The sequence below is a fragment of the Dysgonomonas sp. PH5-45 genome (assembly GCF_029893235.1).
Taxonomy (GTDB): domain Bacteria; phylum Bacteroidota; class Bacteroidia; order Bacteroidales; family Dysgonomonadaceae; genus UBA1309.
Window position 1 is genome coordinate 1 of the sequence record NZ_JARXWE010000016.1, and the last position, 57,671, is coordinate 57,671.

The 57,671-nt window shown below is 42.5% G+C and carries 40 protein-coding genes and 1 other RNA gene (1 of these 41 running past the window's edge); 25 read left to right on the forward strand and 16 right to left on the reverse strand.

The annotated features are described in order from the left end of the window. The first annotated feature begins 295 nt into the window (after window positions 1–295). Entirely contained in the window at window positions 296–739 is a 444-nt protein-coding gene (locus M2132_RS07240) for a sigma-70 family RNA polymerase sigma factor (protein ID WP_280672734.1), read from the forward strand. A 17-nt stretch (window positions 740–756) separates the two neighbouring features. Beyond that, window positions 757–1,362: a hypothetical protein gene (locus M2132_RS07245; RefSeq protein ID WP_280672732.1), complete on the forward strand. Its 606-nt coding sequence runs from the start codon at window positions 757–759 to the stop codon at window positions 1,360–1,362. Window positions 1,363–1,469: 107 nt separating this feature from the next. On the opposite strand, the gene M2132_RS07250 is transcribed toward M2132_RS07245, so the two are convergent. Beyond that, window positions 1,470–1,688: a hypothetical protein gene (locus tag M2132_RS07250; RefSeq protein ID WP_280672731.1), complete on the reverse strand. Its 219-nt coding sequence runs from the start codon at window positions 1,686–1,688 to the stop codon at window positions 1,470–1,472. A gap of 212 nt (window positions 1,689–1,900) precedes the next feature. Here M2132_RS07250 and M2132_RS07255 point away from each other — a divergent pair, with 212 nt between their 5' ends. The 13 genes from M2132_RS07255 to M2132_RS07315 all read left to right on the forward strand — a co-directional run bounded on the left by M2132_RS07255 (window position 1,901) and on the right by M2132_RS07315 (window position 21,460). After that, window positions 1,901–3,442, forward strand: a complete 1,542-nt coding sequence (locus M2132_RS07255; RefSeq protein WP_280672730.1) for a glycine--tRNA ligase — start codon at window positions 1,901–1,903, stop codon at window positions 3,440–3,442. 119 nt (window positions 3,443–3,561) lie between these two features. Next, window positions 3,562–4,146, forward strand: a complete 585-nt coding sequence (locus tag M2132_RS07260) for an FKBP-type peptidyl-prolyl cis-trans isomerase (RefSeq protein WP_280672729.1) — start codon at window positions 3,562–3,564, stop codon at window positions 4,144–4,146. Between the two features lie 576 nt (window positions 4,147–4,722). After that, a complete protein-coding gene (locus M2132_RS07265; RefSeq protein ID WP_280672728.1) occupies window positions 4,723–7,713 on the forward strand; it encodes a SusC/RagA family TonB-linked outer membrane protein in 2,991 nt (996 codons plus the stop codon). An 18-nt stretch (window positions 7,714–7,731) separates the two neighbouring features. Continuing rightward, window positions 7,732–9,351, forward strand: a complete 1,620-nt coding sequence (locus tag M2132_RS07270; RefSeq protein ID WP_280672727.1) for a RagB/SusD family nutrient uptake outer membrane protein — start codon at window positions 7,732–7,734, stop codon at window positions 9,349–9,351. Window positions 9,352–9,606: 255 nt separating this feature from the next. Further along, entirely contained in the window at window positions 9,607–11,082 is a 1,476-nt protein-coding gene (gene cysS / locus M2132_RS07275; RefSeq protein WP_280672726.1) for a cysteine--tRNA ligase, read from the forward strand. Window positions 11,083–11,094: 12 nt separating this feature from the next. Further along, complete coding sequence (locus M2132_RS07280; RefSeq protein ID WP_280672725.1) at window positions 11,095–12,591, forward strand: glycosyltransferase family 39 protein; 1,497 nt, start codon at window positions 11,095–11,097, stop codon at window positions 12,589–12,591. Window positions 12,592–12,602: 11 nt separating this feature from the next. Beyond that, entirely contained in the window at window positions 12,603–13,919 is a 1,317-nt protein-coding gene (locus M2132_RS07285; protein WP_280672724.1) for a solute carrier family 23 protein, read from the forward strand. A gap of 14 nt (window positions 13,920–13,933) precedes the next feature. Continuing rightward, the gene (locus tag M2132_RS07290) at window positions 13,934–14,830 is read left to right on the forward strand and encodes a class I SAM-dependent methyltransferase (RefSeq protein ID WP_280672723.1); all 897 of its coding nucleotides are present in this window, start codon (window positions 13,934–13,936) and stop codon (window positions 14,828–14,830) included. A 17-nt stretch (window positions 14,831–14,847) separates the two neighbouring features. Further along, the gene (locus M2132_RS07295; protein ID WP_280672722.1) at window positions 14,848–15,918 is read left to right on the forward strand and encodes a bifunctional 3-deoxy-7-phosphoheptulonate synthase/chorismate mutase type II; all 1,071 of its coding nucleotides are present in this window, start codon (window positions 14,848–14,850) and stop codon (window positions 15,916–15,918) included. 155 nt (window positions 15,919–16,073) lie between these two features. Continuing rightward, a complete protein-coding gene (rpsO, locus tag M2132_RS07300) occupies window positions 16,074–16,343 on the forward strand; it encodes a 30S ribosomal protein S15 (RefSeq protein ID WP_280672721.1) in 270 nt (89 codons plus the stop codon). 229 nt (window positions 16,344–16,572) lie between these two features. After that, window positions 16,573–17,793 (forward strand): hypothetical protein, encoded by a 1,221-nt coding sequence (locus M2132_RS07305; protein ID WP_280672720.1) that lies wholly within the window; start codon window positions 16,573–16,575, stop codon window positions 17,791–17,793. 81 nt (window positions 17,794–17,874) lie between these two features. Further along, complete coding sequence (locus M2132_RS07310) at window positions 17,875–18,231, forward strand: translation initiation factor (protein ID WP_280672719.1); 357 nt, start codon at window positions 17,875–17,877, stop codon at window positions 18,229–18,231. Beyond that, entirely contained in the window at window positions 18,209–21,460 is a 3,252-nt protein-coding gene (locus M2132_RS07315) for an exodeoxyribonuclease V subunit beta (protein ID WP_280672718.1), read from the forward strand. The genes M2132_RS07310 and M2132_RS07315 overlap by 23 nt, the downstream gene beginning before the upstream one ends. A gap of 4 nt (window positions 21,461–21,464) precedes the next feature. On the opposite strand, the gene pdxB is transcribed toward M2132_RS07315, so the two are convergent. From pdxB to M2132_RS07330, 3 genes are read right to left on the reverse strand one after another with little or no spacing between them, the layout of a single operon-like run. Continuing rightward, window positions 21,465–22,574 carry a 4-phosphoerythronate dehydrogenase PdxB gene (gene pdxB, locus M2132_RS07320; RefSeq protein ID WP_280672717.1) on the reverse strand — a complete coding sequence of 370 codons (1,110 nt, stop codon included), beginning with the start codon at window positions 22,572–22,574 and terminating at the stop codon, window positions 21,465–21,467. Beyond that, on the reverse strand, window positions 22,571–23,272 hold the full coding sequence (locus tag M2132_RS07325) for an ABC transporter ATP-binding protein (protein WP_280672716.1): 702 nt from the start codon (window positions 23,270–23,272) through the stop codon (window positions 22,571–22,573). The genes pdxB and M2132_RS07325 overlap by 4 nt, the downstream gene beginning before the upstream one ends. Window positions 23,273–23,289: 17 nt before the next feature. Next, window positions 23,290–25,149 (reverse strand): ABC transporter ATP-binding protein, encoded by a 1,860-nt coding sequence (locus tag M2132_RS07330; RefSeq protein WP_280672715.1) that lies wholly within the window; start codon window positions 25,147–25,149, stop codon window positions 23,290–23,292. 204 nt (window positions 25,150–25,353) lie between these two features. Here M2132_RS07330 and M2132_RS07335 point away from each other — a divergent pair, with 204 nt between their 5' ends. The 3 genes from M2132_RS07335 (at window position 25,354) to M2132_RS07345 (ending at window position 32,085) form a co-directional block, all read left to right on the forward strand. After that, a complete protein-coding gene (locus tag M2132_RS07335; protein ID WP_280672714.1) occupies window positions 25,354–28,113 on the forward strand; it encodes an outer membrane beta-barrel protein in 2,760 nt (919 codons plus the stop codon). 168 nt (window positions 28,114–28,281) lie between these two features. Further along, entirely contained in the window at window positions 28,282–30,087 is a 1,806-nt protein-coding gene (typA, locus tag M2132_RS07340; RefSeq protein WP_280672713.1) for a translational GTPase TypA, read from the forward strand. A gap of 150 nt (window positions 30,088–30,237) precedes the next feature. Continuing rightward, window positions 30,238–32,085 carry a 4-hydroxy-3-methylbut-2-en-1-yl diphosphate synthase gene (locus tag M2132_RS07345; protein ID WP_280672712.1) on the forward strand — a complete coding sequence of 616 codons (1,848 nt, stop codon included), beginning with the start codon at window positions 30,238–30,240 and terminating at the stop codon, window positions 32,083–32,085. 73 nt (window positions 32,086–32,158) lie between these two features. On the opposite strand, the gene M2132_RS07350 is transcribed toward M2132_RS07345, so the two are convergent. The 6 genes from M2132_RS07350 to M2132_RS07375 form a co-directional block, all read right to left on the reverse strand. Next, window positions 32,159–32,455: an RNA-binding protein gene (locus M2132_RS07350; protein WP_280672711.1), complete on the reverse strand. Its 297-nt coding sequence runs from the start codon at window positions 32,453–32,455 to the stop codon at window positions 32,159–32,161. Between the two features lie 26 nt (window positions 32,456–32,481). Beyond that, window positions 32,482–32,928, reverse strand: a complete 447-nt coding sequence (locus M2132_RS07355) for a cold-shock protein (protein ID WP_280672710.1) — start codon at window positions 32,926–32,928, stop codon at window positions 32,482–32,484. A 25-nt stretch (window positions 32,929–32,953) separates the two neighbouring features. Beyond that, window positions 32,954–34,078: a DEAD/DEAH box helicase gene (locus M2132_RS07360; protein WP_280672709.1), complete on the reverse strand. Its 1,125-nt coding sequence runs from the start codon at window positions 34,076–34,078 to the stop codon at window positions 32,954–32,956. A gap of 83 nt (window positions 34,079–34,161) precedes the next feature. Then, entirely contained in the window at window positions 34,162–35,238 is a 1,077-nt protein-coding gene (locus M2132_RS07365) for a nitronate monooxygenase family protein (protein WP_280672708.1), read from the reverse strand. Window positions 35,239–35,499: 261 nt separating this feature from the next. Then, window positions 35,500–35,643 carry a hypothetical protein gene (locus tag M2132_RS07370; RefSeq protein ID WP_280672707.1) on the reverse strand — a complete coding sequence of 48 codons (144 nt, stop codon included), beginning with the start codon at window positions 35,641–35,643 and terminating at the stop codon, window positions 35,500–35,502. 626 nt (window positions 35,644–36,269) lie between these two features. Next, window positions 36,270–38,033 carry a tetratricopeptide repeat protein gene (locus M2132_RS07375; RefSeq protein ID WP_280672706.1) on the reverse strand — a complete coding sequence of 588 codons (1,764 nt, stop codon included), beginning with the start codon at window positions 38,031–38,033 and terminating at the stop codon, window positions 36,270–36,272. A gap of 605 nt (window positions 38,034–38,638) precedes the next feature. Between M2132_RS07375 and M2132_RS07380 the strand changes: the two genes are divergently transcribed. The 4 genes from M2132_RS07380 (at window position 38,639) to M2132_RS07395 (ending at window position 51,309) form a co-directional block, all read left to right on the forward strand. Continuing rightward, window positions 38,639–43,078 carry a DUF6383 domain-containing protein gene (locus M2132_RS07380; protein ID WP_280672705.1) on the forward strand — a complete coding sequence of 1,480 codons (4,440 nt, stop codon included), beginning with the start codon at window positions 38,639–38,641 and terminating at the stop codon, window positions 43,076–43,078. A gap of 97 nt (window positions 43,079–43,175) precedes the next feature. After that, the gene (locus tag M2132_RS07385; RefSeq protein ID WP_280672704.1) at window positions 43,176–44,951 is read left to right on the forward strand and encodes a T9SS-dependent choice-of-anchor J family protein; all 1,776 of its coding nucleotides are present in this window, start codon (window positions 43,176–43,178) and stop codon (window positions 44,949–44,951) included. Between the two features lie 27 nt (window positions 44,952–44,978). Beyond that, window positions 44,979–47,780, forward strand: coding sequence for a YCF48-related protein (locus M2132_RS07390; RefSeq protein WP_280672703.1), 2,802 nt, complete (start codon window positions 44,979–44,981; stop codon window positions 47,778–47,780). Window positions 47,781–47,796: 16 nt separating this feature from the next. Beyond that, on the forward strand, window positions 47,797–51,309 hold the full coding sequence (locus M2132_RS07395; protein ID WP_280672702.1) for a S8 family serine peptidase: 3,513 nt from the start codon (window positions 47,797–47,799) through the stop codon (window positions 51,307–51,309). A gap of 16 nt (window positions 51,310–51,325) precedes the next feature. Here M2132_RS07395 and M2132_RS12110 read toward each other — a convergent pair whose 3' ends face one another. From M2132_RS12110 to M2132_RS07410, 3 genes are all read right to left on the reverse strand, one after another. Next, window positions 51,326–51,496, reverse strand: a complete 171-nt coding sequence (locus M2132_RS12110; protein ID WP_407932415.1) for a hypothetical protein — start codon at window positions 51,494–51,496, stop codon at window positions 51,326–51,328. 365 nt (window positions 51,497–51,861) lie between these two features. After that, a complete protein-coding gene (locus M2132_RS07405; protein WP_280672701.1) occupies window positions 51,862–52,056 on the reverse strand; it encodes a transposase family protein in 195 nt (64 codons plus the stop codon). A gap of 1,041 nt (window positions 52,057–53,097) precedes the next feature. Beyond that, window positions 53,098–53,589, reverse strand: a complete 492-nt coding sequence (locus M2132_RS07410) for a hypothetical protein (RefSeq protein ID WP_280672700.1) — start codon at window positions 53,587–53,589, stop codon at window positions 53,098–53,100. 11 nt (window positions 53,590–53,600) lie between these two features. On the opposite strand from M2132_RS07410, the gene M2132_RS07415 reads away from it, so the two are divergent. Together M2132_RS07415 and M2132_RS07420 are read left to right on the forward strand one after the other, a co-directional pair. Then, a complete protein-coding gene (locus M2132_RS07415; protein WP_280672699.1) occupies window positions 53,601–53,864 on the forward strand; it encodes an HAD-IB family phosphatase in 264 nt (87 codons plus the stop codon). A 58-nt stretch (window positions 53,865–53,922) separates the two neighbouring features. Then, the gene (locus M2132_RS07420; RefSeq protein WP_280672698.1) at window positions 53,923–54,354 is read left to right on the forward strand and encodes a GNAT family N-acetyltransferase; all 432 of its coding nucleotides are present in this window, start codon (window positions 53,923–53,925) and stop codon (window positions 54,352–54,354) included. Between the two features lies 1 nt (window position 54,355). Here M2132_RS07420 and rnpB read toward each other — a convergent pair. From rnpB to crcB, 3 genes are all read right to left on the reverse strand, one after another. Then, window positions 54,356–54,742, reverse strand: an RNA gene (rnpB, locus tag M2132_RS07425) — RNase P RNA component class A. A gap of 41 nt (window positions 54,743–54,783) precedes the next feature. Further along, a complete protein-coding gene (locus tag M2132_RS07430) occupies window positions 54,784–56,184 on the reverse strand; it encodes a transglycosylase SLT domain-containing protein (protein ID WP_280672697.1) in 1,401 nt (466 codons plus the stop codon). A gap of 36 nt (window positions 56,185–56,220) precedes the next feature. Further along, a complete protein-coding gene (crcB, locus tag M2132_RS07435) occupies window positions 56,221–56,589 on the reverse strand; it encodes a fluoride efflux transporter CrcB (protein ID WP_280672696.1) in 369 nt (122 codons plus the stop codon). A 428-nt stretch (window positions 56,590–57,017) separates the two neighbouring features. Between crcB and M2132_RS07440 the strand changes: the two genes are divergently transcribed. Continuing rightward, window positions 57,018–57,671, forward strand: partial view of an L-lactate permease gene (locus M2132_RS07440; protein ID WP_280672733.1) — the 5' end (the start) only. The gene runs 897 nt beyond the window's last position; only the first 654 of its 1,551 coding nucleotides appear in the window; its start codon is at window positions 57,018–57,020; its stop codon lies beyond the right edge, outside the window.

A 57,671-nucleotide genomic window follows, 5' to 3' on the forward strand; every position in this document is an offset into this window, starting at 1 on the left:
ATAATTAAAAAAATAATGGGAATTATTCTTTTAAGTTAATGATTTTCAAGAGATTGAGCAAATATTCAACGCGCTTATTTCATTGATAATAAATATTTTAACTAAACAAATCAGCGAATTGTTTCAACTACTGATTCGCATTAATAACCAATTCCTTACCTATACACAACAAACTTTTAACTATATTTTCACCCTCGAGATGTGACTTTTGCGGGCACTTGCCGACTTATAGAATAAAAACAAATATCAGAGATATCCCGTGAGCGAAAAGATACAAGAGAAAGAGTTCTTGAATATGGTGCGGCAAAACGAGCGCATCATCTATAAAGTTACCTCTTTCTATGCTAATGACGACGAGCCTATCAGCGACCTGTATCAGGAGGTTGTCATCAATCTTTGGAAGGCTTACCCTAATTTCAGGGGCGAGAGCAAGCAGTCTACATGGATATATCGTATAGCACTGAACACCTGCGTCACGTTTTTTCGCCGCAGCAAAAACAAACCCTCGTATGTCGATATTACAATGGACGTACCGGACGTAAGCGACAACAATGACGAGATAAAAGAGCTATACAGGTTGATAAATAAGCTCGGTAAAATTGAAAGGGCGCTTGTGCTGCTTTACCTTGACGAAAAGTCGTATAAGGAGATTGCCGAAATCACAGGCCTATCGACCACCAATGTTGCCACCAAGCTGAGCCGCATTAAGGATAAACTGAAAAAAATGTCGAACGAGTAAAAAAACTTTATTATAATATGGATTTGGATAATTTAAAAGCCAAATGGAACGAAATTGATGTTACACCCACCATCAGCGAAGATAAAATCCAGCAAATGGTAAACAACAAAGGCAAGAGTGCCCTTGGCAAACTGTTGAGGCTGGAAAAAATAGGACTGGTTGTGCTGTTTCTCTGTATCGGGATACCTTTTTTGCACAATCACCTATCGCACGAAAGATTGGGTTACACTCCTTTTCTGTTGTACGGATACATACTCCTGTGTGTGGGTGGTATCTTTTGGCAATATTATAAAATAAAATTATTGAGAGGAATCAACCTCGACAAACTTGATATCGTGACTTGCTTAAAGTCGATACTGCGGTATAAGAAATACATAAACAACGAATTGTTTGTTGGTATCATTATCCTCATTCTGTTTCTGGGTTGCTATACATGGTCTGTCATTGACCTGATACCCGATGCGCAAAAAGTGGTCTTTGCTGTTTATGTAGCCGTTATCACACTGATTTTTATCGGTATCATTTTTATATTTTACCGAAAAATGTATAAGAAACGAATAGTACAAATAGAAGACTCTTTGCAGGAAGTTAAAGACTTTGAAGAGAAAACCGGGCAGGAATAAGCAAAGAGATACCCGTACCAATAAAAAACACTTTGCCTCTTAGCAAAGAGAATACTAAATATTATAAATGAATGCACAAAAGGTTAATGCCCTGTATATTTAGGGTGTTAATCTTTTTTGTTTCGCCCTGCCGAATAGTTTTTAAAGAACAGGAAATAAAACAGATAAACAAGAAGCGCAACTGCTCCCACAATCATAATTGTCACCCCCGATTTCCATATTATGGTCCACGATATGGGCTTTATGCCCCAAAGGGCTAAAACGGTAAGCGTTGCCCCTGTCAAGACAACCACCGTTGAGACGATACCTACTACTGCTCTCATCATTATAACATTACTTTTTGTTTGGAAAGAAAGATTTAACCTCGCATAAAAGTAAGAATATTTTCCCAGAACAAACCGTATATTAGAATCTTTTAAAGCTTGTCTGTCATAACAATTACTCTAAAATGAGGCTGATGGGCAGGCGTAAAACAAAAAAATGTGTTTACTTTGTAATCGCTTTTTTTGAGATTTTTAAAAGAAACACTAAAAAATATATGGCACAAGAAGATGTTTTCAAGAAAATAGTTTCGCACTGTAAAGAATACGGATTTGTTTTCCCTTCGAGCGAAATATACGATGGTTTGAGCGCTGTTTACGACTACGGGCAGATGGGGGTTGAACTGAAAAACAACATAAAAAAATATTGGTGGGACAGCATGGTGCTTCTCAACGACAATGTTGTGGGTATCGACTCCGCAATCTTTATGCACCCCACCATCTGGAAGGCTTCGGGACATGTCGATGCTTTTAACGACCCTCTGATAGACAATAAAGACAGCAAGAAACGCTATCGTGCCGATGTATTAATTGAAGACCATCTGGCCAAAATAGACGAAAAAATAAATAAGGAGGTCGAAAAGGCTGCCAAAAGGTTTGGCGACAGTTTCGACGCGGCAATGTTTCGCGAAACAAACCCACGGGTAAAGGAATATCAGGCAAAACGGGACGAGATTCACACTCGTTTTGCAGACGCGTTGAACGACAATAATCTTGAAGAACTACGAAACATTATCGTGGACTGCGAGATTGTTTGCCCTATAAGCGGAACCCGCAACTGGACGGAAGTCCGCCAGTTTAATCTTATGTTTGCAACCGAGATGGGCTCTACGGCCGACGGTGCAATGAAGGTATATCTCCGCCCCGAAACGGCACAAGGCATATTTGTTAACTTCCTGAATGTTCAAAAAACCGGACGGATGAAGATACCCTTCGGTATAGCCCAGATAGGAAAAGCGTTTCGTAACGAGATTGTAGCCCGTCAGTTCATATTCCGCATGCGTGAGTTCGAACAGATGGAAATGCAGTTTTTTGTTCGCCCCGGCGAGGAACTCGAATGGTTCAAGCACTGGAAAGAAACCCGTATAAAATGGCATAAGTCGCTTGGGTTTGGCGAAGGGAAGTATCGTTTTCACGACCATGAAAAACTGGCTCACTATGCTAACGCGGCCACCGATATAGAGTTTGAAATGCCCTTCGGATTTAAAGAAGTGGAGGGAATACACTCACGTACGGATTTCGATTTGAAGAGCCACGAAGAGTTTTCGGGCAAAAAATTACAGTATTTCGATCCCGAACTGAATCAGTCGTACACTCCTTATGTTGTAGAAACATCAATAGGGGTAGACCGCATGTTCCTATCCATACTATCGGCGGCATACAACGAAGAAACTCTCGAAAATGGCGAAAGCCGTGTGGTTTTGAGGCTGCCTGCTCCGCTTGCTCCAATAAAACTCGGAGTATTCCCGTTAGTAAAGAAAGACGGATTGCCCGAAAAAGCCCGCGAGATTATCAATACTCTCAAATTTGAATTTAAATGCCAGTATGACGAAAAAGACAGTATCGGCAAGCGTTATCGCCGCAGTGATGCCTTGGGCACACCGTTCTGCGTCACAGTAGACCACCAAACACTGGAAGACAACACCGTGACCATCCGCTACCGCGACACAATGGAGCAAGAACGTGTTGCCATAGGCCAACTTGCCGGTATCATTGGCGACAAAGTAAGCATGAAGGAATTACTGAAAGGTTTGTTATAGAGTTTATGATATTTAGTATCACTTTTTTGATTATTCGTAGCGTATTCACATTTTTTATATAGCCTGTTCGGCTTAAATATCCTATTTTTGCCACAATAAATTAAGTAACATATAATTAAATGAAAAAACAGATATATTTTCTCCTGCTGTTGATTCCAATTCTTTCTTTCGGTTTTTCATCGTGCGAAGATGATGATGACAATTACGATAAAGAATGGCATAAAGAGAATAAAGACGCTTTTGACAAATTTGACGGCATACGCATATATTCTGGTATGGATGTCGGTTATGGTGAGAGCAGTTTGCATGTCAAATACAAAACGGCAAGTTCCATTCGGGACAATACTGTGCCGGAAATCCCTGTAACAAACGTCAGTCCATTATTTACCGACACAGTGGTTGTTCGCTTTACGGGATGGTTTATCGACAAAAAAGGAGAAAAAATAATATTCGACTCAACAGAAGAACCTAAACACGGAAGTTCTGTGAATCCGAATAAGGTGGCTCAAAAATTTGCGGTCAACGCGGTTATAAATGGTTGGACAACGGCTCTCCAAAATATGCATGAAGGTGAAGAACGTGAAATTTGGGTTCCTTACGAGCTTGGTTATGGAGGCGTTGCCTATGGAGACATCCCGGCTTATACCACGCTCCGTTTCGACTTGGTTTTGGTAAAGGTAATCCCAATGTCCGGAAGAAGTTGACAAGATGCTCATTTAAACCTATTTATGATGTAAAATAAGTTGAAAAGGGATTTTTATAGTATTAAAAAAATCCCTTTTTCCCGTTTTAAGAATATGCTAAAAGACATATTGCCTATGATTGCTTCGAGCGACTGGCAAATATCAGAATAGCGATTGAGGGAAAATCTTTTGAGATACACATATTTACGTATTATATCAGCATTGCCAAAAGTGTGAAAATATGCTATGAAACAGGAAAAACACATATCATTTGGTTTCAAAATGACTGAAAACAGCCTGAAATAATACCATCGGAACGAACATTTAACATTTTTAGTTTTTTTTGTTTATTTTTTTTGAACTAAATTTGTGTTTAGAATTCACTAAGTGTGTACGGTGTGAATTCTGTGATTTAAAGATGCATAAACAAAATGAGCATGTCGTTGATAGAATAAGTCAAGTTTTTTAGTAAATTTGGCCGATTTTATCACCTCTTTTTCCTTTACTGAAGAATCGCATTTTTAGTCCTAATTTATTGGTGAGAGTTTTATTTAATTGAATATTCATTTATAATTAGTAATTAATCATATCATTTTTATGAAGAAAATTACCTTTTTATTCTTAGCGTTATGCTTTTTGGCGGGCATCATAAATGCTCAAGCCCAAACAAGCATAAGTGGTAAGGTTACCGACTCCAAAGACGGGTCGGCCCTGATAGGTGTTACAATCTTGGTAGAAGGAACTCAAGTCGGAACATCAACCGATTTGGATGGTAACTTTAACCTTACGGTTCCGGCAGGCGGAAAAGAGCTTGTGGTTTCGTATGTTGGTTACAAACAAAAGAAAGTGGCTGTTAAGCCGGGAGTTATGAACATTACAATGGAGCCGGATGAGCTTGTTATCGGAGGTGACGAGGGTATTGTTGTCATGGGATATGGTTCTGGCCGTAAGGTTGGAACGGTTATCGGTTCTGTTAAGAAAGTCGATTCGAAAGACATTCAGGAAAAACCGGTAGCCAATATGATGGACGCCCTTCAAGGTAAAGTTGCAGGTTTGCAGGTTTATACTTCCAGTGGAGAACCAACCGAGGCATCTTCTTTGCGTCTGCATGGTGTTGGATCTCTTGTTGCAAGTAATACTCCACTCTATATTATAGATGGTGCGCCTTTTGCGGGTAATATTACAGCTATTAACCAAAATGATATTGAAAGTATTACAGTATTGAAGGATGCTTCGGCAACTTCTATCTACGGTTCGCGTGCGGCTAACGGTGTAATCGTTATCACAACAAGACAAGGAAAAAGAGGCGAAGGTAAAGCTACAATAACCTTTAGAGGCCAATACGCAATCAATAATATGATTGATACAGACTTCTTTGGAAATTTGATGAATAGTAATCAATTGGCAGAAATGCACTCCAGCATGGGGCTTCCTAATGCATCAACTGCCAAATCGCTTGCTGCCAGAGGAATAAACACTGACTGGGAGAAAATTTACTTCAAACAAGATGTTGCTTCATATACTGCCGACCTTTCTATTTCGGGTGGTAGCGACAGAAGTTCTTACTATGTATCTGGGTCGTATCTTGATCAACCGGGGTTAGCTTATCGTTCTAATTATGAAAGATATACTGTGCGCACAAACTTGCAATTAACAGCCAACGATTGGTTGAGGTTTGGAGCTACAATTTCCGGTTCTTACGACAAACGTAACTCTAACCCATACAATTCGTCGAACAACACGAATGGTACAATGTCTTATATGTTTGCTCCTTGGTATAGTCCATATGATGCAAATGGAAAATTAGTAGATAAGCAAAGAGACTTAAATGCAACCTTACCTCATTATCAAGAGAAAAAATTTCAAGCTGATAATAATGTAACTCAAGTTATTGGTAATGTTTATGCTGAAATAAGACCTATGGCGGGTTTGACTTTCAAGACTCAATTGGCTTTGAATGCTTTTGATCAACGTATTACTTCAAAACAATTGCCTTCTTTCATGGATTCGTATGAAAACGGATATGTGTCAGAATCTTTTTATCGTTCTGTAAACCAAAGTATTACCAATACATTGGAGTATAAGTTTAATTTAGACAATGCTAAACATGCTTTTACTGTTTTGGTTGGGCAAGAAGGTATAAAGAATGAGTATTCAGGATTTAGAGGGACAGGAGAAAAAACTCAAGATGACAGATTCTCAGATCTACAACATGCCATAGGTACAAGAAATGCTACAAATACATCTCTTGATGAATATAACTATTTATCGTTCTTTGGTCGTGCAGATTATAGTTACCTTGGAAAATATTTTGTTGACTTTTCACTTCGTAATGATGCTTCTTCTCGTTTCGGTTCTGGCAAGCGTAATGGTACGTTCGTATCAGGAGGTCTTATGTGGAAAGCAAAAGCTGAGAAATTCTTAGAAAACAATAAGATAATCAATGACTTGGATGTTAAATTCAGTATTGGTACGATTGGTAACTCTTCTTTACCTTCAAATTACGGGCACTTAGACCTAATGGCTCAAACTCAATACCAGCATCGTTTTGCTTACTATTTTGCACAATACGGCAATCCTAATTTAAGTTGGGAAGCTCAAACTAAAACTACTTTAGGTTTCACTGCAGGATTATTTAACAAAGTACGTCTAAACTTAGACTTTTACGATCGTTATACTCGCGATATGTTGATTCCGGTAGCTTATGCACCTTCTTCGGGTATCACTACACGCTACGAAAATGTAGGTGAAATGGACAACAAGGGTATTGATATCCAGCTTGACTTTGATATTGTTCGTGGAGACAATTACTATGTAACTCCCTATATCAATTATAACTACAACCATAATGAGATAAAAAAACTATTTGATAATAGAGATCGTTGGGTGTTGGCAGGAACAGGTATTTGCTGGATTGTAGACAAACCGATAAGTTTCTACTATCCGCTATATGCAGGTCTTAACGATAAAGGTTATCCAACATGGTATTTGCCAGGGGAGGATAGAACAAAAACAAGAAAAGATCCTAATCATACAACTACTAATTTTGACACAGCTAACCTTGAGCAAAATACAGGTAAATCGCAATATGCAAAACAATCGGGAGGATTTGGTTTTAGTGCCGGATACAAGAATTTTGCAATGCAGGCCGATTTCTCTTTTGTGTTGAATAAGTCACTTATCAATAATGACCGTTTTTTCACAGAAAACCCATCTGTTTTTGGCAATATTTATTATAACCAAAGCAAAAATGTGATGAACTATTGGACTGAAGAGAATAAAAACGCGCGTTTCCCTCGTTTAAAAGATGAATCGGGAAGCCGTATCCAATTTACTCAGTTTGATGACCGTTTAATAGAAAACGCTTCATTCTTGAGATTGAAAAACCTTTCGTTTAGCTACAATATTCCTGCAAAGATTTTAGCAAAAACGAACTTCTTCTCTGCTGCTAAAGTATATGTTACAGGACGTAATTTATTTACTGTGACTGATTATACTGGTATCGATCCGGAGGTTGACAGCAACATTTCTATTGGATCCAACCCAAATACTAAGCAGTATATGATAGGTGTTGAATTAACATTTTAATAAATAGAAAAAAACGATATGAAAAATATATTTAAAATTGGCTCTATTTTGCTTTTGTCCGCTTTTATCTGGACATCTTGTAGTCAAGACTTAGACCCTCATGGTACAGCTAAATTTGAAGTCAAAACAGTAAAAGATGCTGAAGGTTTTAAGAATGGGTTGTATGCTCAATTAAGAAGTGTAGCTTATGGTGGTGCTGCTCTCATGTCAGATATACAAGCTGATGAGTTTAATGCAACGGCAAGGTTTGGTAACAGTTTAGGCAGTTTCCATACTTGGAATGGACTTCAGTCTAACGATAGTGATTTGACCAGCGTTTGGACAAGCTATTATAACGTAATAAAAAATGCCAACCTTTTGCTTAGCGAAAGTGCGAAATTAAACTTGAACGAGTTAACAACCACTGAGAAGGAATTAAAAGATCAAAGTAAACTTCTTACACAATACAGAGGCGCGGCATTTGCAACAAGGGCTTATTGCTATTTTAATTTGGCTTTGAGATTTTGCGAATTTTATGATGTTAACGATGCGGCAAGTGGAGAAAAATATGGACTACCTATTCATAAAGTATTCAATCCTAAGGCTCACCCCAGCAGATCAACATTAAAAGAAACTTACGATTTTATAAAACAAGATTTGGATTCTGCAGCACTTTACTTGGACGGAATTAGCGGGCAAGCAGGCTCTCCAGAATTCACAATTGACGCGATAAAAGCTATTCAGGCACAGGTAGCATTCTATACTTCAGATTATACTAAGGCAATTGAGAAAGCTGAAGCATTAGTAAATGCAGGGACTTATAAATTATATGATTCTACAGTCGATCAAAATGCTCTCTCTTATTATTGGAGATATGATGAGATACAAGAAGATATAGTTCAGTTGTTTGTATCTAATCCTAACGAACTTTCTTCAACTTTTGGATTTTACAACGGTTCGGCAGCCACAGCTTTAGGTAAAGTATATTTTACTCCTAATTATTTACCAACAAAAGCTACAAAAGACTTATTTAATTGTAAACTAAGCGAATCTGCAATTAACGATTCTCTTGATTGTAGATATAGAATTTATTTTCAAAAACAATATGTGCTTACCGCAGATGGAGCAGGTATAGAGGATGATGAAGTAAGTATATTTACTAAATTTTTAGGAAATCCACTATTATCTGATGGGTTGACAAACTACCAACAAGCTCCTAAACTATTACGTATTGCCGAAATGTATTTGATTTTAGCAGAATCAGCTTTCCATATAGGAGAGGAAGGTACAGCTCTTAAATATTTTAACGCTTTACGTTATAGTCGTGGATATATAAGATCTACATCACTTGCTGGAACGGCTTTATTGGAAGCGATAAAGTTGGAAAGACAACGGGAGTTAATGGGCGAAGGTAAGCGTTTGTTAGACCTACGCCGTTGGAAACAAGATGTAGTGAGAGGTGAAACTCAAAATACAAAATATCTAAGCGGAGTAGGAGAAAATGATTTTACAAATTTGAAAGTAATATATGGTTCTATAGAACCAGGAGGTAAGGACTATCGCCAAATGGTTTGGGGGATTCCTTACAATGAAATGCTTCTTAACAAAGGTGTTGCTGGTCAACAAAACCCAGGTTGGGGGGATGCTTCTTCTAAATAAAAAAGCGAAATTGTAAATTTTTATTTAATAAAAATAACTTATCAGATAGTAGCAAGGTTTTTCTTGCTACTATCTGTTTTTTTAGCGATATCCTCGAAAAACTAAAACACTGCATATTTATTGCACTATTGTAGTTTATGGGCATAAGGTTAAAATATCTGCCATTTATATGAAAAAGAATGATTGATATGCCTCATCCTATTTGCATTTCTTTTATTTTTGTAAATCCGAAACAGATATTTTTGCATTACGATTATGGAACAAACATTAACTATATACAATACGCTGAGTCGTCAAAAAGAAGTATTCGAACCCCTGCACGCTCCACATGTGGGCATGTATGTTTGTGGGCCAACAGTGTATGGAGATGCTCATTTAGGGCATGCACGCCCGGCCATAACCTTCGATTTGCTGTTCCGTTATCTGACTCATATCGGTTACAAGGTGCGTTATGTACGTAATATTACCGATGTAGGGCATCTCGAAAATGATTCGGACGCAGGCGAAGATAAGATAGCGAAAAAAGCCCGCTTGGAACAATTAGAGCCAATGGAGGTGGTTCAGTATTTTCTGAACCGTTATCACAAGGAAATGGATGCGCTGAATGTTCTATCGCCCTCTATCGAGCCCCATGCTTCGGGGCACATCATAGAACAAATCGAAACCATAAAGGAAATACTGAAAAACGGCTATGCTTACGAAAGTAACGGGTCGGTCTATTTCGATGTAGTGAAGTATAATAAGGACTATGACTATGGCATACTCTCGCGCCGTAACATAGAAGATATGCTGAACACAACGCGCGAACTTGACGGACAGGAAGAAAAGCACAACAGTGTGGATTTCGCCCTGTGGAAAAAAGCTTCGCCCGAACATATCATGCGATGGCCTTCGCCTTGGAGCGATGGTTTTCCCGGATGGCATATCGAATGCTCGTCTATGGGAATGAAATATCTGGGAACGGAAATTGATATTCACGGGGGTGGAATGGATTTAATTTTTCCCCACCATGAGGCCGAGATAGCCCAAAACACAGCAGCCGAAAAACACAAAGTTGTGAAATATTGGATGCACAACAACATGATAACCATAGGCGGACAGAAAATGGGAAAATCGCTGGGTAATTTTATCACTCTCGGTGAGTTTTTTACGGGCAATCATAAGCTTCTGGAAAGAGCTTATTCGCCTATGACTATCCGCTTCTTTATCCTTCAGGCTCACTATCGCAGTACGGTCGATTTTGGCAACGAAGCCCTTCAGGCAGCCGAAAAAGGGCTTAACCGCCTGTTGGAAGCATATGCAAGGATAGAAAAAATTATTCCTGCCGCGTCATCTTCGGCCGATGTAAAAACAATTCGCCAGAAATGTTATGAAGCCTTGAATGACGATTTAAACTCGGCAATGGTTATATCTCAATTGTCGCAAGCGGCAACTACTATTAATTCGGCCGTTGACGGGAAAACCAACCTGACAAAAGAAGATATTGGCGAGCTGAAATCTGTATTCGATACTTTCTTATTCCAGATATTGGGTATAAAGAACGAACTGGCAAGCGGAGGAGATTCCAGCCAAGAGGCTTTCTCTAAAGCAATAGATTTGTTGCTCGAAATCCGCAACGAAGCCAAAGCTAACAAAGACTGGGCTACCTCCGACAAAATACGCAATGAACTGAACAGCATAGGCTTTGAGATAAAAGACGGTAAAGACGGTTCGCAGTGGAAGCTTAAATAACAGTTCATCACGGTGACCGGCACAATAACAAAACAGCGCAATAAATACACATACATCTGTGTGTCTGTTGTGCTGTTTGCTTTGGTGATGTTCATTTACAGGCTTGCTATTAAGGGTTGGTTCTGGTATGACGAAGCGTATTCTATGGCAATGATACAGCATTCGTATTGCGAAATACTGCAAATAACTTCTACCGACGTTCATCCTCCTTTATATTACTTCATGCTGAAAGGCTTTGCCGCATTGTTCGGTCATTCGCTTCTCTCTTTATCTGTATTCTCTTTTCTTGGTGTTGTAGCCAGTTATTTGTTAGCTTTATTCCCTATCCGAAAGCTTTTTGGGATTAAAGTAGCAACGCTGTTTATTATATTACTCACCGTTTTGCCTATAACACAATTTCTGGCGCTTGAAGTGCGGATGTACTCGTGGGTTATGTTTTTTGTGCTGACTTGTTCTGTATATGCGTATAAAAGTTATTTGAGAGGAGGAGTGGCAGCATACACCATAATGACGATTTGCGCTATTTGTGCCGCATATACACACAACTATGGGTTAGTTGCGGCGGGAAGCATTTATCTCGTATTTCTTTTTACTGGTCTGCGTAACAAAAGGCCGATAGGTAAGTTTATTGTATCTTTGTTGATATTCTTATTCGTTTACTCATTTTGGATACCTCATTTGTGGACGCAGTTCAGCAATGTGCAAGAGTCGTATTGGATAGGGACACCTACACCCAAGGAGTTGCTACTATATTGTTATTATTTCTTTTCGCCCAAGAATCCGGAATACCCTTACATTTTTTTCTCGAAAACAACAATGTCTGTTCTGCTGATGCTGATGCTTATTTTGTTGACATTGATTATTGTAGCCGGAGTAAAATTACATGGAAAAGAGAAGACAATTAAGCTCAAAACCGCAAATGGATTTATTGCAGTATTCCTGTTAACTATGATTATACCGATAACCGTCTCTTTTTTGTTAACACCAATATTTGTTCCCCGGTACGAATGTAGTGTATTGGGGCCGCTGTTATTGAGCGCATCTATATATGTGGTAGAATTGAGTACAAAACCCAAAAATCGGAATCTTTTAATAGCAGCAATCACCATTCTGTTAATTTTGTTTGTCCTGCGTTTTTTTCACGAAAGAGCATATAGTATAAAAAACAGTGCGATCGATTTGGACATCAAGGAGTTTGTGGAATCGGAGAAGAAAACAGACAATGTTATTATATCCTCATGGAAATGTCCGTCAACAATGGCGAGATTGTCCGCTTACATTACCGACAATCGCTATTATATAATAGGGTCGGACAGTGATAAGCCTTACCCTCCGTTCAACATGAAAGGAATTATGGCATTGCCCGACACAGGCATGTTTTATATTGTAACTTCGGCTAAAGAACCGGATTTAAGATTACGGGAAGAATATAAGATTAAAAATGTTTTTTCGACACATCGCAGAGGTCCTAAAATATATCGGGTTGAATGTACAAAGGATAAAAGATAAAAAAAACATATATGAAAAAACAAGACGAAAAAAAGATAGTGTTGGCTATCAACGAAAAACCTAAACTATCGCAATGGCTGTTGCTCAGCATACAGCATCTTTTTGCTATGTTCGGCGCAACGGTGCTTGTGCCTGCCCTTACGGGTATGAGTCCGGCTGTGGCATTGGTATCGAGTGGTATCGGTACACTTTCTTTTATACTGATAACCCGTGGCAAAGTACCTTCCTATCTGGGTTCGTCGTTCGCTTTTATAAACCCGATTATTGCCGTTAAGGCTCTGGAACTCGATCCGGCTTCGGGTGTGTCGCATGGCAGCTTCTTGGTGGGTAGTTTTCTTGTGGGGGTAACATATGCCCTCATTGCCCTTATCATAGCCAAAGCAGGCACAAAGTGGCTGATGAAGCTACTGCCACCCATAGTTGTGGGGCCTGTTATAATGGTTATCGGTCTGGGATTGTCGGTAACGGCCGTCAATATGGCAACCAACAATCCGGCGGGCGAATACGACCTCAACTACGTGTTGGTAGGCTTGGTTACACTCACTATTACGATACTGACAGCTATCTTCACCAGAGGTTTCTTGAGTGTGATTCCTGTACTTATAGGCATAGTTGGCGGATATATTTTTTCGATCTGTTTGGGTATTGTTAATTTACAGGCAGTTGCCGAAGCTCCTTGGTTTCAGATACCTCCGTTTCAGATTCCGTTTGTTGACTATTCCCCTTCGTTTACGTGGCGGGTGTTTTTGATGATGGTTCCTGTGGCTATTGTGCCTATTGCCGAGCACATAGGGCATCAGTTGGTGCTGAGCAAGGTTGTGGGTAAAGATCTGATTGAAGACCCCGGATTGGATAAGTCGATGCTGGGCGATGGGGTTGCCACCATGTTTGCTTCGCTGATTGGCGGACCTCCCAACACAACGTATGGCGAAAACATCGGGGTGTTGGCCATAACCCGTGCATTCAGCATTTATTTGTTTGTAGGAGCAGCCATTTTTGCTATCCTTTTCGGTTTCTGCGGAAAAATAGCAGTATTGCTATCAACTATACCTACCCCTGTTATGGGTGGCGTATCAATTCTTCTGTTCGGCATTATAGCTTCGAGCGGTTTGCGTATGTTGGTCGAAAACAAAGTCGATTTCAGCCGTAAGCGTAACCTCATTGTTGCATCGGTTATACTTGTTATAGGAATCGGCGGAGCGGCACTTCATATAGGTCAGGTTTTTTCGCTCGAAGGCATGGCTTTGGCTTCTATCATAGGAGTGGTGCTGAATCAGGTATTACCCGGGAAACAGGTTGTAGACTTCAAAGAAATGTTTAAAGAATAACCGGTACAATTGTTATGCTATTACTCGAACCAACATCTTGGAAAGATTACGAACTGATCGACTCCGGCGGATACGAAAAACTGGAACGTTTCGGCAAATACATCGTAGCTCGCCCCGAGCCACAAGCCGTTTGGCGTAAGTCGTTGCCTGACAAAGAGTGGGAGCGATTGGCCGACGCCACATTCAGACGGGAGAAAGGAAAATCTTTGGCCGACGGAAACGAACGTGGCCAGTGGTTGCAAAAACCATCCATGCCCGACCAGTGGTTCATCGGGTACGATTATAAAGGAATGCACTTACAATTCCGCTTGGGGCTGACTTCCTTCAAGCATGTAGGTATATTTCCGGAGCAAGCCGAAAATTGGAACTTCATCTACAACACCATAAAAGCGATGAAAACCGCCGAACCAAAAGTATTGAACCTGTTTGCCTATACCGGTGGCGCATCCATTGCTGCCAAAAGCGCAGGTGCGGACGTAACGCATGTCGATTCTGTGAAGCAGGTGATATCGTGGTCGCGGCAGAATATGGAAGCATCGGGGTTGGACGGTATCCGTTGGATAGTGGAAGATGCCTTGAAATTTTGCCGTCGTGAGGTGAAGCGGGGCAAAAAGTATAACGGAATCATTCTCGATCCTCCGGCTTATGGCAGAGGCCCCGATGGAGAAAAGTGGATTCTGGAAGAACATATTGCCGAAATAATGTCCCTGTGCAACGAATTGTTGGAAGGCGCAGACTCATTCCTTATACTGAACCTTTACTCTATGGGATTTTCGGCAGTCATAGCAGAAAACCTGCTGAAAGACTATTTCCCTGACGTAGAGTGTTGTGAGTATGGCGAACTGGTTATCCCCGAAAAATCGGGTAAACGCTTGCCTTTAAGTATCTTTGTGCGATTTGTCCGAAAATAATATATATATAATATCATATGGAACTGGAATCTATTTTATTGCCCGGAATACCCGTACAGCGTCCTTTGGTTATAGCAGGCCCTTGCAGTGCCGAAACCGAAGAACAGGTGTTATTGACAGCTAAAGCATTGGCTGCCGGGGGAATAAAAATGTTCCGCGCAGGGGTATGGAAACCCCGTACAAAACCCGGAGGTTTTGAAGGGGTGGGTAGTCAAGGGTTGAAGTGGCTAAAAAGAGTGAAGCAAGAAACCGGAATGTACACCCTGACCGAAGTTGCCACCGCAAAGCATGCCGACGAAGCTCTGAAACAAGGCATCGATACCCTTTGGATAGGTGCGCGCACTACTACAAACCCATTTGCCGTACAGGAGATAGCCGAGGCTCTGCGAGGAGTGGATATTCCGGTTTTGGTGAAAAACCCCGTGAATCCCGACTTGGAACTTTGGGTAGGCGCTTTGGAGCGATTGAACAACGTGGGACTGAAAAGAATAGGAGCTATCCACCGTGGATTTAGCTCATACAACAAAAAGGTGGTATATCGCAATTCTCCCCACTGGAATATCCCTATCGAGCTCAAACGCCGCTATCCCCAATTGCCTGTTATTTCAGACCCCAGTCATATAGGCGGGCGGCGAGACTTAATCTATCTGCTTGCACAGCAGGCAATGGACATGAATTTTGACGGACTTATGATAGAAGCTCATCCCGACCCTGAAAACGCATGGAGCGATGCCGCGCAGCAGCTTACACCCGACGGGCTAAGAGAAGTGCTGTTGGCACTGGTGATTCGCAACGGAGCGGTTTCGGACGAGAAACTCTCGGAACTACGTCAACAGATAGATGATTTGGATAGCCAAATGCTGGAACTGTTGGCAAGGCGCATGCAGGTTTCGCAAGAGATAGGCATCTTCAAAAAAGAACATGGCCTCACTGTGGTACAAAACAGCCGCTATAACGAGATTCTGATGAAGCGTATGGCTCAAGCCCGTGAGATGGGTATCCGCCCCGAATTTGTACGTATGCTCTTGGAAGCTATTCACGATGAATCGGTGAGGCAACAGGTGGAAATGATGAACAGAAAAGAATGAAGATAAAGAGAAGTGAGACAGCCTCATCGCCGCTTTTGAGAGCGTACTCAAAAAATTACAGGACAAAGAGAAATGATTGCTCTTAAATATTTGTTTGTCAAAAAATAACTTCTATCTTTGCACCCACATTTTAATATTATATATAAATAAACGCTATGTATTTAGATTCAGCTAAAAAGCAAGAAATCTTTGCAAAGTACGGAAAGTCTAACACTGATACTGGCTCGGCCGAGGCTCAGATTGCATTGTTTTCATACCGTATTTCGCATTTGACTGAACACTTGAAGTCAAATCATAAAGATTATAACACAGAAAGATCTTTGAAAATGTTGGTAGGTAAACGCCGTCGTCTTTTAGATTATCTTATCGAAAAAGACATTAACCGTTACCGTACAATCATCAAAGAACTTGGTATCAGAAAGTAATTTCTGTCTTGTAACGAAACAAAAACGAAGAGCTTGTCCATTGCGGGCAGGCTCTTTTTGTTTTTACCTACAAGCAATGAATAACGTATTATAGATTATAAACCAATATTTTTCTTGATTTTTTCATTGTGTTTTTCTTGATTTTTTTTACCTTGCTCTGTAGTTATAGAAACAATTAACCGACTCGTTTTAACCTTACTGAGGTGTATGGCGGGTAAAACTTATCGCTATGAAAAAATTTCTTCTTAAAACTTCCGTTTTACTTTTTATGTTCTGTACCTTGCTCTCTTGCGATAATGACGAAGAAGGCGGCACAAAAGGTACAACTTCAATTATTAAAGAGAACATCAACGGCATTATCCAGAAAGGACCTTATATTGTAGGCTCTTCGGTTTCTTTTATAGAACTCGATTACGACTTAAACCTGACAGGACGGGCGTATGAGACTTTGGTTGTAGATAACGCCGGGAACTTTGAACAAAAAAACATTGAGTTGAAGTCAAATTATATCTTGCTGAAAGCCGATGGATACTATTTCAATGAAATATCAGGAGCCGTTTCGGATGGAACACTCTCTTTATACGCCTTGGTTGATGTAAACGATATAAGTACGGTTAATGTTAATGTTCTAACCCACTTGGAGAGACCTCGCATTGAATACCTTATTAAAGAACAAGGCTTAAGCTATGCCCTTGCAAAAAAACAAGCGGCTACCGATGTATTAAAAGTATTTGGATTTGAAGGAGACGGTCTTTCTTCCGAAGATATGGATATCAGCCAGAATGAAATGCTACTAGTAATATCAGCTATTTGTCAAGGAAATTTATCGACCGGAGAATTATCAGAACTTATTGCTAAAATCAGTAATGATATAAAAACAGACGGGAAGCTTAACGATGCAACTTTAGGTTCAGTACTTATCAATAATATAGCGTATGTTGACTTGGATAAGGTATGCGAAAATGTAATAAAAAAATATGGCGAGTTAGGGCAAAATGCCAACCTATCCCTTTCGAAGATGGAAGAGTATGTACACCAATTCGTAACCAACAGCGGTTTTGAACAAACTTCTTTTATTTCGTATCCTGAATTCGGAATGTATGGTCCGAATATTTTGAATACAGATTTAATAGAGGTACGTTCATCGGATTATATTAGCTATTCGCTTAAAGCGGTACTACCTAAGGGAAATTCAAGCCTGAAAATTGTAATAAGGTCAAAAAGCCTAAAGGATAGTTTCTGGGGAAAATACCGGAATGGTACGGAACAGAACTGGTTATGCAGTTCTTACGAATTTGAAACAAGAAGCAATATGTTTACCATAAAAAACAATCAAGAAGAGAGTGATTTAGAAGTATATTTTTCGGGCCCCGATTGCATTGTCGAGTATTATGAAAACGGATCGATTTTTCCTTCCCGAACAAAAGAAATTAAAGTTATAGTAAACTAACAAAGATTAGTCTCGTCTTTTTTTGTCTTTACTTGTTGGCTAAAATAGTATCTTTGTTTGGCAGACAAATATCAAAATCAGATGGCTAAGAACAATAATAACGACTGGAAAGACCGCCTGAACGTGGTATATTCCACGAATCCCGATTTCCGCTTTCAAACCGAAGACGAAAGCGAAGAGGTTGAAACCGCCCCCAAAGAAAAACAACCATTGCGGATACAACTCGATAAACGGAATCGCAAGGGCAAAGCCGTAACGCTTGTCACGGGTTTTGTGGGTAGTGAGGAGGACTTAGAAAGCCTTGGCAAGTTTCTGAAAGTGAAGTGCGGAGTAGGAGGCAGCGCCAAAGATGGCGAAATAATAGTGCAGGGCGACCTCCGAAACAAGGTGTTAGAGTTGTTGCAGAAGGAAGGTTATGCCAAATCGAGAATCATCTGAGAACACCAACCTGATTGTTTACAGGGCATCGGCTGGGTCGGGCAAGACGCACCGCCTGACGGGTGAATACCTGCGTCTGCTTTTTTCCTCGCCCTACGCTTACAGGCATATCCTTGCCGTTACGTTTACCAACAAGGCTACCGACGAAATGAAAAGCCGTATAGTGGACGAATTGGCAAATTTGGCATCGGGCAAGCCTTCGGACTATATACCCAAGCTGATAAGCTCCCGCTTTGACAGTGAAGAAAAGATACGGGAGGAAGCCCGCATTATTCTACAACGGATTCTGCACGATTATTCGGCTTTCTCGGTCAGTACCATCGACCGTTTTTTTCAGCAAACCATGCGTGCCTTTACCCGCGAGTTGGGCTTGGGAGGTGGCTATAATGTAGAGCTCGACACCGAAAAGGTATTGAACGAAGCTATCGACTCTATGCTCTACGATTTGGAAAAAACGGGCAATAAACAGCTACTGGAATGGTTGATACGATTTTCGGAAGAAAAAATAGAGAGCGGCGAAACGTGGAACATCCGCAATGATATCCGTACCCTCTCGAACGAGATATTCAAGGAGAGTTACAAGGCTTTTAGCGATAAAGTTCAGCAAGACATAGCCAACAAACAGCTCTTGGACGATTACAAACAAATGCTCCGTGCATATATCCGTCAGTTTGAAGCGACTTCGCAGCAGATAGGCGAAAAAGCCCTAAACGTGATGGAACGGTACGGACTCCTTCCCGACGATTTTAAGGGCGGCACACGCTCCCCGTTTTTCTCTTTTTTGCGATGGGCCAAAGGCGAAGTGAAAGAGCCTACGGCTACCTTCTGCAAATTGGCAGGTGATGTGTCGGTATGGTATCTGGCAAAAGATACAGACGAAAAAAAGCAGAAGATAGAAAGTGCTTTTTCGGGCGGGCTTAACGAGTGCGTTTGCGATATCATAGAACATTACCAGAATTCACGAAACTACCAAACTGCCGTTGAGATTAACCGCTATTATTTCACGCTGGGTATTCTGGGCGATGTAGACAAGAAGATACGCGAATATGCTGCCGAAAATAATATTATGCTGATTTCGGACACCACCGAACTACTCAACAAAATAATAAGCGGAACAGATACCCCTTTTATTTATGAAAAAGTGGGAACCCACATCGACAACTATATGATAGACGAATTTCAAGACACGTCTAACATGCAGTGGATAAATTTTTCGCCTCTCCTGAAAGACAGTTTGGCGGCGGGGCGCACCAATCTGATAGTGGGCGATGTTAAACAGAGCATATATCGTTGGCGTAATTCCGACTGGAAACTGTTGGACGAGCAGCTCGATATCGACTTCCGCACGGAGGGTATAACCCATCGGTCGCTCAACACTAATTGGCGAAGCCTGCCCAATGTGGTGAACTTCAACAATGCCGTTTTTACCCGTGGCGCTAAGCTTGTGCAAGAAGAATACAATAACGCTTTGCCTGAAGGAGTGGCAGACGAACGGCTTCTGCCCTTTCGCACTAAAATAGAAAAAGCTTATAAGGATTCGTTTCAGGAAATACCCGCCAAAGGGAAGCAGACGGATGGGCATGTGTCTATCAGATTCCTTGACAAGGAAGATGCTACCGACTGGCAAGCCGAATCGCTGAACGCGCTGCCTGGTGTTATTGAAAGCTTGCAGGATAAAGGCTACCGCCTGCGCGACATAGCCATCCTTGTGCGTACTAAGAAAGAAGGAACCGAGGTTGCGAATGTTTTGCTGGAACATAAAGAAAAATCGGCAAACACTAAGTATCGGTACGATATAATATCGGACGAGGCTCTGTTGCTGAACGCCTCGAAAAGCGTAAAGCTGATAGTTTCCCTGTTTCGGTATCTCCAAAATCCAACCGATGAGTCGCTACATGCGCTTGCTGTTTACGAATATTACAAACTCGAAAAACGGCTTTCGCCCGAAAGTGCGCTGAATTTCTATTTTTCGGCATCGCAAGATTTTCCGGACGAGGTGAAGGTTAAGCTGGAAAGGATACAAGAATTGTCTTTGTACGAGATGGCAGAAGAGATATTCGACCTTTTTGGCGAAGCAATGGAACAGAACGAAAGTGTTTATATACAGTCCTTTTTGGATACGGTCCTTGATTTCACGGTCAGGAACACCCCCGATTTGGAATCATTCCTGAAGTGGTGGGACGAGGCTGGTGTCAGGAAAACCGTTTTCACCCCCGATGGACAAGATGCCATAAGGATCATGACCATCCATAAGTCTAAAGGGCTTGGCTTCGATGTAGTACTCTTGCCGTTTTGCAACTGGGAGCTGGATCATAAAATGCCCAACATCCTGTGGTGCAGGCCTCACCAAGAGCCTTTCAACCGCTTGCACCTTGTGCCTGTAAAATATTCTAAAAACTTGCGCAACACTATCTTCGAATACGAATACTATGATGAGCGTTTGCATGCCTTTGTCGATAATCTGAACATTCTGTACGTGGCCTTCACCCGTGCAAAAAAAGAACTGATAGCCTTTTCGCCCCGCCCTAAGGACGATGGGCGTATCACCGATATTTCGTCCCTGCTGTGGCAGTGCGTCAATAATCCTACGGTTACGGAAAATAATGGCAAGCCGGTTATCAGGCTGGAAGAAAATATTGACGGTGAGTCGGGCGTTTTTGAAATTGGGGGCGATCACAATCCTGCCGTAACCGCGGAAGAAGATACTGCGGGGCACGAAATTCCGATGGGAGCCCTGAAAAGCACATCTTTCGACAACAGACTAAAACTCAAGCTGAAAAACAAATATTTCTTTTCCGATTTCGGTCAGCGCGATTATGGTAATATGATGCACGACATTCTGAGCCGTATAAAAACCATCCACGATTTGGAGAACGTTATCGACTCATATTGCGCCGAAGGATTGATAACCACCGACGAAAAACGGAAGGTGTATGCTCAATTAACGGATTACTTATCCGCCCCTATGGTTGCAGACTGGTATTCGGGGCAGTATAAGGTATTGAACGAAGTGCAGATACTCCAAACCGAAGGCCCCTTTGTACGCCCCGACCGTGTTATGCTCAAAGACGGCGAAGTAGTGGTGGTCGATTATAAATTCGGGCAACACGAATCGCCCCGGTACGTTAAACAGGTGGAATATTACAAAGATCGTATTCAGCAAATGGGATATACCCGCCTACGGGGATATATTTGGTACGTACACTTGCAGAAGGTGGTTGAAGTGTAAATCTCTAAATCACGTTAAAGCCCAATTCTTTCAGCACAGCGGCTTCGCCCGCGTTGGCGTTCATTACGCTGTATGCGCAATATTCCCTACGCAGAGGATAGTAACTCCGTAGGTAATTAAACTTCTGGGGTTCGGTTCTTAGCTTATCGTTGTCTGTAAGCAGATGGTAAGGGTAGAGTATGGCTTCGTACAGGCGGTTACCCGTAAAAAGGGTCATATCTATAACCGGATTGGGGGCTTCGGGAGCTTTTATGGCTTCGATAGGCTGTTTGCTCAGTCCATAAAAGTCGGCAACGGCTTGCAAGGCCATACGTGTGGCATTGGCTTTCCCATCGGCCGAATAACCTGCGATGTGCGATGTAGCCACATCCGCAAGTTGCATATACTCTATATCTATATCGGGTTCGTTTTCCCAACAATCTATAACCGTACCCGACACCTTGCCCATCCGGATAACTTCCTTTATGGCATCCGTTTTCACTACTCCCCCTCTTGCCGCGTTTATTATTATGGGGTTACGGCGAAGGTTGGCAAAGAAACTTTCGTTAGCCAAGTGCAGGGTCTTATATTCACCCTCTTTGGTGAGTGGTGTATGGAAGGTGATGATGTCGGCTTCGCCCACAATGGTATCCATGTCCACAAACTGGGCAGAACCTTCGGCTTTTTGTCTGGGTGGGTCGTTCAGCAGCACTCGCATACCCAATATCCGGCATGCTTGGGCAACTTTTTTCCCTACATTACCCACGCCTACAATACCTATGGTTTTATCTTTCAAGTCAAAACCTTTTGTTTGTGCCATGTGTATAAGTGCCGAAACAATATACTGCTGCACCGAGCCCGAATTGCATCCCGGAGCATTTGTCCAGCGGATACCGTTTTGCTCGCAATAGCGGGTGTCTATATGGTCAAAACCTATGCTTGTGGTACAAATCAGCTTTACGGCCGAGTCTTTCAGGTTCTCTTCGCCAAAGCGGGTAAGTGTGCGTACAATCAACGTGTCGGCATCTTTTATTATTTGGGGTGTAAACTCGTTTCCTGCCAGATAGGTTACATCGCCGTAGTGTTCGGCAGCACCTTTCAGAAAAGGGATATTGGCGTCGGCAAGTATTTTCATACGTTCTTTTTGGTCAGTTTATAGAAAGTATCTTCGATGGATGATGCGGTGCCACCCAATGCGGTGTCGTCAAAAACGATGCGTCCGCCATCTATAATAATGTAACGGGAGCAGATGCTTGTAACCTCTTGCAGTATGTGCGACGAAAACAGAACGACTTTCGACTGTGCAAAGCCTGCCAGTATCTCTCTGATTTCCATTCGCTGATTGGGGTCTAAGCCGCTTGTGGGTTCGTCCAGAATCAAGAAACGGGGATTATGGATAAGCGCCTGAGCCAGCCCCACACGTTGGCGATTGCCTTTCGAGAGGCTTACTATCTTTTTGTGATATTCTCCCTGCAAACCCATTTGTTCAACTATCTGTTCTACGGCTTCTTTCGTCCCTTTGAGCGAGTACATTTGGGCTACATAGAGCAGGTATTCTTTTACATACATGCTGCCGTAAAGCGGGTTGTCTTCGGGCAGATAGCCGATTGTTTGCTTTGCCTGAAGGGCATCGTTAACGATGCTGTTGCCAAAAACACTAACCGTGCCTTTGTCGGCATTGAGGGCTCCGGCCAGTATCTTGAGGGTGGTCGATTTGCCTGCCCCGTTCACTCCGAGGAAGCCTGCTATTTCACCCCTTTTCAGGGTGAACGAAACATCGTTCACGGCGAGGTGGTTGCCGTAGCTTTTTGATATGTTTTTGACTTCTATCACCGTGCTTTATTGAAAGGTTAGAAATTTTGCATATCGCACAGTTTGCGGTAATATCCGTTTTTGGCATGCAGTTCGTCGTGGTGTCCACGCTCCACTATCTCGCCTTCGTGCATCACGCAGATTTCGTCGGCCGACTTGATGGTCGACAAGCGGTGTGCTATAACAATCGTAGTGCGGTTCTTCATCAGGTTTTCGAGGGCATCCTGCACCAAGCGTTCCGATTCGGTGTCGAGTGCCGAAGTGGCCTCGTCAAGAATCAGTATTTGCGGGTTTTTCAGTATGGCGCGAGCTATGCTGATGCGCTGGCGTTGGCCTCCGGATAGTTTTCCACCACGGTCGCCGATGTTTGTGTCGTAACCGTTTTCGGTGGCTATAATGAAATCGTGTGCGTTGGCTATCTTGGCGGCTTCTACAACCTGTTCCATGGTTGCGCTTTCTACCCCAAAGGTGATGTTATTGAAAAACGTGTCGTTAAAAAGAATCGCTTCCTGATTTACGTTACCCATCAGCGAGCGCAATTGGTGAACTTCTCCGCGGCGGATATCTACCCCATCGATAAAGATGCCGCCTTTCTGCACATCGTAGAAGCGGGGCAAGAGGTCTACCATGGTCGATTTGCCCGACCCCGACTGACCTACCAGAGCAATGGTCTTCCCTTTGGGAACGGTCAGGCTTACGTTTTTGATTACCCAATGGGCGTTTTCGCGATACTCGAACCACACATCACGGTATTCTATCTTTTCGTTGAATTTTATTTCGACAGGTTTTTCGGGACTAAGGATATTATTTTCGGCAAGCAGAATTTTGTCGATACGCTCCATCGATGCCAAGCCTTTTTGTATAGAGTAAAACGATTTGGAAAGGTCTTTTGCCGGATTGATGATACTATAAAAAATAACCAGATAGTATATGAAACTGGGTGCCGTGATAGACGCGTTTTCGCCCAGAATAAGCGTACCACCGTACCAGAGAACAACGGCAATGGTGGCCGTGCCCAAAAACTCGCTCATGGGGTGTGCCAACTGCTGGCGGCGGGCAATGCGGTTACTCATCGAGCGGAGCACATCGCCTTCGCGGTGAAATTTGCCGGATACCTTCCCCTCGGCGTTGAACGCCTTGATGATGCGCAGTCCACCAAGTGTTTCCTCTATCTGTGCCATCAGTTCGCCCCACTTATTTTGTGCTTCAAACGATTTGCGTTTCAGTTTTTTACCTACCCGCCCCATAACAATGCCCGATATTGGCAGCAATACAATCACAAAAACCGTTAACTGCCAGCTGATAGCCAACATGGTAAAGAAATATACAAGTATGAGTATGGGGTTTTTGAAAAACATGTCGAGCGAACTCATTATAGAGTTTTCAACTTCGCCCACGTCGCCCGTCATACGCCCTATAATGTCGCCTTTGCGCTCTTCCGAAAAAAACGAAAGCGGCAGCGATAGTATCTTGTCGTTTATCTGGTTGCGCAGGTCGCGAACCACACCTGTGCGTATGGGAACAAGGTAAAACGAACTTAGGTAAGTGACTCCCGTTTTTATAAGAGTCATCACAACCAAGGCTATGGCAAGAAACAACAGGGTGTTTGCCTCCCCATAGGTTTCTACGGCATCAGCCGAATACCAATAGAAATTGTTTTTGGCAACGCTAAACAACTCTCCTATCTTCGAAAAAAACGAACCGTCGCCCAACTCATTCCAAGGCATGAAGTGATAAACCTCGTCGTCGGTTTTAAACAATATTCCTAAAATAGGTATGATAAGGGCAAACGAAAAAACGTTCATAAAAGCCGAAAGGATATTGAATATAAAGCTGAGGATAAGTTGCCTCTTGTAGGGAGGGACAAAACGTTTCAGAATCTTAATGAAATCTCTCATTATGCAATTGATGGATATAAGTGTTTGAAAACGGCCGCAAGTTAGTAATTTTTTTGCTGTGAGCGCCTGTCGGCAGTTGAAAGAAAACCTTAAAGACAGAATGCTAAAACTAAAAAAATATTTTTTTTCACTATCAAATTAAACCTTTTGGAGTGGAATTTGTCATAATCCCAGTTTTTAAGTCGAAATGTATTTCAACAAAACATGAAAAAGAATTTACTTTTATTACTTCTTTTATTTTTATCTGCCGGAGCTTTTGCCCAAAGCAGAGCTACAATCACGGGGACAATACTTGATAGTAACAGCGAGCCTATCATACAGGCCAGCGTGCGTGTGCTGAATGCCAAAGACAGCAGCTATGTGAATGGCGCGGTGTCGGGCGCGAATGGCAAATTCTCCGTTTCGGTCAATCAAGGTCGGTACATCATACATGTTTCGTATCTGGGGTATGCCGATTATTATCGCAACCTAAACACGGCTCAGGGCACATCTTTGGGACAGATAAAGCTGAAGGAAAGCTCTGTACTGCTGGCCGAAGCCGTGATTACGGCAAAAGCCGTGGAGATAGTGGTGAAAGACGATACCGTAGAATACAATGCCGATTCGTATAAAGTGCAGCAAAGCGCCATGGTTGAAGATTTGGTGAAACGAATGCCCGGCGCCGAGGTAGACTCCGAAGGTAAGATCACTGTAAACGGAAAAGAAGTAAAAAAGATTCTGCTCGATGGTAAGGAGTTTTTTAGCGACGACCCTAAGGTTGCCTCCAAAAACCTTCCGGCATCGATGGTCGATAAACTGCAGGTATTCGACAAAAAGTCGGATATGGCAATGATGACCGGCTTTGACGATGGCAACGAAGAAACCGTTATCAACCTTGTAGTGAAGCCCGGTATGAAAGAAGGTGTATTTGGGAATGCTTATGCCGGATATGGCAGCCACGACCGCTACGAAGCCAATGCCATGGTCAATTATATGCGCAACAACAATCAGTTCTCGTTTCTGGGGGGGCTGAACAATACCAACAATGCCGGCTTCTCGGACTTTGCCTCCTCTATGTTTGGCGGAAACCGTCCGCACCGGGGGATGCGCTTTGGGGGGAACAATGGTATAACCAAATCGGTGAACGGAGGGATGAACTTCGGGGTAGAAGTTTCGCCAAAGTTGGAACTGGGTGGCAACGCACGCTACGGTAGTTCCGACAACACGGTCGAAACCCGTACATTTACCAATTATACCTTGCAAGACCGTTTGGAAACCCGGTTCGGAAACGGTGATAACAAAAGTGATAACGTAGGAGCCAACCTACGCATGGAGTGGAAACCCGACGATAAAACGCAGATAACTTTCCGCCCCTCGCTCCAATACAACAAAAACGAAAACTATCAGGTGGAAGATTTCTGGACTACCCGGCAAACAAGCCTCACCGACACTCTTACACGGGGAAATACCGACTATTATTCGAAGGGCGATGGCATTACTTTGAGCGGAGACCTCAACGTGAGCCGCAAACTGAGCGATTCGGGGCGTGTGTTGAGCTTCAGGGTACAGGGCGGACTGAGCGACTCAGACAGCGATGGGACAAATAAATCGTCAACATGGCGGCAAGACGATTCGGGCTCGGTGATTAACGAACTGCAGAACCAAACATTCAAGCAAAAAGACGATAGTTACAACTGGCGGGGATATGTTTCGTACGTGGAACCGGTAGGACGGAACAACTTTTTGCAGGTCGATTACAGTTACCGCAAAAATTATTCCGAATCGGACAAGAAAACATACGATTGGCAAAACGGTGGAGCCATAGACATTGACTATACACGCAAAACGGAAAACGACTTTATAAACCAACAGGTTGGATTGAAGTTTAAGTCCATGCGCCAAAAATATAACTATACGGTGGGGTTTGCCGTGCAACCGTCTAATTCAAAAACAACGATAATCAGCCCCGATACTACATACATCACAAAAAACGATGTAGTTAACTTTGCGCCCGAATTGCAATTCAATTACAATTGGGACAAACGCTCCAATCTGCGGATAGAGTACAACGGTAACACCAATCAGCCTACCACAGCACAACTATCGGATGCCAAGATAACTTCCGATCCTCTGAATCAGACTGTGGGTAACCCCAATCTGAAACCGAGTTTCGAGAACCGCTTGCGGATTCGCTTCCGCAAATTCAATCCCGAACAGGGTAGCGCCATCATGCTTTTCAGTAACATGAGCTATACACTCAACGACATTGTTACCACCTCTACGCTGATAGACAACGTTACCTACAAGACCTATAAGAACGTTAACGGTAACTTTAGCGGAATGGCAAGGCTTATATATAACACTCCGCTCAGGAACAAGAAGTTTTCGGTCAACAGCATGACTTTCGCTTCTTATGCGCACTCTAAAGGCTTTATAGATGGGAACGACAATACGGCAAACACTTTGCGGCTAACCGAGCGGTTGGGCGTAGAATACCGTTCCGATTTGTTCGACGTGAGTTTGAGGGGTAACCTCTCGTTCTACAATATCAACAACTCGGCTGCCTCCGCAAATTCTTCTTTGCAAAACCAAAAAACTTACGATTATGGAGGTACGCTCGGCACAACCCTGTATTTGCCTTACAACTGGACTCTGGAAACCGATATCGAATATTCGACCAACTCGGGCTACGAAAACGGGTATAAACTCAATCAATGGCTTTGGAACGCATCCATATCGAAACAGATATTTAAAGACAAGAACGGTACACTCCGCATAAAGATGTACGATATCCTTAACGACCGTAACAACATAACCCGTACCTCGGCCAACGGTAGTTATTCCGATTTATCCACAAGCACAATCAACAGTTACTTTATGGTACACTTCGTGTATAAATTCCAACTGTTTAAAGGCGGCGCAAAAGCCTCGGATATGAATCCTATGGGGCGCGGCGGTTTTGGAGGCCATCCACGCAGAATGTAAATAATACATCTATAAGAAAAGGTAGAAAGATTGTTATTAATGGAAAGGTTCGGTGCATACTTGTGCCGAGCCTTTTTACATATTATTAGATTCTTGCCGACAGATAAAATCAAGACATGTAATGCACTTGCCAATATTTGTTGTAAATTTGCACCCTCAATTTTGAATATGCAAAAAATAAGGAATATTGCAATTATTGCACACGTAGACCACGGGAAAACAACCTTGGTAGACAAAATGTTGCTGGCAGGAAAGCTGTTTCGCAACAATCAACAAACCGGCGAGCTGATTCTCGACAACAACGATCTGGAACGCGAACGCGGGATAACGATACTCTCCAAAAACGTATCAATAGACTATAAAGGAACCAAGATAAACATCATAGACACTCCCGGCCACGCCGATTTTGGCGGCGAGGTGGAGCGTGTGCTGAACATGGCCGACGGCTGTTTGCTGCTTGTGGATGCTTTTGAAGGGCCTATGCCACAAACACGCTTCGTATTGCAGAAGGCAATTGAAATAGGGTTGAAGCCGATAGTTGTTATCAACAAGGTAGACAAGCCCAATTGCCGCCCCAGCGAAGTACACGAAATGGTTTTCGACCTCATGTTCAGTCTGGATGCTACCGAAGACCAGCTGGACTTCCCTACCATCTACGGCTCGGCTAAGCAAGGGTGGATGTCGGACGATTTCAGGAAACCTACCGAAGATATCACTCCCCTGCTGGACGCCATTGTAGAGTACATACCTGCACCACAGGTATTGGAGGGTACGCCGCAAATGTTGATAACATCGCTCGATTATTCGAAATACGTAGGCCGTATCGCCGTAGGCCGCATTCATCGCGGCGAATTGCGCGAGGGCATGGACGTTTCGCTATGCAAGCGCGATGGTTCGGTAGTGAAAACAAAGATTAAAGAACTGAACGTTTTTGAGGGCTTAGGGCGTATAAAGGCTCAATCGGTGCAGTGTGGCGATATTTGCGCGCTGATTGGCATTGACGGCTTCGAGATTGGCGATTCGATTGCCGACCCTGAAAACCCCGAACCGCTCGACCCCATTGATATAGACGAGCCTACCATGTCGATGCTCTTCACGATAAACAATTCGCCATTCTTTGGTAAGGACGGAAAATTCGTTACCTCACGCCATATCTACGAACGCTTGGAACGGGAACTCGATAAGAACCTCGCCTTGCGTGTAGAACCTACCGACAGCGCCGATGCGTGGATCGTTTACGGGCGTGGTGTACTTCACCTATCGGTGTTGATAGAGACAATGCGCCGCGAAGGCTACGAGCTGCAAGTGGGGCAACCACGAGTGATAGTGAAAGAGATAGACGGCATCAGGCACGAACCGGTGGAGACACTGACCGTTAATCTGCCCGAAGAATATTCGAGCAAAATTATAGACCTCGTTACCCGCCGCAAAGGCGAACTAACGATGATGGACACCAAAAACGACCGTGTTTTCTTGGAGTTCAAAATGCCATCGAGGGGTATTATCGGGCTGAACACCATCGCACTGACCTTGTCGGCAGGCGAGGCGGTGATAGCTCACCGCTTTTTGGGCTTCGAACCGTGGAAAGGCGATATAGAGAAACGTGTAAACGGGTCTATCATTGCCAGCGAGTCGGGCAACGCCTTTGCTTATGCTCTGGATAAACTTCAAGACCGTGGGCGTTTCTTTATCGAACCTCAGACCGATATTTATATGGGGCAGGTTGTGGGCGAACACTCGAAGGAAGGCGATTTGGTGGTAAACCTTACCAAATCGAAAAAACTGACAAACGTGCGGGCTTCGGGAACGGACGACAAGGTGCATCTTGCGCCTGCCGTTATTTTCAGTTTGGAAGAGGCTCTCGAATATATCAAGGAAGACGAGTATGTTGAAGTAACGCCAAGCGCCATTCGCCTCCGCAAAATATATCTGGACGAAAACGACCGCAAACGTTTGGCCAAAAATAAAGAATAAGTTGCATGTAACTTTCAAAAATACATTTAAGCCGGTTAGGAAAGCTCTTAATCGGCTTTGTTATTTCCGGTTAATTTGGTTGCTACACCAATGGGCATAGATAAAAATATTATACCTTTGTTATTCTGATATATAAACGTAAAACCGGTTATGGATTTATTCAATTATAAAAGACGTGTTTCGATCGAAGTACGGATTGGCAAAGTTCCGCTTGGCGGTAGCAACCCCATCCGCATACAGTCGATGACAAATACCGATACCAACAACACGGCGGCCAGCGTAGAGCAGATTGTTCGCATCATCGAAGCGGGAGCCGACTATGTGCGCCTTACGGCACAAGGTGTTCGCGAAGCCGAAAATCTGGCAAACATAAAAGCCGAAGTTCGCAAGCGGGGCTATGATACACCGCTTGTTGCCGATATCCACTTCAACCCACGGGCGGCCGATGCGGCGGCAAAGTGTGTGGAAAAAGTGCGTATCAACCCCGGCAATTATGTGGATGGAGTAAAACGGTTTAGCGAAAAAGAATATACCAACCAAGAATATGCCTTGGAGCTTGAAAAACTGAGAACCAAGTTTATTTCTTTCCTGAACATTTGTAAAGAGAATCAGACGGCTATCCGGATAGGAGTGAATCATGGTTCACTGTCCGACCGTATCATGTCGCGCTACGGCGATACTCCCCAAGGGATGGTGGAGTCGTGCATGGAGTTCCTCCGGATTTGCGTAGAACAGGATTTTACGGATGTTGCCATTTCCATGAAAACATCCAATACGGTGCTGATGACTAAGGCTGTACGCCTATTGGTGGAACGGATGGATGCCGAAGGATTGGCTTTCCCTCTGCATCTGGGTGTAACCGAAGCCGGCGACGGAGAGGATGGGCGCATAAAATCGGCGGTAGGAATCGGAGCTTTGCTTTCGGACGGAATAGGCGATACCATCCGTGTTTCGCTCAGCGAAGACCCCGAACTGGAAGTGCCCGTAGCACGAAAACTCGTTGACTATATTCTTCAAAGAGAAAACCATCCACATATACAGGCCGAAGCGAATAAAGATTATTCGCCGTTTTCTACTCAACGCCGTGCAACTTATCCCGTAGGCAACATAGGAGGGGAGCAGATTCCCGTTGTTATATCCGACAGGCGCGAAGGTGATTTCCGGTTTAATACACACCTCCTACCCGATTATATTTACGTGGGTGCGGAACTGAAATCCGAAGCTCCACGCTCTATCCCTGCTATTATTGACTTCCCCGGATGGAAGGCTGAGGAAAACACTTACCCCTTGTTCAACAAAACGAACTACAATAAGATTGCGGATTGCGATGTTCCCATTAAATTCCTGCAACTATCTTATCCCGATTTGACGGACGAAATAAAAGCTTTACTGAAAGCAGACCGTACTGTTGTTGTAATCCTCACCACCAATCATGCGAATGGCGTAGGCGAGCAACGGGCTTTTTTCCACACCTTGCTCAACGAAGGGTGCGCCGTCCCCGTTATTTTACAACGTAATTACCGTGAAAGTGAGGCCGAAGATATCCAGATAAAAGCGGCTACCGATTTTGGCACAGTCCTGCTGGATGGTTTTGGCAATGGTTTGATGATCGGTAACGAGGGCCATTTACCGGCTAAAGACATAGACACTTGTTCTTTCGGTATATTGCAAGCGGCTCGTGTAAGGACAAGCAAAACCGAATACATATCCTGCCCCAGTTGCGGACGAACGTTGTTCGATTTGCAATCGACCGTTGCACGGATAAAAGCGGCGACTTCGCACCTTAAACATCTGAAAATAGGAATTATGGGCTGTATAGTGAACGGACCGGGCGAGATGGCCGATGCCGATTACGGATATGTGGGCGCCGAGCGGGGAAAGATATCCCTTTATAAAAAACAAGAGTGTATAGAACGCAATATCCCTACGGAAGAGGCTGTCGATAGGCTCATAGAACTCATAAAAGCCAATAACGATTGGCTTGAACCGGAAGGGTAACAACCTTTTATAGAAAAATAAACGAGGCTATCCTACTTTTGAGACAGCCTCGTTTACTTATATTATAACGTTCTTAGTAACGGTTTCTATTGTATCCACCGTTTCCGCCACGATTATTGTAACCTTCGCTTTTAGGGCGAGCCACATTTACATTGATTGTTTTTCCTTCAAAATCAGTATTGTTCAGTTCGTCGATAGCTTTCTGACCTTCAGCATCGTTTGGCATTTCTACAAAACCGAATCCGCGCGATCTTCCTGTTTCGCGGTCTGTAATAATTTTAGCAGAATCTACTGTTCCGTATTCTGCAAATAGTTCTTGTAAACTTTCACTTGCTGTGCTAAAGTTTAGATTTGATACATAAATGTTCATCTGTTTTCTTAATTAATTGTTATTGATTATTGTTTATCCTTATTGGCAAAAGCAATCTTTACAGCATTCATGCCTTTCTGACCGCGTTCCAATTCGAATGTTACCATATTTCCTTCTGTAATAGAAGATGGGGCACTGCTGACATGAAAAAAATATTTGTCGGTGCTTCCCGTATGTTTAATAAAACCATACCCTTTGTCGGAATTAAAGTACTCTACCCTACCCTCCAACACAGGGTCTTCGTCTTCTTTTTTAGGGGTAGATATAGCGATATTCTCTATCTCTACTTTCTGCTTATTCGACAGATCGGGAGGTGTGCTTGTAATCACCCCATTCTCGTCTACATAAGCTATCATGTCTTCGAAGGAGGTGCCGCCTCCATGTGCTTTGCGCTCTTCTTTGCGTTTTAGCTTCTCTTGTTTTTTCTGTTCTTTTTTCTTTTCTAATTCTCTTTTGTTGAATGATATAGCCATGGGCGTTGTTATAGTTTTTAATATTTTATGCAGAAATTGATACTGTATTCAATTTCTTTCCTGTCAGTTTTTGTATATCCTTTAGCATTCCTCTTTCTTCATTGGCACAGAAAGTCATGGCCACACCTGTATTTCCGGCTCTTCCGGTGCGCCCGATGCGATGTATATATGTTTCGGCAACATCAGGCAAATCGTAATTGATAACCAATTCCAGATTATTGATGTCAATACCTCTGGCGGCAATATCGGTTGCTATTAAGGCCTGTATCTCGTGCGATTTAAAATCGGACAAAGCTCTTTGCCGTGCATTTTGCGATTTATTACCATGAATAGCGGCACTGCCTATTCCGGCTTTAGACAGAATCCGTGCTATTCTGTCGGCACCATGTTTTGTACGGGAAAATATCAGTGCGGATTTTTCCTTGTCTTTTTTAAGCAAACTTATCAACAAATCTTTCTTTTCTGTTTTTTCCACAAAATAGAGACGTTGTTCTATGGTATCCACAACCGATGAGGCAGGCGTTACTTCTACCTTTACAGGGTTATGAAGGATAGACCGCGAAAGCGTTGCTATGGACGAGGGCATGGTGGCCGAAAAGAAAAGCGTTTGTTTTTTCTTTGGTAGTTTAGGCAACAGGCGTTTAATGTCGTGGATGAATCCCATATCCAGCATACGGTCGGCTTCGTCCAATACAAAGTGACGGATAGAGTTTAGGCTGATAATGCCCTGGCTCATCAAATCCAGTAACCGCCCCGGAGTAGCAACCAGTATGTCTATACCGGCTTTCAATTCGTTCACCTGAGCATTTTGTTTTACACCCCCATAAATCACACAATGGCGTATGCCTGTATATTGGGTATAGTCATTCAAGCAGTCGTTTATCTGAATTGCCAACTCGCGCGTTGGTGTTAATATCAAAGCCTTAATGTTTTTTTTCTCTCCATTGTTTTTATTCAAATACAATTGTTGGATGATTGGCAGGGAAAAAGCCGCAGTTTTGCCTGTACCGGTTTGGGCTAATCCTAAAATGTCGCGATTGTCTAATGCCGGTTTAATGGCCTGCTGCTGGATAGGTGTTGGGGTTATATATTCTTTTTCGTTCAGAGCCTTCAAAATCGGCTCAATAATATCTAATTCTTTAAATGTCATATTTTTATAATTCACCGTTGCAAAACAAGGCAACAGCCGTCTACATAGATTAATAGATTAACAATATACGATTTTTTTCGCATTTATATTCCTCCCTCAAGTTTTGCTGTCAGAAATTCGGCTTTTAGATTGGCAATCACTTCCTTTACGGTTGATATCTTTTCTGACAGATGGACATTAATCCCTGTAAATGCGTAACCTTTTTTCATATTGCCTCTTGCCGCCTGATAAAGACACTGGACAATGCAATAAGGACTTTTCGTATAATCGCATGTTTTTATGCAATGGAAAGGACAACTTTTAGGTTTTTCCAGTCCTTTCTCAACGCTTCTGATAAATTCGCCATCAATGGCTCTTCCCGGCATTCCTACCGGACTTTGTATTATTTTTATATCCTCTTGCCGGGCGTTTACAAAAACCGTTTTGAATGTGTGAGACGCGTCGCATTCGGTTGTGGTAACAAACATAGTTCCCATTTGTATGCCGGAAGCCCCCATTTCAATAAAACGGAACATGTCTTTTCCCGACGAAATTCCTCCGGCGGCAATAACAGGTATGTCTTTTTCGGCTTTATATGAATTGGCAATGCTCACTACTTCGGGGACAAGCTGCTCCAGAGAGTATTGTTCGTCTTCCAACTGATTTACCTTAAACCCTAAATGGCCTCCCGCCTTGGGCCCTTCAACAACAATGGCATCGGGTAGGTAATCATAATTGTTTTTCCATTTGTCGCATATTATTTTCGCAGCCCGCGGGGACGAAACAATAGGTACCAACTTTGTTGTGCTTTCCGGGGTAAGGTAAGAGGGCAAATCGAAGGGAAGTCCCGCACCTACAAAGAGGATATCAACTTTCTCTGCGATAGAAGTTTTTACCATATCGGCATAATTGGTCAGAGCAACCATGATGTTTACTCCTATTATACCTTTACTTTTTTCTTTAGCTTTTTGGATTTCTTCTTTCAATCCGGAAATGCACTTATTTAAATAATCGCCGGGGCATTTATTATAAATCAGCCCCAATCCGGCACACGATATAACTCCTATACCACCTTCGTTGGCTACAGCCGAGGCCAACCCCGACAAGGAAACGCCTACGCCCATTCCCCCTTGAATAATAGGAAGTTTCACTTCCAGATTACCGATACAAAATGACTTCATCTTATTTGCAAAAATGTGTCACGATACTGTGTTACACACCTTCGCGACTTGTTGATATTATAAACAAGAAAGTTGATTTTGTTGTCGATTTTGACGATGGGAAGATCCGCAGATTAAGGGCGGAGCAAAACATTGTGACGAAAAGATACAATAAAAACTTGATTGCTCTGACGGCAAAGATACGAAATAAATTGACTTATTTGCTGTATTTCAGTATTATATTCAGGTAAATGATAAATACCCAGCAACGGTATCATTTATTCACGGTTTAGAGCAGGTCGGCATAAATTCATCAAAACCAAACCCTTGCAAGCAAAGAATTCGCCAAGCTCCGTTCTCTTTCAGAGCTTTTAGGCTGTAAGCCAAAAATACAAAGACGGACAACAGTATAACTATATATTTCATTTTCGCGGAATATTATGTAGTGAATTTACTTAAAAATTTGTTGTATAAGCCCAGCCCTTACTTTTAATGTTTCGTCAGCAAGCACTCTGAATATATACTCCGCTTGCAACATGCTGTGGGCATAATTCACCTGCAATACTATGTCTCTACACCTGTTTTAACAAAAATATCCATTGTTAAAAATAGAATTCTTATACAATTTACACAAAACATTAATACGATTTTAGCTTGTTCTGCAATCACAAGGCGAGATACACCCTACTAACAATGAATGAGTTAAACAACAAACGTAGTTTTAATGTACTACGTAAATAAAAAAATAGAGGTAATTAAGTAGAAAGGAATTCAAATATTTATCTCAATTGCTTTTTCTTTGACCTTGGTTAGTTTCCCCAAACTTGTATTGATACCTTATAGTAAATAACGATGAAGCCTCTTCATCTATTATCGAAACAAAGAATAAAACCTGATATAGATATGCCCATCAAAACGAAAAACAAAAAACTTCAGCCAAAAGCTAAGATCAGAATTATATTGGGAGTGTATGCAATAGTTGCAGTTGCTATATTAGTTCTGATATTCAACATTATATAGCAGCATTTAGCTTCTACGTAATTTCACGAAGGTTAGTCGTCCAATAGTTTTCTGAGAAACTGCACAGTTTTTTCGTCTGTGGGAATATTCAAATTCCTGCGCAACCGGTAAATCAGCGTCTCGATGGTTCTTACCGAACGGTTGGTTATTTGCGCTATTTCCTTTGTATTCATGTTCAACACCAGCAGAGCGCAAAGACGTTGCTCCATCTTTGTGAGGTTTGGATTTATTTTATCCAGATTTGTGTAGAATGAATGGTGTATCTGTTCGAAATAGAGCTTAAACTCGTCCCAGCCTTGGTGCGAGTTATAGGAACTGATAACAGAGGCCATTTCTTCCGTAATACTTTTTTGCTTATCCTGCTCTTTGGTTATCAGCAATTGCTTTATGCTTCTGTCGAGGCTACCCAACATCTCGTTCGTTTTCATCAGGAATAAGGCATTGCTTGCCAGTTTGCGGTCTTTCTCTTCGAGCGAAACCTCGTATTCTTTCCTTATCACTTCCTGCTGAGCGCTGGTTTCTTTTTCAATATTCTTTACCGAACTTCGGTATATACGGCGCACCAAAACAAAAGCCACTACACTCACCACCAACAACAAAAAAAGCAAGATGATGAGTATAACATTCTTCTTTAAATTAGAAAGGTTGGCCAGCTGCAACTCTTTCTCCAACAGGTTTTTTTCGGTACTGATTTTATAATTATCGAACTGTTGCGAAAGTATGGAAATCTTCTCCATATTCTGGTTGCTGAACAAGGAATCGCGTATCACCATCCCTTGTTTCATATAATCGCACGCTTTTTGGTACTGATGGGTGTTGTAGTACAGGTCAGACAATTCGATAAGCACCGAACCTTTTATCTGGATAGCACCGGCAGCCTCCGCGGCTTGCAATGCCCGGAGGTAGTATTCTTCCGAAGCCCCCAGCTCTTTAATCTCGTACAATAGGAAAGCCATATTCTGCAAAAGACGGGCATAGTTGTACGGTTCCTTATGCGAAACATCTATCGCCTTCTGCAGATAGTCTTTAGCCATGGCATATTCGCCCATGTCCTGATATATTATTGCCATATTATGAAACATATACGACTTAGACGATATATCTTCGGCATAGTCGTAATATTTGACCGACAGATTCAGATAATACAGAGCCGAATCCAGCTGCTTTGTTGTATAATAATATCCTGCCAATGAGTTATATACGGTCGACGATGTTTTCATCATGGTTGCACTGTCTGTTTCGGACAGCAACTTCAAGGCCATGCTATTGTACGTTTTGGACTTTTCCATTTGCCGCACATGCATAAAAACAAACCCTAAATACGAACAGGCATCTATTGTGTATCTGTTGACAGGCTGCTGTACAATAGAAAAGAAATACGAAATACTTTCGTCATACATCCCCAAATTCCGGCAGTTCTTGCCCAAAATCAGACGTATTTTGTTCATCTCCAAGGAATCTTGGCGCGATAGAGACCGGAGGTTTTTCATTTCGTCCAATATTTTCGCCCCTGTCTTATACGACTCTATGTATCCACCGTTTTCGGACGAAAGCTGCATTTTCTTTATGGCCATCGTCCGTTCCATCTTATAGTCTTTTGCATTTCTATAATAGTTCAGGGTGCTATCATAGAAAGCTATTTTCTGTTGATAGGGCACTTTCTCATCTTCAATCATCGACCGGTAATATTGTATTTTGGCTTGGTCTTGCAAAGATTGGGCAAACATTGCCGGAGAAAGGCTTCCGAGGAATACAACTACGTATATCTGAAGTAATCTTTTTATTATACAATTCATTTTCTACCAAATTCACTTATACACAAAAATAATTCTTTTCGCATATAATAAAGAATATTATTACATATTAACACAAACTGTTTAATGAAACCGGAAACCGCAATATTTACATTTAAGTAATTTTTAGAAATAGTGTGGCGATCAAATACACCGTTTCAAAATATCCACAATACCACCAATCCGGTCATTCGTCAAACTATTTGTAAACATATATGGAATAATCCATAAATTACGAAAACCAATAAGCCATTTTTTGATAAAAAAAGAAAGAATAACACCCTATTGTAGTGACATAAATGAGCTTTTTTTTCGTGAAAGAAGAAAAATACGGATATTTAGGCCCAAATAACCAATAAAAAGATACGTTTTTAAACCATAAATTAAAAATTTTACACCACTTAAATATCTATTTATCAATACATATACGCACCATACGTAGTTTTTACGTATTACGTATTTTGTTTTGTAGGGATAATAGAGTAAAAATAAAAATCCGTTTTCATTTAATAAAGCTTTTCTTTGATATTGGACAAGAGTCTTCAATAACATAAAATAATATTTAAATATCATATTTGACTAAATTAATCTAAATAAACTTCTTTGTTATGAAAAAACTATTACTCTTTTCTGCAGCCCTGTTAATTGGGATATTTTATATCATAGGGCAAGAGTGGCAAACAAAGGCTGTCACGGATTATGAAACGCCGGCAATAACAATGACTACAACCGACGAAGTACAAAACCAGACATTGACTATAACCGTAAAAGCAAATGCCGCGGGCAATATCATGGTCGATTTTGGGAATGACACGCAAGTATCATTTACCGCCACAGCAAACTCAACCCTCAATATGAGTGGAACTGTTGCTGGCTCCAGCGTAAAGGTTTATACACCCGACGGTATGTCTATCACAGATTTACAAATAAAGGGTATTGCCGAAGCTCCGGCTCTCAAAACAATCAACATCACGGCTCTGACCGGACTAAAAATGCTGACTCTTTCTTATCACAAGTTCACGACGCTCGATGTTTCTAAAAATACCGAGTTGGTTTCGGCCACTTGTACATACACCGATTTAGCGGCATTGAATCTGAACAGCAACAAGAAGATGCATACCATAAACTGTTCTTACAACAAATTAAGGACACTAACCGTAAACGATGCAACTACATTGAAAAACATTACTTGTAACAACAACCAACTTTCTCAACTTAAACTCTCTGATACAGGAAACGGGGGAACAGTAGAAAAACTTGTTTGTTCTGACAATAAACTGACCGCACTCGACCTGACAAAGAACACATGGCTCAGTGACATAGAATGTGCCAATAACGAATTAACCACACTCAACTTAACCGGCCAGAACAGCTCATGGAGAGTATTGAATGTGGCTAATAACAAACTGACCGAACTTATTTTGCCAGCATCAATGAATGGTGGAATGTCTGCAAAAAAGCTGTATTGCGAAAACAATCAGATTGCCAAACTGGATGTACCCCTTGGCTTACGCTACACAGCATTCCATTGCTATGGTAATAATTTAAAATATAGCACCTTGCCAATACTTACAGGCGATATGAACAGCAACGTAAAATATGCTCCTCAAAACGGAGTGGTAATACCCCGAATAGGAACCGTTGCCGACCTAAGCAGTGAATATACCGTAAATGGAGTAACCACAGAGTATAAATGGTTTAAAACAAGCGGTACACTCCTTCTGCAAGGAACAGATTATACATTCAACGCAGGGGTTACCACATTCACCCGCGAACAAGACGAAGACGTGTATGGAGTACTATCGAACACAACCTTCCCCGACTTCGACCTAAGCGATACCGACAAACTGAAAACAATGCCAATCACAATTACATCGGCATCCAACATGGGACCCGTCATAACAATGGAAGCAACCGAAGCATACAAAGGCAGTTCTTTATCGATAAGAATGACCCCTACAACATCAGGTAATGTTTATGTTGATTATGGAAATGGGTACTTCGAGCCATTCACCGCAACAGCAAATACTACCCTTAACGCCGCAAAACCATGCCAAGGCAAGGATGTTACCGTTTATCTGCCTAAGGGAATGGATTTGAAGGATATTCGTGTAAACGGCAGTTCCACAACATCTGCCTTGTCATCGATCGACCTTTCGCAAATAGACTCTTTAAATTCGGTGATTCTCAACTACAATGCAATAGAACGATTGGATTTAACAAACAAACGTAAGCTCGAAACCCTTACTGTTACTTATGGCACCCTAAAGGAACTTATCCTTACTGGCGACACCCTGCTTACAACCTTGTCGTTATACAGCAACGAACTCGAAACGCTCGATTTTACCGGAAACTACAAAGTTCGCAGCATCAATGCGAACACCAACAAACTAAAGAGCGTAAATACCAGTGCACTGCCCGAACTTTACTTATTGGACGTATCCGGTAATGAATTAACATCAATCGATGTATCCAAAAACGGCAAACTCTCTAATTTTAAAATAAATAGCAATAAAATAGCAGCCATTGATGTTTCTAAAAACCTCGAACTGTCCGATTTCAACTGTTACGACAACGAATTGGGGGCACTTGACCTCAGTACAAACAAGAAAATCTCTAATTTGCAATGTGGAAAAAATAAATTGACAGCCATAGATGTAACCCAGTTAGGTGAAAAACTAACAACATTCCGATGCGAAGACAATCTGCTCACAAGCATCGATGTTTCTAAAAATGAGTTTCTACGCCAGTTCCATTGTCAAAACAATCAACTTACCGAACTGGATATAACTCAAAATCCGTCTATCAATAACTTCTTCTGCCATAACAATCAGCTAAGGACTCTCGACTTGTCTAAGCAGCAAGGGCTTATGCAATACAATTGCTCAGGCAATTATTTCAAGTTCAGCACATTGCCAAGCCCATTCTCTATAATGAGTTTCACATATGCACCACAGCATGATGTAGAAATACCCGCTTCGGCAAACATTGTTGACTTCAGTGCCGAAGATAGTATATCAGTAGATATGTATGGCGAAAAAAAGACATTCTATACAACTTACAAATGGACAACATCATCGGGAACAGAACTAACCGAGGGTGAAGACTACAAAATAGAAAAGGGCGTAACAACCTTCCTGAAACCTCAGCAAGACAGTGTTTTCTGTACATTGGCAAACGAGGCATTCCATAGCTTCAAGGACAACAATGCCTTGAAAACAACAATGACAAAAGTTGTTCTGTACAACCCTGTGGTTACACTCACCACAACCGACGATGCTCAAGAAAAACGGGTTACAATATCTGTAACAACTGATGCCGAAGGAACTATCAAGGCTGATTTTGGCGATGGTAACCTTACCGATTTCGAAATTGCTTCGGCAGGAAGAGGCGTCAACATTCAGGGCGAAGTAAATGGCAACAATATTACTTTGTATGCTTCCAGCGGAATGAACATCACAGCTTTGCAGGCAAACGGAAGTTCTTCTGCTCCATATTATAGCACTTTGGATGTTAGTACTCTTACTACGTTAACTTCGTTGAGCGCAAATTATAATGCCTTGACCGCGTTAGACCTCACTAATAACACCGCCCTTAAAACGCTAAACGTTGCCAACAATCAACTGGCATCGATCGATGTATCGAAAAACGTAGAGTTGACAACTTTGAATTTGGCAAACAATAAACTTGCTGATATAGATGTTTCGAAACTGACCGATTTGCAAACACTGAACATTCAGAAAAACGAATTGACAAGCCTCAACGTTTCGGCAAACACAGCTCTGAAAACACTGGAAGTATTCGACAACGGGCTTAGCATTCTGAATGTATCGACCAATACCCATCTCGAAACGCTTAACCTTCAGAATAACCAGATTACAGGTCTTAATCTGACCGGCAATACAGGACTGCGGTTCCTGAACTGTGCAAACAACAAATTGACAGCACTTAATCTGGCTACAAATACAAACCTATCCAGCGTTAATTGCAGTAACAACGAAATCGCATCGCTCGATTTGAACAATTCTACAAAAGCGCATACGCTCGATTGTTCTTCCAACAAACTGACGTCTTTAAGCATCAATTTATCGGTAGGGCTGAAAAACATTATTTGCAGCAGCAACCAGCTCACTGCCTTAGAGCTTCCTGATGCTGGCGATGGAGGTAATATCGCAAATATCACTTGTTCCGACAATAAGATTACGTCTCTCGACCTTTCAAAGAACAACCTGATATCCATCCTTGTATGTGCCAACAACCTGTTGACGGAATTGTCGGTAGCAGACCAAACAATAATGCGGACACTGAATGTTGCCAATAATAAACTGACAACACTCAATCTGCCGGAATCGAAAGAAATGAAGTACCTCAATTGCGAAAACAATATGCTAACCGAACTCACATTACCTACTGTGATGTGGAAAACACTTGAATGTTACGGAAATAAACTTAAATTCAGTACATTGCCTACACCTTTCTATGCCGAAGTATTCAATTACGCGCCGCAAGAAGACATCGAAATTCCTGCTACAATCAACGTAGGGAACGAACTCGACCTCAGCAGCGAATATAAGATAGGGTATCAGGTGTTAGAAGACGAAAACATGGTCGACAAAACAGCTTTCTCTGCCTACAAGTGGATAACAACCGCCGGAACAGAGCTTGTGGAAGGAACAGACTATACCATTACCGACGGGAAAACAACATTCCTCAAAGCATTTGATGCTGTGTATTGTGTTCTGGAAAATGAATTATTCCCTAACTTCGAAGATGATAATCAATTTAAGACTTCGGTTATTAAAGTTGAGGCCGGAAGCGGCATTACCAACCATCAGGTACAGGTTTGCATATATGCCCTCAATCAAACCATCTTTATAGAAGGTCAAAACGGTGCTAATGTTACAGTGTACACCATAACCGGAAAAGCAATCGCAACCGCAAGGCTCGATAGCGATTATAGCCAAATTCCGATGGAAGCACAGGGTGTCTTTATTGTGAAGCTCACCAATAATGGCCACACAACAAACCATAAGGTTTTAATTAAATAGTACTCTTAGCTTTGAGTTGTCCCGGGTTTTCCTATCCGGGGCAACTTCAATTAAAGCCCGTTAAACAGGAAAAATCAAAAAACTAAATATAACAACTATGAGAAAATCACTACTATCGCTTATAATACCCTTATTTGCTTTTTGCTACGGGTATTCGCAAGTACTTTTTGAGGCCAACTTCGACGTTCAGGCCGACAGAGAAAAATGGGTCAACATCGACAACGATGGCGATGGCTTTAAATGGGGGGCAGGCCCTCTTGGTGTAGACGACGATTGGGCTATGACCTCGCCGTCCATCCATCCCCAGCTTGGCACTCCTCTCACTCCCGACGATTGGTGGGTAACCCCCATAATAGATTTAACATCGCTACCCGAGGGCGAAAAGATAACCCTTTCGTACTACATTGGCGTTCTGGACGAGGAAGAACTGATGAGTTATAAGGTTTACATAACCGAAACAATACATCAGGACACGGCGTATGTAGCCGACTTCTCTAAAATAATCAGAAGCGAAACTGTTCGCGAATGGCCTAACGATTACTACCTTTTCCGTTCCCTCAACCTAAGTGCTTATTCCGGCAAAAAAGTCAGAATAGCCTTCCAGCACAATGGTTCCATAGGCTCCTCTTACCTGCTGTTGGATAAGGTTAAAATACAGAAAACGGGCGCGGGCGCAGACTTGTTTCTCGATCAGATATATAGTCCCGGAAGGGGATACGCTTACAACCTGAATAAAGAGATACCCGCTCAGGTAAAAATAGGAAACACAGGCCTTTCAACAGCCACAGGTGTAAAACTGTCATATACGGTGAATGGCGCTAAAACAACGGAAAGCATACCCGACCTCGAAGCCGGCGAAACGTTCACTTACGAGTTCGAGAATAGCATTCCGGGGTTTTCCCAAATACAAGATCCTACCGATATCGTATTTACCATTACTTGCGACAATGACGGGAACAGTGCCAATAACTCAAAAAGCTCCTCTTTCTATGTTTTCCCACCGAATCCCGGTATTAAATGGGATTTCGAAACAGTGGAATGTTTCAATCTGTTTACCAAAACAAAATACGACGACAATACTATCTACCCTGACAAAGTGTTGCGATCGCTTTTCCCTAAGAATGAGGCATGGAACCTGATTAAAGGACAGAGCGGAGAAGACAATCCGTTCCCCGAAGGATGGGGAATAGGATTTGCGGCAAGTACATCTTGTTTCGAACCTAACGGACAGGCCGACCGTTGGCTGATAACACCCCGGATTAACCTTAAAATCGACGATGGCAACCAATTCCTTTTGTACTGGTATGGAGCCACATACGCAACAAACATCTCCGGTGGTATCGGGCTGGTAATACCCGAATCGTACGAAATTTTGGTTTCGGAAAAAGGGTTGGAGAAAGAAGACTTTAAACTGATAGGGAAAGTAGACCACGAAAACGGAGAAATGGAATATCCTATCAGGCATTGGTTAGATGTTTCAGAGTATGCCGGCAAGGATGTGTACTTTGCCTTCCGCAATCATAGCAATCCTGTTGGCGTAATCAGCCCTACAATATTGGTTATAGACAACATCACCATCTACCACCAAGGTACGGTGGGCGGAATGTCTGTACTCGAAACAGAATTGACAAACCCCGACACCAATGTTTCGGTATATCCTAATCCGGTGGTAACCGAGTTGACTGTTTCGTGTGCTACGGATATCAATTCCATTAATATTTACAACCTGTTCGGGCAATTGGTTTACAGCCTTAAATCCGGTGCAACCAATACCCATATTATCAACGTGAGCGACCTCCCTGCCGAAATGTATCTGCTGAAGGTGGAAACAACCGATGGACAGGTTACAACAAAGAAATTTATCAAGAAATAAGTATTAATCTTTTAAAAACACAAAAAGATGAAAAAATATATCTCACTCGCGGTAATTCTGTGCTTCGCGGCTCTTTGCAGCCTTTTGGCACAAGACGGCACATGGAAAGTATTGAATTCGACCGACTTAATGAAAGAATACAACTTCAATCAGGTAACTTTCGCCCCCGGTCTTAATTATCATCAGGGTTATGCCTCAGGGTTCATTTTTGCCGAAAACATTGATGGTACAGGAGCTGTACTGAAAACTATGGACGGCGGTGATACGTGGGCTATCTTGAAAACAACAAACGAATCGTATGGCGGACTGACCAACGGAAAAATGTTTGGCTCCATATTTTACGCATGGGGAAAAGAAAAAACCCTTTTAAAAGGTGAAAGCGGTGGCCTTATATGGTCTTTGCTCACCCTCCCGGAAACAAGCGAAAGCGAAATACTTGATGCCGAATTCAAATCGGACGGTGTTACAGGCATCATTACCGATGGCAAACACATATATTATACTTCTAACGGAGGAACAGCTTGGGGCGAATCTGAATTGCCCAACGGTGTTACGGGTATCAGTGACCTTGTTTATGCGGGTGGCAATCTATTCTTTGCCGTTGGCCAAAAAGGGCAAATACTCAAATCGACCAACAGCGGATATCAATGGACTGTAGTAAACAACAGTAATACAACTATAAACTTTACGGCAGCCATCTTTAGGGATAGCGACTACGGGGTTTTTGCAGGGGTTTCAACCGTAAGCCCCAAGAAAGCGTGTATCTGGCTTACCACCAATGGCGGTTTGGATATATTTGAAGCGCAAACAATCGAAACCACCAATATCTTCAAGAGTTTTACTTCTACAAACGACGGACATTTATATACCATCAGCGATGGCGGTAAGCTTATCCGTTCGATTGACGAAGGTCTTACATGGAACAATGTGGCGCTTGATATGCCTGTCGGCCAAACAGCAAAAGCATTCACCATAACTCCGCACAATGTAATGTATGCCGTAGGCGAACTGGGTTTAGTAGAAATCAATGCTCCGAAACTGAAAGCCGATTTTGCGTCGTACTTACCAGACAACAGCAAAAAAAATGAATTTGCCTTCACCAATAAATCGGAGGGGTATATCTCATCTATAAAATGGAGGTTCGAGAGTGCCAATCCTTCGGAAGGTTTTGGTAGGGAAGTCCCTCTTGTTTCTTTCAATAAATCGGGCTCGTGGGACGTAACATTGGTTGTAACCGGAAAATGCCCCGGAACCACTGCTACTGTATCAGACACAATAATCAAGCCTATCGAGGCAATAGCCGATTTCGATTGGGAACTATTTGTTATAGGCGATTACCGGAATACAAGAGTTGTGTTCCCCGAAGGGCAAAACCTTATAGGATTTATGACCACAAGCTATATGACCACCGGACAAAAAGGGGAAATCTGGAAAACTACCGATGGTGGTAATACTTGGAGATGTGTGCTGAAATCGACCGACGATCTTGTTGTTAAAGGACTTGAAGGATTAGATTTTTGTAATCTTCAGAAAGGTTATGCCTGTGGATTTGGTGCTTCATTTACCGGAAAAGGAGGTAAAGACTCTCAATTGTGGAGAACCACCGACGAAGGCGAAACATGGAGTCTTGTAGATTTGAGCGGCGTTGAGAGCTATGGTACTGAAGAGTATTTCGGGAATATCGTTTTCTCGGACGAGAACACAGGGGTATTGCTGTACACAACAAAGGTATTTTATACAGAAGACGGTGGTACAACGTGGAATTTAGGAAAAATAAAATCCAATATCTGGAATGGCATCAGGGCTAATATGTCTTTATGGGATATTTGTTCGGCCGACGACAGCACATTCTACGGTGTGGGTAAAGACAATCAGGTGTTCAAATCGGACGATGGCGGGAAAAACTGGGTCCTTGTATATTCAGCCGAACAAGGAGCGCAACAGTATTACACATCTGTTGGTTTCCGCGATGCCAATTACGGTATTGTAGGCCCTGACGACACCAGCGACGGAAACGTTTACCTAACAACCGACGGTGGCACAACATGGTCGGAAATCCCTACCAAAACATATGCCATATTCAATACCGTCGATTTTGTTAACGATACCACTGTTTACATAGGCGGTACAACCTATTCTTCAACCATTCTTAAAAGTATAGATGGCGGCCTTACATGGACAGAAGAAAAACATCCGAGCATCGGCGAAGCTCTGAATGATATAAGCCACTCCTCAACCGGTGTTGTTTATGCTACCGGATCAAGTGGTGTATTCAAACGCTATATTCCTGAAATCAACGCGGAATTTTCTTTTGTACAAGACGATGAAAAGAAAAACCTTGACGTAGAATTCCGTAACGGTTCGTTCGGATTCCTTACAGACTACGAATGGAAAGTGAACGGAGAAGTTAAATCAACAAAATTCAACCCGGTAATAACATTCCCCGGAGCAGGTACTTACCAAGTCACTCTGACCGTATCGGGAAATCATCCCGACAAGGGTTTATTATCAGCCACCGTTACCAAGAGCATCGAAATAGTTGGAGGTTCTTCTATCGAGGACGAAACATTATCGGGTGGCGATTTGAATGTCTTTCCAAATCCTGTTGTCGATATGCTGAATTATTCTTTCAGTCTGAACAAATCGGCCAATGTTAAAGTCGACATCATGAATGTAAACGGGCAGACAATCGCCACGCAACAGTATACAAGCCTCGAAGCCGGAGAATACTTGTATAAAGTAAACGCCGAGTCTTGGAACAAAGGTGTATATCTTCTTCAACTCGTTGTTGACGGAAGTGTAGTGAAAACTGTTAAGATTATCAAGTAAAACAGCACCAAGAATCATGCAAAAAAAGAATAAATATTGGATTTTAGCCGGATTCTTCGTCTTCTTTATAGCCTGTTTCGGTATTCAGGCGCAAGAGGTGGAATATGTACCGGGACGCATAAGCGTGAAGCTCGACCGGGAGGCCGCTTTCAAAATATCGCCCCGGCTACGGTCGGGACAGATAAAGTCCGCATCGCCCACGTATGTGCAAACAGGTATTTCGGGGCTCGATGCTGTTTTGAAGCAAGCCAAAACAACCCGCCTAAGGCGCTTACTGCCTTACAGTCCGAAGTATGAAGAACGTTACAAAGCCGAAGGACTGGATTTGTGGTACGAACTGGAAGTGGAAGAGGCTAATATCCTTCAGATTGTTAAAAACTTGGCCAGCCAGCAGGGAATCCTGCTGGCCGAGCCTGTTTATCCGATAAAACAAGCCTCCGCAGCCAACAACGATTACCCTTTTAACGACCCGCATATAGGCAAACAATGGAGTTATAACAATACCGGATTCAACCCCGAAAGCGGTTTGCCGGCCGGAACAGCCGGAACGGACATAAACCTCTATAAGGCGTGGGAAATAACAGCCGGTTCGCCCAACGTTGTTGTTGCCATAATGGATGCCGGAGTCGATGTGAAACATCCCGACTTGGTTGCCAACCTATGGGTCAACACTGCCGAAAAAGGTGGGGCATCGGGGGTAGACGATGATGGCAACGGATATATAGACGACATACACGGACACGACTTCGTTAACCACAACCTAACCATCGAAGCCAGCGACCACGGAACCCATGTGGCAGGAACGGTAGCCGCCACCAATAACAACGGGGTAGGTGTTGCCGGAGTTGCCGGAGGAACCGGAAAAGGCGATGGCGCGCGTATAATGTCGTGCCAGGTAATGACAGCCAACGGAGCCAGCGGAGATATATTCGAAGCCTTTGTTTATGCCGCCAACAATGGTGCTGTTATAGCACAATGCAGTTGGGCATGGATGACGGCAGGGTACAAGAACCAAGCCGTATTGGATGGTATAGACTATTTTGTTAAATACGCGGGTAAGGATAGCGAAGGTAATCCCCTTACAAGAACACCCATGAACGGTGGCTTAGTTGTTTTTGCCGCAGGGAATAACGGTTTTGACGATGCCTACTATCCTGCCTATTACGAAAAATGCTATGCCGTAGCTGCCGTGAACATAGACAAAGAACGTGCGGTTTATTCCAACTACGGCTCATGGATAGACATAACCGCGCCGGGAGGATGGGACAAATCGCCAAGCGGACAGTTTGGTAATATACTGAGCACACGCCCCCACTCTGCGTATGGCTACGACTTCGGCACATCCATGGCCTGCCCCCATGTATCGGGCGTTGCCGCGTTAATCTTGTCTAAGTACGGAAATGGTAATTTCACCCCCGAGATGTTGAAACAGCGAATATCGTCAACAGCACGGGTATTAACTTCCGATCCCGGTAAAATGGGTGCAGGGTTCGTTGATGCTTTTGCCGCGCTTAGTTCCGATATACCCGATGCTGAGGCAAACCTGTACTTTGGGTCTTTCCTGCTGGAAGAAAACAACGACGGGTCTTTTGTTACATACGAACAGCCTTTCAGAATATTAAATTCCGGAAGCGGGGAAATGGTTATATCAGCAATGGAGTTTTCGAGCAACCAATACACTATAACAGGCTTCACCGCGGGGCAAAAACTGAAATCCGGAGAATATGCCGATTTTACAGTCCGGTTCACTCCCACAGCTGTTGGAGGATACAAAGACAAACTTACGGTAACTTACGGGGGAAGCTTTTCGGGAAAATCAACGGAGACTTTCCTGCATGCAAACATAACAGGCTGGGCAACCACCCGCAAAGTTGTTCTTTTCAAGGACGACTTCGAAAGAGGCATGTACAAATGGAGCTCGTCCGATCAGGATGGCGACCGCCGCAATTGGTTTTACGAAATAAATAGCAGCTATATACTCGCTAAGTCGGGCTCTTTCTTCGTAACATCCGAAAGCGGATCATCTACCGAAAGTTATACTCCTAACAATTGGCTCATATCGCCCGTTATAGACCTTACGGAATGTCCCGAAAACTCAGATGTGGTGCTTTCGTACTGGGTTCGCATCATCTCTTCTACCTTCGGTGCGGAAAACTACAAAGTAGCTGTTTCTACTGTACCCGAGAAGGATTTTGCACCGGCCGACTTCAGCAATATACTTATATCGGAAGCCGTAGAACCTTCCGACTTTAACGACGGATACAACCACAAAACCGTATCACTGAGCGCGTTTTCAGGGAAGAAAATTAAAATTGCCTTTATACATGCCGAAACATCGCCAAGCAGGGTGCTTGTTCTGGACGATGTTGAAGTAGCACATTTCCCTAAGAAAGATTTTGCCCAAGTGGTTATCAATAAGATGGTTTCGCCCGGATACGAAATAGTGAAGGGGGCAAATTACCCTCTCACCATATCGGTAAGTAATATCGGTAACCTCGCGGCTCAGAACGTTGAGGTAGCATATACTTTTGGCCAGAATTCTAAGGTGAAGGGCACAATACCAAACATTGCGGCAGGCAAAACGGTTTCCTATACATTCAGCACAGAAATAAGTGCCGATATGGAAGGAGACAACGATTTGCTTATCGAGGCAAATTGCCCGGCCAACCTATTCAAAAATTCGGATAATGTAAAGAACTGGTTTACAGGCAAAATATGGATTAACCCCTACCCTGCCGAATATACATGGGACTTTGAGAGGACTAACAGTCAGGGATTGTATTGGCCAAGTAATTTCACGAAATTCAATTACGACAAAAACACGGTCGATCCTTTCCTTAAATACACATCGTGGGGAGCTCAATGGCCGTCAACCGACAATAATGCTTGTTTGGCAAACTACTTCTTGGCCAATAATACCGCTTTCGGGCAGCGGGTCATAGTATCTGCCTCGTACTTCAAACCCCAAGGCAAAGCCAATCGCGGATTTATAATTGACGTGCCCGAGGTGAAAGCCGATAAGGTGTACCTGAAGTGGACCGCACGCTCCTTCAGTGAGGATGCCCCCGAAAGCTATCAGGTGTTGATTGCCTCCGAAGATGTGAGCGACGTGGACGGATTCACTTTGCTGAAAACCGTGACAAACGAAAACTGGGAGTTGACAAACCATCTGATTGATGTTTCGCAATATGCCAACAAGCCTTTCCGGGTTGCTTTCCGCCAAATTACGGAAAACGGGCTAATATTGCTTTGGGACAACATCAGCATACTCAGTTCTTCGGCATCGTCTATCAACCCCGAAGTTCAAACAGACCAACTATTGGTATATCCAAATCCTGCAAAAGACAGGATTACTATCAGGAATACAGCCTCTATGAATCAGCTACGCATAGTTGATCTAAAAGGGCGAACCCTGATGGATATCAACAATATTAACAAAGAAGCGGTAGAAGTGAATATATCTGCATTTGAGAAAGGTATTTATATTGTTTATGTTGACGGCAAAGCAGCCAAGATTATAAAGCAATAACAAACCTCTTCTCGGTTCATACAACCACAAACGAGGTTGTGCCGAATGGCGCGGCCTCGTTTTTTAGTTTTTTCCGCTCCGGCGTTTTATGGCTCAGCGGATTTTCGTGGTTGATAAGCCTTAAAAATTGCAAATATGGATGGTTGTTTTCTGTAGAAAGTCCTGTTAGTCGAAGTATTCGTTTCATTACCTTTAAACAATGATAGGGACTTTGTTCTGTATCTACACATAGATGACATTCGACTTGTCGGCAGGAAACGAGGCTGAATAATTCAATGTCATACCGTTTTTTAAGGCGGCAGCTACAATTGCAGATACATTGAATGTTTTTTTGCTTTTGGCTTTACCAATAAACCATTGTCAACACATGTCAACTAATGCCTCAGTGTGACATCGGGCTTCACCGCAAAATTGTTTCGCGGTAGAAATACGGTACGAAAACAGGGTGAAAAACAGGTACTAACAAAAAGTGATGGGTAAGTGTTAAAACGAAGGGAGGCCCTCAAAATGAGAAACTTATTGCTAATTGATTACCGTTGTTTACAGTTAATTCTAAGGCTTCATTCGAAGAAGATATTGGCGAAAAAAATCCTCTTTACAATGTCCGAAATACTCTATATCTTCCCAATCCTGCGCTCCACAGATTACAGCGGCTACAGTTATAAAGACAATATCACAGGCTTGGTGTTGTACTTTTACTTCCTGGCGAAAATCAGGAATACGATGTGCGAAATCTAATATATTCATCTGGTTTTATTTGTTTGAATATCAGACAAATATACGAATTTTTATTGATGGGAACAAATAATAACGAGCTTATATTCAGATGATTACGAAAATATACACATCTTCGTTATTGATTAATTTTCATGCGTTTGCCCTGATTGGCCCCCCATTCATACATATACTCCATAACAGAAAGGTACGCCAATAGTTGCCTGAGTACTAAGCCGGGGCATAGCAAAAAAATATGTAATTGATAGAATCGTGGCCGGCAGCCACAGTTTTGTATATTTGTTTGTTTTCATAAAGTTAATGTTACACTCTCTGTTATTTAGTTAAGTAATCTTTCAAAGAAATAGATACGGGGTCCATGCCGGGCTTAATTAAATAGAGACACTGTCCGCTATTTTCACAAATAGCTGGGCAATTGATAAAAGGCAAAATAGGCATGGAGTGCCCCCGTACTTAGTCTTGATAACCACTTCTTCTTTATCGTTTTGAAGTAACAGCATAAGAATTATGAACAGAATTTTTCGCAAAAAAATGAAGGGATACCGCCTTTATTTTTTGCATAATCAAAAAAAGCAATTGTGTTAGTTGTGATTTTTGTGAACATCACCCCCTTGGCAAGATTACAATACCATCCAATTTTTCGGACAGCAAGAGCGATATTATAAATAATCGTCATTTGGCCTTTCATTATTTCGATTCATTATTCAGTTGGCAAATTTAATGATAAAAATGAAACGAAAAACACAAAAGGCCTCCCAAACAACAGTTGTTAAAATTTAGATAACCGATTTTATCTTATTGGAAGTATTTATTTTTGCTTGTTTTTCTCCTGTCGAAACTCCTTGTTTCCGGTTTCGGAATCCTTTCTCCATCTATGTTGTTGCATATTGGGCAAGTACACAAACTTAAACTCTTTTTAGTGTTTTTTATGACGGCTGCGTAATTATATTTCCACACGTTAATTCTTTATTTATTTGCAATTTTTAAAACAAACAAGCAGTTATTTAACAATATGGCAACAAGTGTTCGTTTGTACCCTTCTATCAATTTTCCCTATATATTTATATCCAGATTCACAAACAGATATTGTTCCGACTTAGCTCTGTCGGGATTGATATTGCGGAAGTTGGGCGATACCTTAACCTGCTTCAATGGTTGATATTCAATTCCTCCCACCATCAGTTGTCCGCCAAGGTTGTTCCATGCCGAAGAAAAGTTGTGGGGTGTTTTCGAATCCATCAAATCGTAGCGCGCATACACCCGCCACTTAGGAGCAAAACTGTACGAAACGTATGCGAAATAACCATAGTAGTCTTTATCTTTTACGAAACCTTTGTTAAAAACACGGTTATATTCAACTCCCCCCGAAAGTTCTTTATTCTGATAGCCTGCAAACAAAGCCAGTGAATACTGGTTTCCGAACTTTCCGAGAACGCCCTCAGGTAGTGCATCGTGCTGTTCGTCTGTTTCGGAATAAACATCTCCATAAACCCTAAACACAACATTTCTGATTGGGAATACGCTAATGCCCGCCGCATAACGCATAGAATTAAATATTGATTATAAGCGCATCTGTTGAAAATTGGATTAGACCTTGGTCCGAAAAAAATGGAATAGATCTGACTCTTTCTACTTTGATAGAAGTAAAAAACGGTTTGCTTACGGGGCTATTTTTGTCAAAGAACTGTTATGGAAAAGAAAAGGTTAACAGGCTTTTAGCAGAATTCCCCAATCGAAGCGATTATCATTTAATTGTTTATGGCGATAGTGCTGGAGATAAGGAGTTAATTGATTTTGCGGATGAAGGGTATTACCTGTAAGAATAATTCACTGTTTTGTATGTAATTTTGCCGTATAAACGGAAACTTGCCAAGGTATATGATTTGTAAAGTACAGGAAAACGATTATCCTCGCTTACAGCAGATTTGGGAAAATGCTGTGAGGAATACCCACGATTTTTTAGAACCTAACGACTTTGAATATTATAAGTCGCAACTACCCGTGTATTTCAAACATGTAGATTTGTACGCTTATAAAGATGAATCGGGAGAAGCGAGAGGCTTTCTGGGTATATCGGTCGATAGAATAGAAATGCTTTTTGTTGAAGACTCCTTGCGAGGTACAGGAATAGGGAAGACGTTGGTGCAGTTTGCCGTCTCCGATTTAGGCGCTTGTAAAGTTGATGTGAACGAACAAAACAAGCAGGCAGTAGGTTTCTATCTTCATTTAGGGTTTAAAACAATGGGGCGGTCTGAGTTTGATGGCGATGGCCGGCACTATCCGTTGCTCCATATGGAAAGGAATGTATAAAAAATGCAGCCGGTCTGTAAGCCGGGTTCTGTTCTTTTAAATCAGAAACTGAAATTAAAAGTGTTTGCCATTTATCTACGCCTGCCGTCACCGACAGGCTCAAGCGACCTACCCCCCGACATCGGACGAGCAATCCTACATACGCCGGTATACATGGTCTTACAACCCGCAAGAGGTACGGCTCACGATATCGCTACCGCAACCGGTGGGCTCTTACCCCGCCTTTTCACCCTTACCCGTTTGTTTCCGCACGGGCGGTTATTTTCTGTTACCCTTGCTCTACCCTCACGGATAGCTTCCACATTAAGAAGTGCGGTGCTCTGTGTTGCCCGGACTTTCCTCTTTCATCCCCCCGAAGGAGGGTGCCAGCGGCAAACCAACCTGCTGCATAGATGCAAAGGTAAGCTTATTTGACGGATACGGCAAAGATTATTTCTGTTCTTGATATTTGTGCCAACGTGCCAGAACCTTATCTACGTAGTTCAGGGTTTCTGTACTTCTGAAATATCCGTTCTTACAAACAGGGTCGTTATAGTATTCGGGTTTACTTTTCAGGTTTATATATTTACGGACATTGTTTTCCCATACATGAGGGTCGGCTCCGTATTTGCGGGCAAGGGCTTGCGCGTCGCTTACATGCCCTCCTCCGGCGTTGTAAGCCGCCAGAACGAACTTTATTCGTTCGTGGGGGTCGTGAATCGACGCATACGATTTTTCCAATTTAGACAGCAGTTTTGTTGCAGCTTTTATGCTTAGGTCGGGGTTGGTGCGGTCTTCGCTTCTGATGCCCATCGCAACGGCAGTTCTGGGCATCAGTCCCATCAACCCTGTTGCTCCGGCCCATGACGAAAGGTTGGTCTTGAAATTCGATTCGTGATAAGCTATCGCAGCCAATAGGCGCCAGTCTAAATCTGAGTTTTGAGCATGTTTCTTGAACAGGTCGTCGAACGGAGACAGATGCCCTTTTGGGATGGATGGGTTGGTTAAAGAAGAGGAGATGTCATCGTCAAGGTCTGCTTTACTCAGTTCGAAGTATTTTTTTGTTATTGACTTATAGACAGGAGTATTCCCGTTTTTGGAGAACCATTCGTCAAGGGCATTTGCCAGTTTAGGTGTGTTTTTTCTCACCACCCACGATGAGAGTTGTTCAAAGCTGATAGGAATGGATACGTCAATATTGCGGAAGTAGGTTTTGTTCAGTTTTGCAATATTTTCATCGCTGACGGTGTATCTTATTTCACCATCGGCAACCATTGCGATGAGGTCTTCGGTGGTGATGGAGTCGCCTTCCACATCTTTTATCAGAATACCTCCGCCGAGTTCGGCGTTCAGGTTTTCGAGCCGGGTATGGTATTTTGTTTTGTGCCTTACATACACTTCTTTCCCAATCAGGTCGGGAACATCGCGCAGAAGCGTATCACCTTTGTTTGCCGACTGAACAAGCACTTGGTGGCTTATCTGTCCCAGTCCGCAGTATATGATGGAGTCTTTCAGGCTATTCTGTACGGGTATGCCGTAGGCCACAAGGTCGCCCTCGCCATTTTCGAGCATTTCGAGCAGCTGAGTCTGGTTCTTAGCAATTTTAATATTGAGCGATAACCCATAATGATCGCAAAAATCACGGCATAGGTCGTAATCGTAGCCCATAGGTTCGTCTTTGTATATGAAGTACGATGTAGAGCTGTTCAACGTGATCACGGTGAGTTGTCCCGAAGCCTTTATCTGGTCAAAATCGTACACGTCTTTCTTTTGGGGTTTACAACCCGATAGGGCGAGCACGGTAATCGTGCACCAGATGATGATATATTTGATATGTAAAGGATGTGCCATATATTATGAGTATGATGATGAATAAGGACGATATCCTTACCCTTTTGTTGTTATATACATTCCCAACCAAACGGCGCAAACGCCAATCAAGCAGCTTGCTACCGTATATGCAAGTGCCAATCCCGGCTGATTGTTTTGCATAAGGGAGAGTGTTTCTTTGGCAAAGGCCGAAAAAGTGGTGAATCCACCACAAAAACCTGCCATGAGCATAATTTTCAGGCTTTGGTTGTTTGCCGGAATGAGGTTTGCCAGCAATCCGATGCAAAAACAACCCAGTATGTTGACAACGAAAGTGGCAACAGGTAGTGCTGCAAAGTGATATTTATGCGTCAGTTCGGATATCAGAAACCGCAATATGCTTCCCACACCTCCCCCAAGGCCTACCAATAAGATATATTTCATCATAATTTCCCCTCCTCTCGTTACGGTTATCGCCGGAATGATAAAAAACGAGGCGATAAATTTTCTTTATGCCAAACTTATTTCATTTCCCTGTGATAATCAGCCTTGAGACCCCAAAATCATAAAAGACAGAAAGGTTATTTTTTATCAAAAAATGAACTTTTCTCTGTTTCATTTGTAAAAATAAGAAAAGAAATGTTTTTAAAGAACAAGAACAGAAACTAACTTGTTTTTCATTTGCGTTAAATAATGTTTTTGAGGAGAAGTTCTTTTAAGAAAAACATTGGCAGGAAAACGAAAAAAGAGTAATATTAATCCGTATTTCGTATTTTAAGGGTTAACCTTATAACTAAAAACTAACTATCATGCTGTTTGTGTTAAATATTCTGCTTCAGACTCCTGTGTTGGCAGAGGGAGGGAGTGTTTCGTGGTTGGATGTGGCTCTTGCTGCGGTTCCTGTCGTTCTGCTGATTGTACTCATGGGTTTCCTTAAAATGGCAGGACACAAAAGTGCGCTGATAACCCTTATCGCGGCAGTGGTTATCGGTCTTTTTGCTTTTCACCTGCCGGTGGGCGATGTTGGCCTGTCTTTGATATATGGAGTGTTGAAGGCTATTTTTCCGATACTGATTATCATAATTATGGCCATATTTAGCTATAATGTTTTGGTACACACCGGTAAGATGGAGATAATAAAGGAACAATTTTCGTCCATATCGTCCGACAAGTGCATACAGGTTCTTCTGCTTACCTGGGGCTTTGGCGGATTGCTTGAAGGTATGGCCGGATTCGGAACAGCAGTAGCCATTCCCGCGGCAATATTGATCAGTTTAGGATTTAAACCTGTATTCTCGGCAGTAACCAGCCTGATAGCCAATAGTGTGGCAACAGGATTCGGGGCAGTGGGAACACCCGTAAAGGTTCTTGCCGAGCAGGCAGGTGTTACCGATATACAGACATTGAGTACCCATGTGGTGTTGCAATTATCGCCCTTGATGATTTTGATACCCTTTGTGCTGGTGTTTATGACCGACCCTCGCCTGAAGGCCTTGCCTAAACATATACTATTGAGTGTAATTGTGGGA

Bases quoted from the DNA above. Each gene is read 5' to 3' on its own strand.
- M2132_RS07240 (WP_280672734.1), top strand. From the start codon at position 296: ATGGTGCGGCAAAACGAGCGCATCATCTATAAAGTTACCTCTTTCTAT.
- M2132_RS07245 (WP_280672732.1), top strand. From the start codon at position 757: ATGGATTTGGATAATTTAAAAGCCAAATGGAACGAAATTGATGTTACA.
- M2132_RS07250 (WP_280672731.1), bottom strand. From the start codon at position 1,688: ATGATGAGAGCAGTAGTAGGTATCGTCTCAACGGTGGTTGTCTTGACA.
- M2132_RS07255 (WP_280672730.1), top strand. From the start codon at position 1,901: ATGGCACAAGAAGATGTTTTCAAGAAAATAGTTTCGCACTGTAAAGAA.
- M2132_RS07260 (WP_280672729.1), top strand. From the start codon at position 3,562: ATGAAAAAACAGATATATTTTCTCCTGCTGTTGATTCCAATTCTTTCT.
- M2132_RS07265 (WP_280672728.1), top strand. From the start codon at position 4,723: ATGAAGAAAATTACCTTTTTATTCTTAGCGTTATGCTTTTTGGCGGGC.
- M2132_RS07270 (WP_280672727.1), top strand. From the start codon at position 7,732: ATGAAAAATATATTTAAAATTGGCTCTATTTTGCTTTTGTCCGCTTTT.
- cysS (WP_280672726.1), top strand. From the start codon at position 9,607: ATGGAACAAACATTAACTATATACAATACGCTGAGTCGTCAAAAAGAA.
- M2132_RS07285 (WP_280672724.1), top strand. From the start codon at position 12,603: ATGAAAAAACAAGACGAAAAAAAGATAGTGTTGGCTATCAACGAAAAA.
- M2132_RS07290 (WP_280672723.1), top strand. From the start codon at position 13,934: ATGCTATTACTCGAACCAACATCTTGGAAAGATTACGAACTGATCGAC.
- M2132_RS07295 (WP_280672722.1), top strand. From the start codon at position 14,848: ATGGAACTGGAATCTATTTTATTGCCCGGAATACCCGTACAGCGTCCT.
- rpsO (WP_280672721.1), top strand. From the start codon at position 16,074: ATGTATTTAGATTCAGCTAAAAAGCAAGAAATCTTTGCAAAGTACGGA.
- M2132_RS07305 (WP_280672720.1), top strand. From the start codon at position 16,573: ATGAAAAAATTTCTTCTTAAAACTTCCGTTTTACTTTTTATGTTCTGT.
- M2132_RS07310 (WP_280672719.1), top strand. From the start codon at position 17,875: ATGGCTAAGAACAATAATAACGACTGGAAAGACCGCCTGAACGTGGTA.
- M2132_RS07315 (WP_280672718.1), top strand. From the start codon at position 18,209: ATGCCAAATCGAGAATCATCTGAGAACACCAACCTGATTGTTTACAGG.
- pdxB (WP_280672717.1), bottom strand. From the start codon at position 22,574: ATGAAAATACTTGCCGACGCCAATATCCCTTTTCTGAAAGGTGCTGCC.
- M2132_RS07330 (WP_280672715.1), bottom strand. From the start codon at position 25,149: ATGAGAGATTTCATTAAGATTCTGAAACGTTTTGTCCCTCCCTACAAG.
- M2132_RS07335 (WP_280672714.1), top strand. From the start codon at position 25,354: ATGAAAAAGAATTTACTTTTATTACTTCTTTTATTTTTATCTGCCGGA.
- typA (WP_280672713.1), top strand. From the start codon at position 28,282: ATGCAAAAAATAAGGAATATTGCAATTATTGCACACGTAGACCACGGG.
- M2132_RS07345 (WP_280672712.1), top strand. From the start codon at position 30,238: ATGGATTTATTCAATTATAAAAGACGTGTTTCGATCGAAGTACGGATT.
- M2132_RS07350 (WP_280672711.1), bottom strand. From the start codon at position 32,455: ATGAACATTTATGTATCAAATCTAAACTTTAGCACAGCAAGTGAAAGT.
- M2132_RS07355 (WP_280672710.1), bottom strand. From the start codon at position 32,928: ATGGCTATATCATTCAACAAAAGAGAATTAGAAAAGAAAAAAGAACAG.
- M2132_RS07360 (WP_280672709.1), bottom strand. From the start codon at position 34,078: ATGACATTTAAAGAATTAGATATTATTGAGCCGATTTTGAAGGCTCTG.
- M2132_RS07365 (WP_280672708.1), bottom strand. From the start codon at position 35,238: ATGAAGTCATTTTGTATCGGTAATCTGGAAGTGAAACTTCCTATTATT.
- M2132_RS07370 (WP_280672707.1), bottom strand. From the start codon at position 35,643: ATGAAATATATAGTTATACTGTTGTCCGTCTTTGTATTTTTGGCTTAC.
- M2132_RS07375 (WP_280672706.1), bottom strand. From the start codon at position 38,033: ATGAATTGTATAATAAAAAGATTACTTCAGATATACGTAGTTGTATTC.
- M2132_RS07380 (WP_280672705.1), top strand. From the start codon at position 38,639: ATGAAAAAACTATTACTCTTTTCTGCAGCCCTGTTAATTGGGATATTT.
- M2132_RS07385 (WP_280672704.1), top strand. From the start codon at position 43,176: ATGAGAAAATCACTACTATCGCTTATAATACCCTTATTTGCTTTTTGC.
- M2132_RS07390 (WP_280672703.1), top strand. From the start codon at position 44,979: ATGAAAAAATATATCTCACTCGCGGTAATTCTGTGCTTCGCGGCTCTT.
- M2132_RS07395 (WP_280672702.1), top strand. From the start codon at position 47,797: ATGCAAAAAAAGAATAAATATTGGATTTTAGCCGGATTCTTCGTCTTC.
- M2132_RS12110 (WP_407932415.1), bottom strand. From the start codon at position 51,496: ATGAAACGAATACTTCGACTAACAGGACTTTCTACAGAAAACAACCAT.
- M2132_RS07405 (WP_280672701.1), bottom strand. From the start codon at position 52,056: ATGAATATATTAGATTTCGCACATCGTATTCCTGATTTTCGCCAGGAA.
- M2132_RS07410 (WP_280672700.1), bottom strand. From the start codon at position 53,589: ATGCGTTATGCGGCGGGCATTAGCGTATTCCCAATCAGAAATGTTGTG.
- M2132_RS07420 (WP_280672698.1), top strand. From the start codon at position 53,923: ATGATTTGTAAAGTACAGGAAAACGATTATCCTCGCTTACAGCAGATT.
- M2132_RS07430 (WP_280672697.1), bottom strand. From the start codon at position 56,184: ATGGCACATCCTTTACATATCAAATATATCATCATCTGGTGCACGATT.
- crcB (WP_280672696.1), bottom strand. From the start codon at position 56,589: ATGATGAAATATATCTTATTGGTAGGCCTTGGGGGAGGTGTGGGAAGC.